The organism is Phenylobacterium sp., from assembly GCF_020402505.1.
In the GTDB taxonomy this organism is placed as follows: domain Bacteria; phylum Pseudomonadota; class Alphaproteobacteria; order Caulobacterales; family Caulobacteraceae; genus Phenylobacterium.
In genome coordinates this window covers 1-55,136 of the sequence record NZ_JADBZL010000086.1, presented here as the reverse complement: position 1 = coordinate 55,136, position 55,136 = coordinate 1, and the positions used below count along the sequence as shown (strand labels likewise).

The following is a 55,136-nucleotide window of genomic DNA, read 5'->3' as shown; positions in this document are numbered from 1 at the left end:
GTTCGGCCTGGCGGTCGGCCTGGCGCGGGCGGTGGGGCTGCCGACCGAATTGATCTTCCAGGGCCTGTCCGACTTCCGCTTCTGGACGCAGCTGGGCGGATGAGGCCCGATCCGGCCATCGATGTCCTGGCCGAAAGGCTGGTCGCGGCCCGCCCCGAAGGCCGGACCCTGGTGACCGGCCTGACCGGCGCCGTCTCGGCGGGCAAGAGCACCCTGGCCCTGCGCCTCGCCGACCGCCTGACCGCCCGGGGCCTGTCCGTCGAGGTGATCTCCACCGACGGCTTCCTCAAACCCAACGCCGTTCTCTCCGCCGAGGGCGCCCTGGACCTCAAGGGCTGGCCGCACACCTTCGACACCCCGGCCCTGCTCTCCGCCCTGGCGCAGGTCCCGTCAGGCCCGGTGGAGATTCCAGTCCACAGCCACGTGACCTATGACATCGACCCGGCCCTGGCCCGCCGCGTCGACCGGCCCGACATCCTGATCGCCGAGGGGCTGAACCTGCATTTCCGGGCCGAGACCCCGACCGGGCCCGATCCCCTTGACCTCCTGGTCTACCTCGACGCCGACGAGGCCGACCTGGAAGCCTGGTACGTGGCCCGGTTCCTGGGCTTCTGGGAGGCGGCCGAGCACGACCCGGCCTCCTTCTACACCCGCTTCCGGGGGATGGACCGCGACGCTGTCACGGGCCTCGCCCGCCGGGTCTGGGAGGGGGTCAACCTGCCCAACCTGCGCCAGCACATCGTCCGCGCCCGACCGACGGCGGACCTCGTGGTGCGCAAGGCGGCGGATCACGCGATCACGGGGATCGGGCGGCCCTGAAGGCGGTTTCCGTCCAAAGAAGAAGGGCGGCGGACCGAAGTCCGCCGCCCCTTTCTGGATCAGACCCCAGCGAGGATCACCATCTGTAGCTCAACCTGACGAAGGCCCGGCGACCGACCATATCGTAGGCGTTGAGGGCGGCGGTGCCAATACGGAACTGGTCTACGGAAGCTGCGGGCGGATGCTCGTCAAACACATTCTGTATACCCGCCTGCGCGGTCCACTTGTCCATCCGCTTGCGAAGCGAAAGGTCATGGGTGAGATAAAACTCGGTATACTGCTTGTAGAGGACAGGGGCGCCGACGACCCTCAGACCACTCGCCGTCGCAGCTGACGCCAGCAGTGTGGTGCAGGGCGCCACAACGCCGGCCGCATTGGTGCAGGTGGAGGAGTACCGGGTGCTCGGATACTCATCCTGACCGAGATACCCTGTATCCGAGGCCTTGCCGATGACATTCATGCCCCAGAAGGCGGTCCAGTCGTCCTTGTCGAAACGCACGTTCACCTCGCCGGTGAAGTCCGGACCGTCATACGAGTAGGTCGTGCCGTTAAAGTCTTCGACCGCCGCGGAGCCGAGCAGCTGGGTCTTGTCCTCCAACTGCCAGGTGAACTGGGACTCCACCCGGAGACGACCGAAATCGAAGTCATGCTCGTAACTGACGTTGAGGTCGATCCCGCGATTCTTCTGGCTGGCGACATTGATATAGCTATCGTTAACGCCCAGGATGCTCGGCGTGGGGCCGGTGTCCCTGGCCAGCAGACCGCAATAGGGATTGTTCGGATAGTCAGATCGCGAATAGCACTGGAAAGCGATGTTGGAGGCGCCGAACTGACGCACCTCGTCACTGACCTCAATATCGAAGTAGTCGATGGCCACCGAAAGACCCAGGGACTTTGGGGTCAAAACCAAACCTAAGGTCCGGGCCTCGGAGGTTTCGGCCTTCAGAACACCCTTGCCGCCGCCACTGACGATGACGGCGCTGGACGTGCCCCCGAGGAAGCCCTGGGGCACGCCGGCGGCGGCGCAGTTGGTGCGGATGTTCTGGTTGGAGCTGTCTTCATAACGGATGCAGGGGTCGACCGAGGCCTGATCGAGGAAGCCGATCTGATCGGCAAGGTACAGTTCAAAGAGCGCCGGTGCGCGGAAGGAGGTGCCGTCCGTGGCGCGAACCTTCAGCCATGGCGTCAAAGCCCAGCTCAACCCGACCTTGTACGTCGAGTTCGAGCCGTAGCTGTCATAATCGGTGTAACGGCCCGACAGGGTCAGGTCGAGCGACTCGAACAGAGGAACGCCCTTGACGATCGGCGCGTTCAATTCCGCAAAGACTTCCCTTACGTTATCGCCGCCTCGGGTGCGGCCTGAGGTGCTGGAGCCCCAGAGGTTCTGGGCCTGCGCGTTCGGGCCAGGAACGTCATCGATGAAATCACGCCGGTACGCGGCGCCGATCGCCGCCCCCACCGGGCCGGCCGGAAGGCGGAACAGATTGCCGGTGGCCGAAGCTTCAAACTGGGTCTGTTCATAAATCGTATTGCCCACCTCGTAGCCGAACAGGAAGGCCCTCTCGGCGTCGGTGAAGTTGCCGGCAAGGACCCGTGGCGAGGTCAGCGGGATGCCGTTGGGAATGGTCGAGCACTTTCCCCCAGAGATTGTGATCACGCTCTGGTCGCAGGGAAGGGCGGAAGTGGTCACGGCGAGGACGCGATCGTCATAAATCACGTCGCCGCCGTACTCCCCGTCCGACCGGGAGTACTGGAGGAAGGCGTCCCATGACCATCCGTCCAGAAGACCGGAGCCTGAGAAGTCGCCCCGGAGGCCCGCCACAAGGCGGGCATAGTCGACCTTCACCGACAGGTCGGATTTCACGGCGATGATCGGGCGTTGCCGACCCAGGGAGACGCCGAAGGGATTGTTGGGATTCCCCAGGATCCACGGAACGGCGAGATCCGGAAAAAACTGCTGAACGGAGGAAACGTCCACCTCGCGCCGGTTCAGCAGCACCTCGGCGTAACCCTCGACGGTGGGGGTCACATCAATCCCGGCATTGGCGTAGAGGTTGTAGCGCTTCACCGGATACAGAACTGAGGCCCGGTCGTAGAGCGGGTTCTCGGTCTCCAGGTAGGGGAAGGTCAGCGGAAAGCCGGCCCGCCCGCTTCGGGCCAGGCCGGCCGGGATGGGGATGTTGGCGTTTGAGCCGGAGTTGCCCTGCGCGGCGGTGGGGTAGGTGACGCCCGGCCGGGTGTAGACGAGGTTGCCCAGGCTGGTGCTGAGAGTGTTGGCGAACAGATTGTAGCACTTGGTTGTGCCCTGGGTGTTCTTGTAATCGACACGCTCGTTCTTTGCGGAATCCACCAGATAGTCCGCTGCGCAGGCGGTGTAAGGCCGGTCCTGACGACGCAGCACCTTCTGCTCGTAATAGTCAGCCGATACGTTGAAATAACCGCGCTGGAAGGTCTTCCCCCAGACTCCATTGAGCCTGTAGACCTCGCCGCCACCATCGGGCGACATGTTCGAGTACGCCTCGACCGAGCCCCTGTCGATCCTGGTGTTGGTGATGATGTTGACGACCCCGGCGACGGCGTCCGATCCGTAGACGGAAGAGGCGCCATCCTTGAGGATTTCGATCCGGCTGATCACGGACTGCGGGATGACATTCAGGTCCACGGGGCCGACGCCGCCCCGGACGCCTGCGGGACCGACCCGGCGACCGTTCAGCAGCACCAGACTCCGGCTGGCTCCCAGGCCGCGAAGGTTGATCGAGTTCGCGCCCGGACCGCCGTTCGTCACATAGCCGGTGAGCTGGTTGTTGACCTGGAACGAACCGGAAGCGAGCGAAGTCGACTGCAGGACCTGGGAGGTGTCGACGAGGCCCTTCAGGGTCTGCGTCTCTGCCGTAATGACCGTGATCGGGGAGGGTGAGGTGTACTCGGTCTTCTTGATCCGGGAGCCGGTGACGACCAGTTCCTCGACATCCGAACCTTGCTGCGCCATCGCGGCCGGCGCCAGAGCCAGGGCCGCAAGGCCGGAGATGAAGGTTGTTTTGAGAAGCGTGTGCTTGAAAGTCATGGTCAGTCGGAGTCCTTTCTGTCCTTCGCCGCAGTACCGGCGAGGCGCGAGAGCGCGTTACGCCCGGAGTCGGTTCATCTTTCAGACGTTAGTCTTGGAGCGCTCGCCTGTCCAATCTTGTCAACTGCGCCCCCTTTTCGCCGGAATTCCGCCTTGATCGCCCGGTGCGCCACCCCCTTCCCGCCAGCGCCGAACCGGCCTAGGAACACATCACGAACAACCGCCGGGAACGCCCATGAGCCTTGCTCCCCTCCGAATCCTCGGCCTTGACCCCGGCTTGCGAAAGACGGGCTGGGGCATGATCCGGGTCGAGGGCAACCGGCTCTCCCACCTCGGGCACGGGGTGATCGCGCCGGACGAGAAGGCGCCCTTTTCCGAGCGGCTCCTCGCCCTGTTCGACGGGATCAGCGCCGTCGTCGCCGACTGGACGCCCGATGAGGCGGCCATCGAGGAGACCTTCATGAACACCAACGCCGCCTCGGCCCTCAAGCTCGGCCACGCCCGGGCGGCGGCCCTGCTGGCGCCGGCCAAGGCCGGCCTGCCGGTGGCGGAGTACGCCGCGCGCCTCGTCAAGAAGTCGGTGGTCGGCACGGGCGCGGCCGACAAGGACCAGGTGGCCTTCATGATCGCCCGCATCCTGCCCGGCTCGGCCGGCGCCTCGGCCGACGCCGCCGACGCCCTGGCCGTGGCCGTGGCCCACGCCCACGCCCGCACCCGGGGGCGGTTGGCGGCATGATCGGGCGACTGGCGGGCAGGGTTCTGGAGACCACCGAGGAAGAGGCCCTGATCGACCTGGGCGGGGTCGGCTGGGTCGTCCGCTGCGGCGCCCGCACCCTCTCGCGCCTGCCCGCCGCGGGCGAGGCGGTCGTCCTGCGGGTCGAGACCCAGTGGTCGGAAAGCGCCGGCCCCCGTCTCTACGGCTTTCTCGACGCTGACGAGCGCGCCGCCTTCATCCTGCTCCAGTCCGTGCAGGGGGTCGGGCCCAAGGCGGCCCTGGCCGTGCTGGACGTCCTGACCCCCGCCGCCCTCGCCGAGGCGGTGGCCCGGGACGACAAGGCCCAGGTGGGGCGGGCCAGCGGCGTGGGTCCCAAGCTGGCCCAGCGCATCCTGGTGGAACTCAAGGGCAAGCCCATCGGCGCCGCCAGCTTCAGCGCTTCCGGCGTCGCCGCCGCCCCGGCGCCCGGTCCCGCCCCGGTCTCCGCCGCCGGCGAGGCCGTCGCGGCCCTGATGGGCCTGGGTGTCGCGGAGATGCAGGCCCGCCGCCTGGTGGAGCAGGCCGCCGCCGCCCTCGGCCCCGACGCCGCCGTCTCCGACCTTGTCCGGGCCGGCCTGAAGGAGATGGGCCGGTGACCCGCCTCGTCTCCGGCGAACCCGGGCCGCCCGAGCCCGGCGACCGCGCCCTGCGGCCCCAGACCCTGTCGGAATTCGTCGGCCAGGCGGCGGCCAAGTCGAACCTCTCCATCTTCATCGACGCCGCCCGGGGGCGGGGCGAGGCCATGGACCATGTCCTGCTGTTCGGCCCGCCGGGCCTGGGCAAGACCACCCTGGCGCAGATCATCGCCCGGGAGCTGGGGGTGAACTTCCGCGCCACCTCCGGGCCGGTGCTAGCCAAGGCCGGGGACCTGGCGGCCATACTGACCAACCTGGAGCCCCGGGACGTCCTCTTCATCGACGAGATCCATCGCCTGGCCGCGCCGGTGGAGGAGATCCTCTACCCGGCCATGGAGGACCACGTCCTCGACCTGATGATCGGCGAGGGGCCCGCGGCCCGCTCGATCCGCATCGACCTCGCCCCCTTCACCCTGGTGGCGGCCACCACCCGGGCCGGCATGCTGGCCACCCCCCTGCGGGACCGCTTCGGCATCCCGATCCGGCTGGAGTTCTATTCCGTGGAAGAGCTGCGGAAGGTGCTGGCCCACGCGGCGGGGCGGCTGGGCCTGAACCTCACCGAGGACGGGGCCGGAGAGATCGCCGCCCGCGCCCGGGGCACGCCCCGCGTCGCCGGTCGCCTCCTGCGCCGGGTGCGCGACTTCGCCGAGGCCGAGGGCGCCGCCGCCATCGACAGGCCCGCCGCCGCCCGGGCCCTGGCCCGGCTGGAGGTGGACCCCGCCGGCCTGGACAGCCTGGACCGCCGCTACCTCCAGGCCCTGATCTCCAACTATGCCGGCGGGCCGGCGGGGCTGGAGACCCTGGCCTACGCCATCGCCGAGGCCCGCGACGCGGTCGAGGACGTCATCGAGCCCTACCTGCTCCAGCAGGGCTTCATCCAGCGCACGCCCCGGGGCCGGGTGGCCTGCGCCCGGGCCTATGAGCACCTGGGCCTGACGCCGCCGCCCGCCCCGCCTGTGGCCGGGCAGGGCGGTCTCTTCGAGGGAGACGAGGATGCCGGCTGACGAGAGGGACGCCCCGTCCAGCGGCCGGTTCGAGGGCCGCGAGCACATCCTGCCCGTGCGCATCTACTACGAGGACACCGACCTCACCGGCGTCGTCTATCACGCCAACTACCTGCGCTTTTTCGAGCGGGGGCGCAGCGACGCCCTGCGGGTGGCGGGCGTGTCCCACTCCGATCTCCTGGTGGGTGAGCGGCCGTCGGCCTTCACCATTGTTCGCATGGAGATCGACTTCCGCCGCCCGGCGCGAATCGACGACGCCCTGGAGGTGCGAACCCTCTATGAGCGGATCCGCGGGCCGAGCCTGTTCATCCGCCAGCGCATCCTGCGGGGTGCGGAACTGTTGTGCGAAGCGCAGGTGGAGGCCGCCTGCATCGACCTGTCCGGGCGGCCAGCGCGCCCTTCACAGCTTCTGTTAACCAAACTGGCGCCCCTGTTCGAGTAACAAAGGCCCCAACTTCGCCATGCTCGCGGGTCAAGGTGCCCGAACTGCGCGTATGGCCTGCCAGGACACGAACCCGGAGAGACCATGGAGCCCGCCGCCATCACGCCGGAGACCTTTTCCTTCGTCGCCCTCTTCGCGCGGGCCGACTGGGTGGGAAAGGCGGTGATGATCTTCCTGGGCCTGGCCTCGCTGGCCTCCTGGGGCGTCATCATCGACAAGGCGGTCCGGCTACGGGGCCTGAACCGGGCGGCCGACGCCTTCGAGGCGGAGGCCGCCTCGGGCCGGAGCCTGGAGGATATTGCGCTCGAGGCCGGCGATAATCCCCCCCACGCCCTGCACCGCATGCTTCAGGCGGCGCTCTTCGAGTGGCGCGAGGCCCGCGCGCGGGGGCCTGTGTCCGAAGGCCAGGCCGCCTTCCTGGTCCAACGGATCGACCGGGTTTTGGACGCAGCCATCGCAAGGGAGTCCCTGCGGGTGGAGGCGGGCCTATCCTCCCTGGCCATCGTGGCCACGGCCTCACCCTTCGTCGGCCTGTTCGGCACGGTCTGGGGGATCATGCACAGCTTCCAGGCGATCGCCCTGCAGAAGAACACCAACCTCGCCGTGGTCGCTCCCAGCATCGCCGAGGCGCTGTTCGCGACGGCTCTGGGCCTGATCGCCGCCATTCCGGCCTACATCGCCTTCAACCACTTCTCGACGGCGGTCAGCCGCTACGCCGCCCGGCTGGAGGGCTTCGCGGACGATCTGTCGACCGCCGTCCAGCGCCGGCTTGCGTCCAGGGTCTGAGACATGGCCCTGTCCGCACATGACGCCTTCTCCGGGGCCGGCGGCGGCGGACGCCGGCGGCGCTATGGCCGCAGCCGCCGCTCGGCCCTTTCGGAGATCAACGTGACGCCCCTGGTGGACGTCATGCTGGTCCTCCTGATCATCTTCATGATCTCGGCTCCCCTGCTGACCGCCGGCGTCCCCCTGGAACTGCCCAGGACAGAGGCCGGAGCTATCCAGGAGACCGAGGGGCCCCTGGCCATCTCCATCCAGGCCGATGGCGCCGTCTTTGTCCAGGACCGGCAGACGCCCTTCGAGGCCCTCGGGCCGGCCCTCGCCGCCGCCGCAGACAACCCCGAACGCGCGGTCTTCGTGCGGGCTGACGGACGCGCCGCCTATGCCGACGTAGCTCGGGTCATGGCCGCCCTTTCGGTGCGGGGCTTCACCCGCGTCAACCTGATCACCGATACAGGCGGTCCCGCCGCCGGGCCGGCGCCGGAACCCGCCCTTCTTCCCGCCCCCGAAGGGGTCTCGCCACCGTGACTCTGACGTCGCGGATCAGCCCGGCCTTCCTGGCGTCCGGCCTCCTGCACCTGGCCGTCCTGGCCGCCCTGGTCCTGGTCCGGGCGCCTGCAGGAGACCCGGCCGGCGAAGGACCGCCGGTCGCCGTGCGACTTGTCACGTCCGGTGACTTCGCGGCGGCGCAGGCGGCTCCGGTTCCGGCGGCGGACGCCGCCCCGGCGGCGCCTTCGATGCCGGTCCCAGCCGAACCGGAGCCTGCGCCCGTTCCGCCCCCGCCTCCTGCGCCGACGCCGACGCCGCCCAAGCCTAAGCCTGTCCAGAAGAGCCCCCCAACAGTGGCCCCTCGATCTGTGGCGACGCCTGCAGCGGCCCCGGCCCGCCCGCCTCCACCCGCCAAGCGAGTCTCCGGCGGTCTCGACCTGGACGCTCTGGCGAGCCAGGTGGCCCGGCTGGGCGGATCGCGCCCGGGGCCCGCCGTCCCGACCGGGGGCGCCGCGACCGGGCCCAGCGCCGCGGCCCTGGCCGGACTTCAGGATCAGCTCCAGAGGCGCTGGACCCCGAACTGCGAGGTGGAAGGCGGTCGGGACGTGCGGGTGCGGGTCAGCTTCGGGCTCTCGCCCGGAGGCGAGTTGGCTGGTCCCGTCGAAGCCGGAGGCCTTGAGCGGTCCGACAACGCCGTGGTCCGGGCGGCCGCCGAGCGGGCCATCCGGGCCGTGTTCCAGGCGGCCCCCTTTCCCGCGCTCGCGAGCCCCGCCGGCCAGCGAATCGCCGTCAACTTCAACGCCCGGGAGGCCTGTTCATGAGGATGTCCGCTGCAGCCCTGTTTTTCGCCTGCCTGGTCTTTGCAGGCTTCTCGGGCGCACCGGCGCCAGCCCGAGCGGAGATCGAGGTGGACGTCAACAGGGGCGATATCCGGCCCCTTCCCCTCTCCATCCCCGATTTCACAGGCGACCGCGGCGGCGACATCGCCCGGGTCATCTCTGACAATCTCGGACGCTCGGGCCTGTTCGCCCCGATCGACTCCGGCGGCCGGAAGGCGGAGGTGTCGACCGAGCCGGACTTCGAGGTCTGGAAGTCCCTGGGGGCTCAGGCCCTGGTCAACGGGCAGGTCAACCTGGTGGATGGACGCCTGCAAGTGGACTTCCGCCTGTGGGACACCTTCGCCGGCCAGCAGCTTCTGGGCCTTCAGTTCACCTCCACCCCCGAGAACTGGCGTCGCGTCGCCCACAAGATCTCCGACGCGGTTTATGAGCGCCTGACGGGCGAGAAGGGCTATTTCGACAGCCGGGTGGTTTTCGTTTCGGAGACCGGCGGGCGGCTGAATCGCACCCTCCGGCTGGCGGTGATGGACCAGGACGGCGCCAATCCCAGCTATTTGACAGATGGCTCGGAGATCGCGCTTTCGCCGCGGTTCTCGGCTTCAAGCCAGGAAATCACCTACATGTCCCTGCGGCCGAGCGGCTCGACGGTCTACCTGCTCAACCTGGAAACCGGACGGCGCGAGAGTCTGGGCCAGTTCCAGGGCATGGTTTTCGCCCCCCGCTTCTCGCCCGACGGCGCCCAGGTCGCCTTCGCCGTGGAGCGAAATGGAAACTCGGACATATGGGTGATGAACCTGATCAACCGTCAGAGCCGGCGGCTGACCTCGGATCCGGCCATCGACACCTCTCCCGCCTTCTCACCGGATGGAAGCAAGGTGGTCTTCAACTCCGACAGGGGGGGGTCCCCGCAGCTCTATGTGATGGACGCTTCAGGCGGTGGAGCCCGGCGGATCTCCTTCGGAGAGGGGCGCTACACCTCCCCTGTGTGGAGCCCGAATGGGGAACACATCGCCTTTACACGCCAGAGTGGCGGCCAGTTTCACATCGGCGTCATGCGGCCGGACGGGTCGGACGAGCGCACCCTGACCTCAAGCTATATGGACGAGGGTCCGACCTGGGCGCCAAACAGCCGGGTCCTTCTGTTCAGCCGCCAGGCGGCCGGAGGTGAGCCGCGGCTCTGGACCGTTGATGTCACAGGCCGCATTCTGAAGCCGGCTCCCTATTCCAGCGGGGCCTCGGACCCGGCCTGGTCGCCCTTGATCAACTGACGACATGAGGACTCCCGAATGACCCGTAACTCCACCCTCCGGTGGCTCTCCCTCCTCTCCGCCGCCGCCATCCTGGGGGCCTGCCAGACGACGCCGAAGCCGGCGACCGAAGCCCCGAAGACACCTGAGGCCGCCACCCCGGCGGACTCCGCGACCGGATCCGGTGCAGTCCAGCCCGTCCGCCGCCCGGCGCCGGTCTCCGGAACCCCCCTTCCGGGGACGGTCCAGGATTTTGTGATCAACGTCTCCGACCGGGTCTTCTTCGATGTCGACCAGTACGATGTCCGCGAAGACGCCGCCGTCATCCTCGAGCGCCAGGCCGCCTGGCTGAAGCGCTATCCCGCCGTTCAGGTCCGGATCGAGGGCAATGCCGACGAGCGCGGCACCCGGGAGTACAACATCGCCCTCGGCTCACGCCGGGCCAGCGCGGTGCGGGACTACCTCGTGGGTCTCGGGGTGTCGCCATCCCGCATCTCCACGGTTTCCTTCGGCAAGGAGCGCCCCATCGATCCCGGCGCTGATGACGAGGCCTTCCGCCGCAACCGTAACGCGCACACCGCCATCGTCAGCGGGGCCCGATAGGTTCATGAAGGTACGGCCAGTCCGGTTGTTTCGGTCCCGCCTGGCGGCCCTGGTCCTGGGCCTCGCCCTTGCGGGACCAGGAGGCGCCCTGGCCGCCCCGGCGCCGCAGGAGGATCCAAAGGAGGTCCGGCTCCGGGAGCTCTCCGACCGGATCGCCGACCTGGAGCGCGCCCTGCAGGGGCTCAACGCCCAGCTGGAGACTACGGCCCGCGCCGCCGACTTGGCGCGGGGCGACGTGGGCCGACTCCAGGAGAGGGTCCGGACCCTTGAGGGCGCCCGAGCCGCCGCCACGGGGACGACCGCCGCCCCGGCCACGCCGGCGCCGACCCCCACGAGCGCCGTCGTCCCGGGGGCGGCCGTCCCGCCAAGTCCAGTCCCCGCGGCTGCAGCCGCTGCGCCGGCCGCCGCTAGCCCTCCGGCGACGTCTCCCGCCGCCGTATCCGCTCCAGTGACGACGGCCGAAGACGGACTGACACGGGGCCGCAAGCAGCTTCAGGGCGGGGATGCGGCGGGCGCCGAGGCCACCCTCACAACCTGGCTGGCCGCCTCGCCGGGCGATCCCCGGGCAGCGGAAGGAACCTACCTTCGGGGCCGCGCCCGGGCCCTGCAGTCGGCCTGGCCGGATGCAGCGGCGGACTACATCGCCGCCCTCAAGGGATGGCCGGCGACCTGGTGGGGACCGGACGCGGTCGTCGAACTGGCCCGCAGCCTGGCGCGCCTGGGGAAGACGGCGGAGTCCTGCCAGGCCCTGGCTGAGCTTGGTGCGCGCTATCCCAATGCCTCCGAGGGCGCCCGCAAGCGCGCCGCGGCGGTCGGCCTCCAGGCCCGGTGCGGAGCCTGAGCCTGCCGATCGAGGCTGAGGTGAAGGCGCGGCTGGACGCCCGCCTGGACGCTGGCGCCCGGTCGCCCCTCGCCGTCGCCCTGTCAGGCGGCGGGGACTCCCTGGCCCTGACCCTGATGGCGGCGCAATGGGCCCGGCAACATTCGCGAGCCCTGCTGATCCTGACCGTCGACCACGGACTCAACCCGGACAGCCGCGCCTGGACCCAGGCCTGCGCCAGGGCCGCGGACCGGATCGGCGCCCGCTTCCGGGGTCTAACCTGGACCGACCCCAGGCCCTCCGGCGGCCTGCCGGCAGCGGCGCGGGCGGCCCGGCATAGACTGCTCGCGCAGGCCGCCCGGGAGGCCGGGGCCCGGATCATTCTGCTGGGTCACACCCTCGATGACATCGCCGAGGCCGGGGTCATGCGGGCCGCCGGGTCCACCACCCCTTCCCCGCGGGAGTGGGCGCCGTCGCCCGCCTGGCCGGAAGGGCTGGACGTCTTCCTGCTGCGTCCCCTGCTGGGGATTCGCCGGGAGGCCCTGCGGGAGTGGCTCCGCGCCCGGGGCGAAACCTGGATCGAGGATCCGGCCAACACCAATCTCCGGTTCGCCCGCAGCCGGGCGCGGGCCGCCCTGGCGCAGCCTGGTGGCGCCGACCCGGAGGCCTGCGCCCCGGGGACCGACCCGCCTCCTTTGGCGGATCTGGCCCTGCAGGTCGTGGCCCGTCCCTTCGGCCTACAGATCGCCCGTCAGGCCCTGCGGGAAGCGGATCCAGCGGCCGCTCGGCGGTTCGTGGCCGCCGCCTGCCTCTCAGCGGCCGGAGGCGTGCGCCCGCCCCGGGGCGGGGCGCTGGACAGGCTGGTCGAGCGCCTGGCCGGACCGGAGGCGGTTCGCGCCACCCTGGCCGGCGCCCTCGTCCTTTCAGATGCCGGCGACGTGACCTTCGGCCGGACGGCGGGGGAGATGCGGCGACAAGGCGTCGAGGACCTCTGGTTGCCGGCGGGTGGGGACGGGATCTTCGACGGACGTTTCCGGATCGAGACGACCTCCCCTGCCCGGATCAGGCCCCTGGAAGGCAGACTTTCAAGGCTGTCGACGGCGGACAGGGCCGCGCTGTCGTCAGTCCCGCCGGCCCTGCGCGGCGGCCTGCCGGGGGTCGAGACTGGGAGGCTGTTTCACCTGGCCGGGACGCCGGATTCCGGCGTCGAGGTCCGTCCCCTGGCGCGGAGTCGGCTGCTCGCCGCCTGCGGCGTGGCGACGGACGAAGCGACCGCGGCGGCACTCAGCCTTGAGAGCTCAGGCTGACCTCGAGGACATGCGTAATCCCCCGGACAACCCTGGAGGCGTAACGGGGCCCCAGCAGGCTGGCATGTCGAGCGCCCTCGACCCGGTCCACATGACCCGCCCGGGAGGCCAGGGCGGGCGCATTCTGGATCGCCTGGAGATCCCCGGGGAGGGGTACGGCCCCGGCGGTCACCACAGCGACAGGCAGGTCCGGATCAAAGGGACCTTCGATGCGTCCCTGAGCGGCGGTCTCAAGCCACTGCTGCACCTCCCGGGCGGAGGCCCGGGCGTGGGAGCCCGAGGCGTAGATCCGGCGCTTCTCGCGGGAGATCTCCGGCGGCAGGCCGATCCGGTCGCCAGCCACCAGTGACCAGGTCTGCATGACGCCGAGGTCGGCGACCCTGTCGAGAAGGAACATGGCGCGACGAAAACCGTCGATCATCCGGGCGGCGGCGGGATGGTCCACGGCCTCGGGTGTGACGGCGTCCACGAGGACCAGCCCGACCAGCCGGTCCCGAACCCGTGGCGCGAGGACTCTCAGGAAGAGTCCGGCCATGGAGTGGCCGGCGAGGACCAACGGCGCAGGGTCCTCCAGGCGCCCCAGCATCGCCTCGAGGTCATCGGCGATGGCGCGTCCATCCCGGGGATCAGGGCCCGGATCGGACAGGCCCAGGCCGGCCCGGTCGTAGGCCAGACTGCGGATGCCGAGGCCCGCAAGCGCCTCCTGGACCCTGTGCCAGTCAGCGGCGCAACCGAAGGCCCCGCACTCCATCACGACAAGGGGGCCGCCTTCCGACGGCCCGGCCCGGACCACTCGCAGGCGGCGGCCGCCTATGTCCACCCACTCGCCCCGGGAGGGACCCGACATGGCGCCCACAGTCATGACAGGGTCCTCGTCGCCCTTCGGCGGGCTACTTCCAGGTGTAGGTGACCGGCGAACTGGCGGGCCCGAAAGCGATTTCTACCGAGGTCACGGCCTTGGCGCCCGGCGGCGGCTGGAACACAGCACGGGTGGCCTCGGGGCGCACGGACATGGGCGGGGCCCCATCGAAGGAGACCTTTACTTCCCGGACCGCCTCTTCGGGCGCCTTCAGAATGTCGGGCCTGGCCGATTCGCCGGGCGACTCGTTGCTGATCTGGAAGAACCGCTTGGTCTGGCTCTTGCCAGCGAACCAGACGATCTTGACGCCATCTCCCGTCACCCACCAGCTGGGGGTCAGGGCCACCTGGGCCGTATAGGTCTTCTCCCCCGACCCCACCAGGACCCGTGCGGACCGGGCCTCCAGAACACCGTTGGAGTTGGCTTCGAGGGGAATCGAGAAGACCGCCGGGGCGGCGGGTTCCTGCGGTCCGGAACAGGCTGAAATCAGGAGAACCGAAGCGAGCAACAGCCCGCTGATAGAAATGCGCATGGCTTGCCTCCCTGGTTATTCGGGAGAGCATGTACCCGCCGGGCCTGTCCGGCAAGTCGCAGATCAGGTCTGGAGTCCAGGAGATCAAAGGGACTTGAGGATACCCTCAACCATCTTCTTGGCGTCGCCAAAGAGCATCATGGTGTTGTCGCGGAAGAACAGCTCGTTCTCCACACCGGCATAGCCCGAGCTCATCCCGCGCTTCACGAAGAGGACCGTGCGGGCCTTCTCCACGTCGAGGATGGGCATGCCGTAGATGGCGCTGGACGGGTCGGTCTTGGCGGCGGGGTTCGTCACGTCATTGGCCCCGATGACAAAGGCCACGTCGGCGGTGGGGAACTCTGCGTTGATGTCCTCGAGCTCGAACACCTCGTCATAGGGCACGTTGGCCTCCGCCAGCAGGACGTTCATGTGCCCGGGCATGCGGCCGGCGACGGGATGGATGGCGTACTTCACGTCGACGCCCTCCTCCTTCAGCTTGTCGGCCATCTCGCGAAGGGCGTGCTGGGCCTGGCTGACGGCCATGCCGTAACCGGGGACGATGATCACCTTGGAGGCGTTCTTCATGATGAAGGCCGCATCGTCCGCCGAACCCTGCTTGACGGGCCGGGTCTCGATGCGCCCACCGGCCGCCGTGGCGCTGTCGTCCGCGCCGAAGCCGCCGAGGATGACCGAGACGAAGCTGCGGTTCATCGCCTTGCACATGATGTAGGACAGGATGGCGCCGGACGAGCCGACGAGGGCGCCGGTGATGATCAGGGTGACGTTCTCGAGGGTGAAACCCAGGGCCGCAGCCGCCCAGCCGGAATAGCTGTTCAGCATCGACACCACGACGGGCATGTCCGCGCCGCCGATGGGGATGATGAGGGTGATCCCGAGGATCAGGGCCAGAGCAAAGATGGCCCAGAAGGCCCAGAGGGCCGAGCCGCCGCTGACGACCAGGACGCCGATCAGGCCCACCAGGGCCAGGCCGATCACGATGTTCAGGAGGTGACGGGCGGGCAGGAGAATGGGCGCGCCCGACATGTTGCCGTTCAGCTTGGCGAAGGCGATGACTGATCCTGTGAAGGTCACCGCGCCGATGGCGAGGCCCAAGGACAGCTCCACCAGGGAGATCGCGTGGATGGCGCCGGGAGCGCCGATCCCGTAGGCCCCTGGGGTGTAGATGGCGGCCACCGCCACGAGGCAGGCGGCCATGCCGACCAGGCTGTGAAAGGCCGCCACGAGCTGGGGCATGGAGGTCATGGCCACCCGGCGCGCGATCACGGCGCCGATCACGCCCCCGACGCCGACGCCCGCGAGGATCAGTCCTACGGTGAGGCCGTCGAGCTTACCCTGGCTGAACAGGGTGACGAGGGTCACGCCCACCGCCAGAGCCATGCCGATCATGCCATTGCGGTTGCCCGCCTGGCTGGTCACCGGGCTGGAGAGCCCGCGCAGGGCGAGGATGAAGAGGACCCCGGAGGCGAGATAGAGGATGGCGGCGAGGTTGGCGCTCACTTCGCGCCCTCCTTCCTGGCCGGTTCCTTCTTCTTGTACATGGCCAGCATCCGCTGGGTGACCAGGAAGCCGCCGAAGATGTTGACGGCGGCGAGGGCCGCCGCAAGGGCGCCCGCCCCCTTGGAAATCATCACGGCGCCGGCGCCGGCGCCCGGCGCCGCCTGGGCCGCAGCCGCCAGGAGGGCGCCGACGATGATCACGGACGAGACGGCGTTGGTCACCGCCATCAGGGGCGTGTGCAGGGCCGGGGTGACGCTCCAGACAACATAGTAGCCGACAAAGATGGCCAGGACGAAGATGGCCAGCCGGAAGACTGTGGGATCAACGTCCATGGGCGTCTCCGTCAGGACCCGGCGAGAGCCGGGTGCACGATCTTTCCGCCGCTGACGACCAGGGCGGCCTTGAGAATCTCGTCCTCGCGGTCGGGCGCAAGGGCGCCCTCCTTGTCGAGGAGCAGGCCCGAGAAGGCCAGGAGGTTACGGGCGTAGAGAGCGGAGGCGTCCGCGGCGATGCGGCCGGGAAGGTTGGCCAGGCCCAGGATCTTCACCCCGTTGGCGGTCTCCACGGTCTCGCCGACCTTTGCGCCCTCGACATTGCCGCCCTGCTCCACCGCCAGGTCGACGATGACCGAGCCGGCCTTCATGGCGGCGACCTGGGCGGCCGTCACCAGCCGCGGCGCAGGTCGGCCGGGGATCAGGGCCGTGGTGATCACGATGTCCTGCTTGCCGATGTGGCCCGAGATGAGCTCGGCCTGCTTGGCCTGGTACTCCGCGCTCATCTCCTTGGCGTAGCCGCCGGCGGTCTGGGCGTTGCGGAACTCCTCGTCCTCGACGGCGATGAACTTGGCGCCGAGGGACTCCACCTGCTCCTTGGTGGCCGGCCGCACGTCGGTGGCGGTGACCACCGCGCCCAGGCGGCGGGCCGTGGCGATGGCCTGGAGCCCAGCGACGCCGACCCCCATCACGAAGACCTTGGCCGCAGCGATGGTGCCGGCGGCGGTCATCATCATCGGCAGGGCGCGGCCGTATGCGGCTGAGGCTTCAATGACGGCCCGATAGCCCGCCAGGTTGGCCTGGGAGGACAAGACGTCCATCACCTGGGCCCGCGTGATGCGGGGAATGAACTCCAGGGCGTAGGCCTCGGCCCCGCGGGCGGCGAGGGCCTCAAGGCCTGCACGGTCCTGGTGGGGGTTCAGAGAGGCGGCCACAATGGCGCCCGCCTTGAGGGCGCCCAGGGCCTCGGCGGAAGGACCGCGGATCCCGAACAGGATATCGGCGCCGGACACCGCCTCGGCGGCGGAGGCGCAGATCCGCGCCCCTGCAGCCGCGTAGTCGGCATCAAGACAGGACGCCGCAAGACCAGCTCCAGCCTGGACGGAGACCTGGAAGCCCGCGGCGATCAGCTTACGGACGGTCTCCGGCGTCGCGGCGACCCGGGTCTCGCCCGGGTGGGACTCACGGATGACGGCGATCACGGCCATGGTTTGGACCGGCCCTCCCATTGCATGCCCGCCAGGTGGCGGACCGCTCGTCCAAGTCTAGTGGCCCGCGCCGGGCTTGTCGCGGAGGACGAGGATGCCGATCACCGTCACGACCACGGCTGAGATGGCGCCGGGAATGAATCCTGCCGGGGTGCAGAACCAAAGCGTGAAGAGGACAAGCGCGGCGGTGATCGCCAGAGAGCCCCACTTGGTGAGGGCCATGAAGACGGCGTAGGTGGCGGTCTGCTCGCTGATGTCCATCTCGCCGCGGTGATATTCGGAAGCCATTCGGGACTCTCTCGTTCGGACCCAGGGTCGAAGCAGGGGTTACACGCTCGCGCCGCGCCGCTCAAGCCCGGCGCGCAGGTCACCGGGCGGCGGCGTCCCCTGGCCAGACCGCCAGCAGGCCCCGGAGAGCCGAGATCAGGGCCAGGGGCTGATCGATCATGATGTGGTGGGCCGAGTCCGGGATGGCGATCTCCAGGGTGTGGGGCGGCAGGGGAGAAGGCCCGCCCTCCTTCCTGCGGCTGATGATGGCCGAGCGGTCGCCATAGATGTGGACGAGGGGGACGGACACCTTGGGGGGGCCATCCCCCATCATGCCGCTCATCACCGTGCGGTCCAGCTTGGCCCACATGTTGGGATCGAAGCGCCAGCTCCAGCCCTCCTTGCCGTCCGGTGCCTTGACGATCTTCAGCGACCGCCGGGCGATGTAGTCGGCGATGAAGAGGTTGCCGGCGGCCTGGGGCGGCATCAGCCGGAAGCGGGAAAGCGCCTCCTCGAGGGTGGCGTAGACCCGCTGGGCCCGGTCCCCGGTGGGGATGTTCCGGGCCTGCTCAGCCATCCGTTCGGCCATACGCTTGCCCTCGGGCGAGTCCGGGGGCGGGCCGCCGAAGCCGGTATCGACCAGGATGGCGGCGCGCATGCGGTCCGGATGGCTGGCGGCCGCGAAGAAGACCTGGGAGCCGCCAAAGGAATGGCCGATGTAGATCGGCTTGCCGGCGTCATAAAGACCCGCGGCCTGGGCGACGGCCTCGGCGTCGGTGGCGAAGTCCTGGAAGGCGTAGGTTTCGCGCCAGTCGGAGTCGCCCATGCCGGCGAGGGACATGGAGGCCACCCGGAAGTCCTGGGCCAGGAAGGGGGCGATAAAGCTCCACCAGTCGGCATGGGCCGAGTTGCCATGCACCAGCAGCAGGCCGGGCTTGCCCCGCTCGCCCCAGACCAGCATCTCGATCCGGGCGCCGAGGGACGCCACGTGGCTGCGCTCAGGCGCCTGGGCGAGGGCGTTGCGGAACCACTCCGGGGAGTCGGGTTCCCGGCCGCGGAAGGGCGCCAGGGGCGCCTGGACCTCCGGCGGCAGGGCGCCGGGCTCGGTATGGATCGGACGATCGTCGTAGTAGCCGACGGGCGCGCCCTCCTTGATCGCCGGATCGATGGCCATGTCCTACTCCTGCGCCTCCCGGTAGCCCGCCTTGCGGCGGATCGACCGGATCCCCTTGTAGACCCCCGTGCCGGTCATGAGGATGCGGTCTCCAGACCAAACCCTGCCCGCCACCGTGAAGATGTCGCCGTCCTCGGCGATGATTTCGCTGGTTCCCTCGACCCAGTCGCCCATCAGGCCCGGACCGATGAAGTCGGTCACCAGCCGGATGGTGACCCAGCCGACCTCCCGCTGATTGGAGATGACCCGTCCCCAGGCCATGTCTGCGAAGCTCATCAGCATGCCGCCGTGGCAGTTGTTCATGCCGTTGGCGTGGTGCTCCTCGACCCGGAAGGCCATGACCTCGATGTTGGTCTGCGGATCTCTGGACGAGTAGAACGGTCCCACTGTGCGGCCAAAACCCCGCTGCCAGAGGTTGATCACGAACCCCTCGGGCACGACGGCTGTCTGGCCTTCGGTCAGGTCATCGGACATAGCGACCGGCTGACTAAAGGACCACGGGAAAATGGCAAGCGCCTTCCGGCTTGGCGGAGCCGACGGTGCGTGGTTGAAATGAGACTGGAGATTTCCCCAGGGGATGTTGGGCATGCTGAGATCAGGAATACTGGCGGTGGGTCTGGTCGCGCTGAGCCTGACGGCCTGCGCCTCGACGTCGGGCGCCGCCCCCAAGACAGGCAAGAACGCCGCCGCCGCGAAGCCTCTTCCTGCAGGTCTGGACCCGGGCTTGCGGCCGGACCCCTTCCCCTCAACCTACCAGCCGCTGCCAGCCAGTGACTTCGCCATTGTCGGCGCCCAAGCCTACACTGGAACAGGCAAGGCCCTGAACAATGCGACCATCGTGATCCGGTCGGGGCGGATCGCGGCGATTGGCGAAGGCCTGGAGCCGCCGCAGGGCTTTCAGGTGGTGGACGCTCGCGGCAAATGGGTCTCGCCGGGGTTGATCGACTCCCACTCGCACCTCGGGGTGTACGCTTCGCCTGCAGAGGAGGCCCATTCCGACGGGAATGAAATGACCAGCCCCACGACGCCGCAGGTCTGGGCCGAGCATTCCGTCTGGCCGCAGGATCCGGGATTCAACACCGCCCGGATCGGCGGCGTGACCACAGTCCAGGTCCTGCCCGGCTCCGCCAATCTGATCGGAGGTCGCGGCGTCACACTCCGCAATGTGCCGTCCCGGACCGTCCAGGGAATGAAGTTCCCCGGCGCGCCCTATACCCTCAAGATGGCGTGCGGTGAGAATCCAAAGCGCGTCTACGGTTCCAAGGGGCAGGCTCCCTCCACGCGGATGGGCAATGTCGCTGGCTACCGCGCCGCCTGGATCGAGGCGGCGGAATACACCCGCAAATGGGATGACTACCGGGCCCAGGTCGGACGTGGCGAAAAGGTCGACCCTCCGGCTCGCGACCTGGGGCTCGATACCCTATCGGGCGTGCTGCGAGGCGAGATTCTGGTGCAGAACCACTGCTACCGGGCCGACGAGATGGCGATCATGATCGATGTTGCGAAGGAGTTCGGCTACCGCATCGCCAGTTTCCACCACGCCGTCGAGGCTTACAAGATCGCAGACATGCTCGCGGCTAATGGAATCTGCACCGCGACCTGGGCCGGGTGGTGGGGCTTCAAGCTGGAGGCCTATGATTCCGTCGAGGCCAATGTCCCGCTCCTCCAGGCGGCCGGGGCGTGCGCAGTCATTAAGTCGGACGACGCCGATCTCATCCAGAGGCTCAACCAGGAGGCGGCCATGGCCCTGGCCGCCGGCCGCGCCGCCGGCATGCAGATCAGCGAAGCGGAGGCCATGGCCTGGATCACCGCCAATCCGGCCAAGGCCATAGGCATACTGGACCAGACCGGCACTCTCGAAGCCGGGAAGCGGGCGGATATTGTGATCTGGGACCAGAATCCGTTCTCGATCTACGCCCGTACCGAGAAGGTCTTCATCGATGGCGCCCTGACCTGGGATCGCCGGGATCCCCGATACCAGCCCCGGTCGGACTTCGATCTGGGCCAACCGGGAGAGGGAGTTCGCTGATGCGCCGTCGTCTGGTCATTCTGGCCGCTGTCCTGGCCCCTCTCTTTCCGTCACTGCCGACGTCGGCCGCCGCAGCGCCCGCATCAGCGTCGGAAACCCTCGCCATCACCGGAGCCCGGATCCTCACCGCCGGTCCGGCGGGCAGGCTGGAATCGGGAGTCCTCGTGATCCGTGACGGACGGATCGTCTCGGTCGGCCTGGGCGCACCACCAGCTGGCGCCCGTGTCATCGACGCCGCCGGGTCGGTGATCACCCCCGGACTGTTTGCGACGGGCAGCCTCCTGGGCGCCGTCGAAATTGGCGCCCTGGGCGATGACCTCTCGGTCAACAACCCGCAGATCAGCGCCGCCTTTGATATCCGGGAGGGCCTGGATCCGGCTTCGACCCTCATTCCCATCGCCCGGACGGGCGGCTTGACCAGCGCCGTTGTTCTGCCCCAGCCGGCGGGCGGCGGATTCGGCGCCCACGAGCATGACGGCGAAGTTTCGGGCGGGCGGCTGACGGCAGGCGGCGGCCACGAGCTCCGGCCCAACACTCTGTTCGCCGGCCAGGGCGCGGTGATCCGCCTGAACGGCGCAGGAGATATGGTGGTCCGCGGCGGGGTCGGCGTGGTCGTCGCCTTCGGCAAGGCGGGCGCCCAGGCGGCCGGGGGCGCGCGCGGCGCCCAGATCGCGGCCCTCAAGGCGGTCCTGTCCGATGTCCGGGCCTTCGCCGCAAACCGCAGCGCCTGGGAGACCGGAAGCTACCGGGAACTGGGCCTGTCCAAGGCCGACCTCCAGGCCCTTGTTCCCCTGGTCCAGGGTCGCACGCCCCTGATCGCCCGTGTGCACAGAGCTGCAGACATCCGCTCTGTCCTCAAACTCGCCCGGGAGGAGAAACTGAGACTGATTCTCGAGGGCGCCGAGGAAGGCTGGATGGTGGCCGCAGAGATCGCCCGCGCCGGCGTTCCGGTCATTCTCAACCCCATCACCAACCGACCCGACAGCTTCGAGATTCTGGGCGCCACTCTCGAGAACGCTGCGCGTCTGAACGCCGCCGGCGTCACCCTGGCCTTCACCGCACCCGAGGGCGCCGCCCACCGCGCTCGGGAAACCCGATACGGCGCCGGGACCGCCGTGGCCTGGGGCCTGCCCTGGGACGCGGCGCTGGCGGCGGTGACCATCAATCCGGCGCGGATGTTCGGCGTCAGTGATCGCACGGGCAGCCTGGAGGCCGGCAAGGACGCCGACTTCGTCATCTGGTCCGGCGACCCCTTCGAGCCGCTCTCCACCCCAAAGGCGGTCTACATCCGCGGCGAGGCCCAGGACCTGACCACCCGCCAGACCGAACTGAGGGATCGCTACAAGGACCTCGGCGGCCCCCTGCCTCCGGCCTACCGGCGCCGGTAGACGAGGGGTCTTTCAGCCGACCAGGGCCTCGAAGGCGTCGACACGGCGCTCCAGCTGGCGCACGCCTGAAGCCCAGAAGGCGGTCTCGCGAGGGTCCAGGCCGAAGCGGGCCAGGGCCTCCACGCAGGTCCGCGCGCCGCCAGAGGCGAGCAGGTCCTCGTACAGGGGCGCGAAGCCCTTCGGGTCCTCTCGCCGCTTCTCCACCAGGGCCCGGACCAGAAGATCGCCGAAGGCGTAGGCGTAGACGTAGAACGGCGCGTGCACAAAGTGGCTGATATAGGCCCAGTAGTGCTCGTAGCCGGCGTTCAGTCGGACCGCCGGGCCGAGACTTTCGCCCATCACCTCCAGCCAGAGCCCGCCGATGGCCTCGGCAGACAGCTCGCCGTCCCGTCGGGTGGCGTGAAACCGGGTTTCAAAACGATGGAAGGCCATCTGCCGGACAACGGTGTTGAGTCCGTCCTCGATCTGGCCGGCCAGAAGGCCCAGCTTCTCCTTCGGCCCGGCCTCGGCCAGCAGCCGTTCGAAGACGAGGCTCTCGCCGAAGATGGAGGCCGTTTCCGCCAGGGTCAGAGGCGTCGCCGCCAGCAGGGTTCCGAGGGGCGCGCAGAGGCGCTGGTGGACGGCGTGGCCCAGTTCGTGCGCGAGGGTCAGAACATCCCGGCGCTCGCCCATATAGTTCATGAAGACGTAGGGGTGGTGGGGGGCGATAACCGAATGAGAATAGGCGCCGGACTGCTTGCCCGGGCGAGGGCGCGCGTCGATCCAGGGCTGCTCGAACAGGTCCCGTGCGCTGTCGGCAAACTTCGGGGCCAGGTCGCGGAAACTGGCCTCGACGATCTCCCGGGCCTCGGCCCAGGACCAGAGCCGGGGTGCGCCGGTCTCCAGGGGGGCGTTACGGTCCCAATGATCCAGAGCGGTCCGGCCCATCACCTTCGCCTTCAACCGGTAGTACCGGTGGCTGACGCGCTCGTAACCTGCCGAAACGGCCGTCTCCAGGGCGTGGACAGCCTCGGGATCCACCTCGTTGTCCAGGTGCCGAGGCGCCGCAGGGTCCGGATATCGCCGCCAGCGGTCCTCCACCTGCTTCTCAAAGGCGAGCGTATTCAGCACCAGAGCGAGGGTGGGCGCCGCCTCGCCCAGAGCCGTGGACAGGCCCCCCGCCACCTGCCGCCGTCGGGCTGGGTTGGGATCAGACAAGGCGTTGAGGGCTTCCGGAAGGGTGAGACGGGCGGCGCCGGCGCGCACCTTGAGGCGGGCCAGGGTCTCATCGTGCAGGCGGGTCCAGTTGGCGACAGCCGGGCTCCGGTCCACCAGCATGCGCTCCAGGTCCGGGGCCAGTTCGTGCGGCCGGAAGGCACGGACCCGGCGCAGCCAGGGCCGCCAGCGCGCAGCGGCGGGATGGGCGGCCAGGGCGGCCTCGAGCTCGGCGTCCTCAAGTTCGTTGATCTCGAGGGTGAAGAACAAGCTCTCGGCGCCAATGGCGGCCGACCGGGTGCGGACATCGGCCTCGAAGCGGGTCCAGTCGGGGTCGCTCCGGGCGGTGGAGGCGGCGAGGCCGGCGTAGGAGCCCACCCGCCTGAGGGCGTTGGTCGCGTCTTCATAGAGCCGAACTCCCCGATCCAGAAGGTCGCCTAGCTCTGCGGCGTCAGCCCGGGCGGAAACGAGCCGGCCCTTCAGTTCCAGCAGAGCGGAATTGGCGGCGACAGCGGCGTCGAAGTCGGCGTCGAGGCGTGGATCCTCCCGGCCGGCGTAGAGGTCGTCCAGTCGCCAGACTGGAAGGCTTTCGGGGGGCACATGGACGGTCATGGTGTTTCATTACCCTGCACAGCCGGGGCGCCGCCAGCCTTGACCTTCGTCGAGCTCGCCACGCCGTCTCTTGACGAGGTGAGGGGCGCCGGGTGATTTTGTCAGGGGCTGGGGATGGCCGATCACGCCACAGGAGTGTGACCTGAAATGATTATCCGAGCCGCCGCCATTTCCGCGGTCCTTCTCGCCGCATCAAGCCTCGCCGCCCAGGCCACGCCCCCCAGCAAGGCGGAGTCGCCGCGTCCCGCCAATCCCCCCTGCTTCCGGCTCAGCGACCTGGGCGGGCACAGGATCGCCAGCCCTGACACCCTCTATTACTCGGTGCGCCGTAAGGAGGTGTACAAGTTCACCTTCAGTGGGTCGTGCCTGGCGGGGGTGACCAACTCCGACCCGCTTATCCTGGAGCCCCTCGGCGCCTCCAGCCAGGTCTGCAAGCCCCTGGACCTCAACCTTGGGGTTGGCGGGCCGATAACGCGCCGGTGCATCATCAAGTCGATCGAGCGGCTAACCCCCGAACAGGCCGCCGCCCTGCCCAAGAAGCTGAAGCCCTGAGACCGGGCCTCAGCGGCCCTGGGGCAAGGGCTCAAGCCCGAGGCAGACCGAGACGCATCGGCGGGCCAGCTCCTCGCCGGCATCGATGAGGGGCGCGCGAACGTCGCCCGGGTCGAGGACCCGTGAAACCTCCGCGCAGCCGGCGATCACCGCTTCGGCGCCTTCGCGGACCAAAACGTCGGCCAGCTGGCGCATCCCCTCGCGTACGGCGGCGCCCACGTCGCCTGTCTTGATCCGTCCGACAAGGTCCATGAACCGCGCCTGGTCGTCCCTGGGCAGGGTTACAAGCCCCATGCCCTGAGCGGCGATGTACTCATGGTAGAGGCGCACGGCGTCCCTGGCGCCCAGAACGCCGGCGCGCCGCGCGCCCGTATCGCGGGCGGCCCGGGACGCGGTCTCGATCATGTCGACCAGGGGCAGTCCCGACGCGCGGCTTATCAGGTCGGCGTGAACGTGGGCCGTATCGCAGGCGATGGCCAGGACCTGGGCCCCGGCGCCCTGCAGCCCGCCCGCCATTTCGGCCAGGACCGGCCCTGGTCGGGCGAAGGGATCATTGCGGTCCGGAACCTGGGGATTGATATCGACAATCACCCGGATGTGGTCCTCATCCCGCTCGACGGGGGTCAGGGCCTGCAGCTTGCCCAGAAAATCGAGAGTGGCGGCGGGCCCCATGCCGCCAAGGACCCCGAGTACGCGGCTCATTCGAGATGCTCCTCCAGGTGGGATGCATGGCTTGCCGGACCCTGGAACCCGGCGGCGTTCGGATAGGCGAGGCGGGTCCGGGAAAAGCGTGCCAGGCGCATGCAGATCTCCTCGCCCCGCCCCTTACACCGGCCGGGCCCGTTTCGCACCCCGAAGGCGTTCAAGACGGCGTATTCCCCCCGGGGCGCCTCGGCCCTAGATAGACGCCATGTCAGAACCCTCGCCGCCGCCTCCCCTTCGCATCCGGGGCCTCGCCAAGACGGTGCCGGGGGGCCGGTTGCTGTTCGAGGGGCTGGACCTGGACCTGCGCGCCGGTGAGGTGGTCGCCGTCACCGGGGAGTCTGGCGCAGGGAAGTCAACCCTGCTCAACCTCGCCGCCGGCCTCGATTCAGCGGACCGAGGCGAGATCGAGATCGCCGGACAGGCTCTTTCAGCATTGGATGAGGCCGGTCGCACCCGCCTTAGGCGAGACCGTCTGGGCTTCGTCTTCCAAGCCTTCCATATCCTGCCGCACCTCACCCTGGCCCAGAACACGGCCCTGCCCCTGGTGCTGGCGGGAGTGCCGGGGGAGCCGGCCCTGACGCGGGCGGCCGAGCTCCTGGCCGCCGTGGGCCTGGTCGGGCGGGAGGCTGACTTCCCGGCCCAGCTTTCAGGCGGCGAGCTCCAGCGCTGCGCCATCGCCCGCGCTCTGGTGCACGGGCCGGCCCTGATCCTCGCCGATGAACCCACCGGCAACCTCGACCCCGAGACTGCCGACCGCAGTCTTGGCCTCTTGCTCGACGCCGCCCGCTCGCGGGGGGCGGCCGTGCTCCTGGTGACCCATTCGGCCCGGGCGGCGGAGGCTGCGGACCGCATCCTGGTCCTCGGCCGTAATGGCCTGACGGACCGGCATGGCGGCTGACCCGCCCCTCTCCGGGACCCTGCTGGGCTGGATGGTCCGCGGGGAATGGCGCGCCCATCCGGTCCGCACCCTGGTGGCGGTTCTCGCCATCGCTGTGGGTGTGGCCCTCGGATTCGCCGTCCACCTTGTCAACCGGTCCGCTCTGGTGGAATTCGACGCCGCCGTGCGCAGCGTCAGCGGTGCGGCGGACCTGAGGATCGAGGCGGTCAGCGCCGCCGGCTTCGACGAATCCCTCTTTCCCATCGTGGCCCGGCTGCCCGGCCTGGCGGCCGTCAGCCCCGTCGTCGAGGTCCCCGCGCGCACCGCTGACGGCCGCAGTCTGACCGTGATTGGGGTCGATCCGCTTCGCGCGGCGCGGGTGACACCGGCCCTGGCGGCCGGGTCGGGGGCCGGCTTCGCCGCCGGCGGCCCCCTCGCCGCCGAGGACGCCGTCTGGCTCTCTCCCGCCCTGAGACCGACCGCAGACGGGGCCTTCACCGTCCTCGCGGGGGGGGAACGGATCATTCTGCCGGTTGCGGGAGGCCTGCCGTCCGTGGAGGCGGGCCGGCGGATCGCCGTGGCCGACATCGCCGCCGTTCAGCAGAGGTTCAACCGCCTCGGCCGGTTGACCCGCCTGGACATCGCCCTTGCTCCGGGAGCCCGGCCAGAGGCCGTGGCGCGGGACATCACCGCCCGCCTGCCCGCCGACGCCCGGCTCAGCACCCCCGAGGCGGAGAGCCGCCGGACCGCGGACCTGTCCCGCGCCTATCGCGTCAATCTTGGCATGCTGGCCATGGTGGCCCTCCTGACCGGAGGGTTCCTGGTCTTCTCAGCCCAGTCCCTGTCCATCGCCCGCCGCCGAGCCGCCTTCGCCCTCCTGCGAGTGCTGGGCCTACCCCGGACGGGCCTCTTCCTGCAGGTCCTCGCTGAAGGCGCAGTCCTGGGTCTTGTCGGAGCGGCGATCGGGCTCCTCGCCGGCGCGGGGCTGGCCTGGAGCGTGCTGGGCCTTCTCGGCGGCGACCTTGGCGGCGGATACTTCAGCGGCAGCCGCCCGACCCTCGACATTTCTCCCGGCTGGGCGGCGATCCACGCTGGCCTCGGCCTCGTCGTCGCGCTGGCCGGCAGCCTCTTCCCCGCCCTGGAAGCGGCCCGGGCCGCCCCCGCCCTGGCGCTGAAATCCGCCGGCCAGTCCGGAGACCCCCGACGGCGCCCCGCCCTTCTCCCGGCCCTGGCGCTCGGCCTGGTGGGCCTGGCCTTCGCCTTCGCCCCGCCGGTCGCCGGCCTGCCCCTGTTCGGCTACCTCTCCATCGCCCTCATTCTGGCCGCCGGGGTGGCCGCCATGCCCTGGCTGGCCCGGCTGCTGATCGCCCCCTTGGCGAGGATGGAGGCCCCGGTCCCGGTGCGGCTGGCCGCCGCCCGGTTGGCGGGCGCCCCGGACCAGGCCGCCGTTGCGCTGTGCGGCCTGGTGGCCAGCGCTGGGTTGATGGCGGCCATGGGCCTGATGGTGGCGAGCTTCCGGGGATCGGTGGACGACTGGCTGGGCGCGATCCTGCCCGCCGACATCTATCTCAGGGTGGCCGAGGCCGAGACCTCGGGCCTGGATACGGGGTTGCAGGCCCGCCTCGCCGCCTTGCCCGGGGTCGGAGGCCTGGAGGCCCGGCGGTCCCTGACCCTGCGTCTCGCTGCCGACCGGCCGTCGGTGGTTCTGCTGGCGGTCCCGGTTCCAGGCGGAGCCGCCGCCCCCGACCTGCCCTGGCGGCGGGGACCCGTCCCGGCGGCGCCCGGGGAAACCCCGGTCTGGGTCTCCGAGCCCCTCTCGCGGCTCTACGACCTTGCGCCCGGCGACACCCTCGACCTGCCCCTCGCCGGAGGCCGCACGCCTGTGCGCGTCGCCGGCGTCTGGCGGGACTATGGCCGCCAGTTCGGGGCCCTGGCGATGGACCGGCGGGACTATGTGCGCCTCACAGGGGACGCCGGCGCCAACGAGGCGGGGCTGACCCTCGCCCCCGGCGCCCGCCTGCCAGAGGTCCTGCAGGGGGTGCGCGCCGCCCTGCCGCCGGACCTGGCCGCCCAGACCGAGGCAGCGCCCGCCGGCGAGATCCGCCGGGCCGCCCTGCGTATTTTCGACCGCAGCTTTGCGGTCACTTACGCCCTGGAGGCGGTGGCCATACTGGTGGGCGTGGCGGGGGTGGCCGCGACAGTCTCGGCCCAGACCCTGGCCCGACGGCGGGAGTTCGGCATGCTTCGGCACGTGGGCGCCAGCCGGGGCCAGATTCTCGCCATGCTGGCTCTCGAGGGCGCCTTTCTGGGCGCCGTGGGCGCGGTGGCGGGCCTCGCCCTCGGAGCGGCCATGGGCCAGGTGCTGATCCAGGTGGTCAATCCCCAGTCCTTCAACTGGACGATGGACACCCGATGGCCCCTGGGCCTGCTCGGCGGCCTTGCCCTCGCTCTGACCCTGGCCTCGTCCCTTACGGCCCTGCTGGCCGGACGCAGCGCCCTGTCGGCGGATGCGGTCCGCGCGGTCCGGGAGGACTGGTGAGATGGATCGGCTGACGCGCAGGAGCCTCGTGGTCGCCTTGACCGGCGCAACCCTGCCCTCGGGCGTCGCCACCGCGGCGCCCGCCTTCGCCCCCGTGGTCCCCGGCCGACCGCTGGTATTTCCCCGGGACCACGGCGCCCATCCCGACTTCCGCACCGAGTGGTGGTACGTGACCGGCTGGCTGGAATCCGCTGCAGGCCCCCTCGGCTTTCAGATTACCTTCTTCCGGACACGGACGGGCCTGGGCGAAGGCAATCCCAGCCGGTTCGCCCCGCGACAGGTTCTCTTCGCTCACGCGGCCATCTCCGACCCCCGGGTCGGCCGGCTGCTGCACGGCCAGCGGATCGCCCGTCAGGGCTTCGGCCTCGCGGAGGCGTCTGAGCGCGACATGGACCTCGTCCTCGACGACTGGCGCCTGGCCCGGGAGCGATCCGGCGCGATGCGCGCCCTTGCGGGCGGGGAGGGTTTCCAGCTGGACCTCGTCCTCACCCCGACCCAGCCGATTCTGCTGCAGGGCGAAGGGGGATTCAGCCGCAAGGGGCCGAGGCCGGAACAGGCCAGCTGGTACTACACTCTTCCCCACCTGCAGGTGTCCGGGCGGCTCGAGCGGGAGGGGCGCTGGCGCCCGGTCCGGGGCCAGGCCTGGCTGGACCGGGAATGGTCCTCCACCCTGCTGGACCCGGCGGCCGTCGGCTGGGACTGGACCGGGATCAACCTGGACGACGGCGCCGCCCTGACCGCCTTCAGGGTGCGGGACGCCCGGGGAAAGTCCCTCTGGACCGGCGGCTCCCTCCGGACCGCAGACGGACGGCTCTGGACGGCGCCAAACGGGGCCGTCGCCTTTGAAGGGGGCCGGACCTGGACGTCGCCGAGGACCGGAGCGGTCTATCCCGTGGCGCCCACCGTTCGCCTCATGACCCCGGCCGGCGAGCGGCGGTGGGTCCTCACCCCCCTGTTCGACGACCAGGAACTGGACAGCCGCCCCTCCGGCGGGCCGGTCTACTGGGAAGGCGCGGTCCGCGTCCCCGGCGGGTCAGGCTATCTGGAGCTGACCGGCTACGCCGCGCCCCTGAGGCTGTAGGTCCTCAGCCCGCGAGGACGTCGGCATCCAGCAAGGCGAGGTCCCCTCCGCCGGCCATGACGCCCTCGGCCACCCCAGACGCCTGGGCCAGGACCTGGTCTGCGAAGATCCGGGCGAGGGCGGCGCGGGACTCGGCGAGGGCGGGCGCCTGGCTGCGGGCCAGCACGGCCTGTCGCGCCAGCATCCAGCCGCCGATGACGTCACCGGACAGGCGTAGGAAGGCGGTGGCGCCGGCCAGGGCGTCGGGGCCGCGGTTCTGCTGCATCCAGGTCGTGGCGGCGGAGAGGGCGGCGACCCCGGTCTCCAGACGGCGTCCGACCCCCTCGAGCCCGGCTTCCCGACCAAGGGCGGCGGCGGCGGCGGCCATCTCGGCGCACAGGCCCGGCATCAGGGCGCCGTCCATCATGGACAACTTGCGGCCCGCCAGGTCGACGGCCTGGACGCCGTTGGTGCCTTCGTAGATCGGCGCGATGCGGGCGTCGCGGTAGTGCTGGGCCGCGCCGGTCTCCTCGATGAAGCCCATGCCGCCGTGCACCTGCACGCCCATGGAGGCGACCTCGACGCCGATGTCGGTGGACCAGGCCTTGGCGATGGGGGTGAGCAGTTCCTGCCGGCCGCGGGCCAGGTCCCGGGCGGCGGGGTCGGGGGCGAGGCGGGCCTGGTCGGCCAGGACGCCGGTCAGCAGGCAGATGGCCCGGGCAGCCTCCACCTTGGCGCGCATCAGGGCCAGGCTGCGGCGGACGTCGGGATGGCCGAAGATCGATTCCCCGCCGAGGGCGGGCCGGCCCTGGACCCGGTCCTGGGCGTAGGCCAGGGCCTGCTGCAGGGCGCGCTCGGCGATGGCCACCCCCTGCACCCCCACCTGCAGGCGGGCGGCGTTCATCATGACGAACATGTGGGCCAGGCCGTTATTCGCCTCTCCCACCAGCTCGGCGCGGGCGCCCTCGAACAGCATGACGCAGGTGGGCGAGCCGTGAATGCCGAGTTTGTGCTCGATGGAGGCCGGGCGAAGGGCGTTGGCGGCGCCCAGGCGGCCCTCGGCGTCGATCAGGCGCTTGGGGGCCAGGAAGAGGCTGATCCCCTTCACCCCGGGAGGGGCGTCGGGCAGGCGGGCCAGCACCAGGTGGCAGATGTTCTCCGCCGCATCGTGGTCGCCCCAGGTGATGTAGATCTTCTGGCCAGTGATCCGGTAGCCGCCCTGGCCGTCCGGCTCGGCCCGGGCGGTCACGCCGGCCAGGTCGGTGCCCGCCTGGGGTTCGGTCAGGTTCATGGTGCCGGTCCACTCGCCCGAGACGAGCTTGGGAAGGACCAGGCGCTTCTGGCGCTCGGTGCCATGCAGGGTCAGGGCCTCGATGGCGCCCTGGGTCAGCATGGGGCAGAGGCCGAAGGCCATGTTGGCGGCGTGGACCATCTCGAACACCGCCAGCTCCAGGGCCTTGGGCAGGCCCTGGCCGCCGAACTCCGGATCCGCTGACAGGCTGTTCCATCCCTGGGCGGCGAAGGCCTGGTAAGCCTCGGCGAAGCCTGGGGCGCCCGTGACCACGCCGTTCTCGAACCGGGCGCCGATCCGGTCGCCCTCGCGGTTCAGTGGCGCGAGCTCGGCCTCGGTGAAGGCGGCGGCGGAGTCGAGGACGGCGGAGACCGTCTCCAGGTCCAGGTCGGGATAGCCGGCGGCGATCAGGTCCGGCAGCCCGGCGGCGGCGAGGGCCAGGTCGAGGCTCTGCAGGGGCGCGCGAAATGTCATGTGGGGGCTCCGGAAGGATGGCTGCAGGTTGATGGCGCACGGCGGGCGTCCCGCGCAACCCCTTTTGCCGGGTCGACGTTGACCCGCGCCGGGGCAGGGGCTAGGCCTCGCCCTGCGTCAGGTTCTCCCGAGAGGGAGATGAAAAGGGAACTCGGGTGCAAGGCCCGGGCTGCCCCCGCAACTGTAAGCGGCGAGTCCGCGCGTCACGAGGCCACTGGCCGGGAACCCTCGGGAACCGGGCCGGGAAGGCGACGCGCAAGGGACAATGACCCGCGAGCCAGGAGACCTGCCTGACGCCGTCGTCATCCGACGGGCCGGGGTGCGCCTGGAGGGCGGGGTCTCTCCCGACCGACGACAGACTGGACCGGTCCGCGCCCGCGGGCCGGAAACGCCTGTTGCGGCCGCCCCGGCGGTCGCCTGTCGCTCGAAGGAGGGCGCCATGAGTCTTGCCATTCTGGCCGGGGCGACAGCCCTGGCCGTCACGCCGCCAGGAACCGCCGTCGAACCGCTGGTGGTGGTGGCCAACCGCACGCCGGTGGCCGCTGCGGAGAGCGGCCGAAGCGTCACCGTCATCCCGGGGGAAGTGATCCGCGACCGCCAGGCCCTGGTGGTCTCCGACCTGCTGGCGACGACCCCCGGCGTGGGGGTCACCCGCAATGGGGGCCCCGGCGGGGTGACGGCGGTCCGGATCCGGGGCGCCGAGGCCGAGCAGACCCTCTTCGTCATCGACGGCGTGCGTCTGAACGATCCCTCCGTGATCGGCGGGGCCTACGACGCCGCCAACCTCCTGGTGGGCGACATCTCGCGGATCGAGGTCCTGCGTGGGGTCCAGTCGGCCGTCTGGGGCGGGCAGGCCATTGGCGGAGTGGTCAGCCTCGAGACCCGCCTTCCGTCGCCGGGGGCCTTTTCCGCCGAAGGCGCCGCGGAAGCCGGCGGCCTCGGGACCTCCTATCTGCGCGGCGGGATCGGCGGGGGAAGCGGCGCCCTGGCCTGGCGGCTGGCGGCGGACGCCTTCGCCACCGACGGGGTCTCGGCGGCCCGGACCGGGACCGAGCGGGACGGCTACCGCCGGACCGCCGCCAGCGGGCGGCTGACGGCCGACCTCGCGCCCGATGTCCGGCTGGACCTGCGGGCGGTCTGGTCCGACGCCCGCAACGCCTTCGACGGCTTTCCCGCCCCCGCCTTCATCTTCGCCGACACCCGCGAGCGCGGCCGCACGCGCGAGGCCCTGGGCTATGCCGGCGTGACCTTCCCCCTTGCCGGCGGGCGGGTGAAGAACCGCCTGGGCCTGGCCCTCACCGACACCCGGCGACGGACCTACGATCCCGACCAGGCGGTGACCGACCTGACCTTCCGGGCCGAGGGGCGGGTGAGCCGGCTGGAGTACCAGGGCGAGGCGCAGCTGACCCCGGACTGGCGCCTGACCTTCGGCGCCGAGGGCGAGCGCAGCCGCATGCGGATCGCCTCGCCGTCGGCGTGGAACCCGCAGCCGCAGCCCCTGGCGCGCTCGACCGGGGTGGACTCGGCCTGGATCCAGGCCCTGGGGCGGCCCGCCGACGACCTGACCCTGACCCTGGCGGCCCGCCTCGACCGGCATGACGCCTTCGACGACCACGGCTCCGGCCAGGCGGCCCTGGCCTGGCGGCCAAACGGCGGCGGGACCCTCGTCCGGGCCAGTCTGGGACAGGGCTTCCGCGCGCCCAGCCTCTACCAACTCTACAGCGAATACGGGAACGCCGCCCTGAAGCCTGAGACCGCCGTCGCCTGGGACCTGGGCGTGGAGCAGAAGGCCGGCGAGGTCCGCCTGTCCCTGACCCTGTTCGGCCGGCGGACGGAAGACCAGGTCAACTTCGCCGTCTGCACGGGCGGAGGAGACCCGAACTGCACGGGCGGCCGCTTCGGCTACTATGCCAACCTGGACCGGACGACGGCCCTGGGTCTTGAGGCGACGGCGGCGGGACGGATGGCCGGATTCGATGTCGACGCCAGCTACACCCGCACCCGGGCCCGGCTGGAGGGACAGGCCGGCGCCGCCGACCAGGACCTGCCGCGCAGGCCGAGGGACATGGCGTCGCTGGATGTCAGCCGGACCCTTCCGGGCGATCTGCGCCTGGGGCTGGGCCTCCGCTATGCCGGGGAGAGCCTGAGCGACCTTTGGGGGGGACCGCCGCTGAAGTCGTACCTCACCCTGGGGCTCCGCGTTGAACTTCCCCTGGAGGACAGGATCTCTGTGTACGGACGGGTTGATGATGCGACGGACAGGGCTCCGGAGACCGTGCGGGGATACGGAGCGCCGGGCCGGGTGGCGACCTTCGGTCTGCGGGCGCGGTTCTGACCATGGAGAGGGGCGTCCGCGAAGGGATCAGCCGGAGGATCGCCGGTGTAGGGCTCGCGACGGCGGCGGGTCTGGGCGCGGCGCCGGCCGGCCCACGGCGAATCGTCTCGCTGAACCCTTGCCTGGACGCCCTGCTAGTCCATCTGGCCGACCGTCGCCAGATCACCGGGATCAGCCGCCTGTCCCGGGACCCTCAGGCCTCCACCATAGCCGAGGTCGCCGCCACCCTGCCGGTGACCGGCGAAACCGCAGAGGAAGTCCTGCTGCTGCGTCCGGACCTGGTTCTGGCCAGCACCCATACCGCCGCCGCCACCCGGCGGGCCCTGCAGGGCCTCGGCGTCGAGGTCGCCGCCTTCGGCGCCCCGGCGACGGTGGCCGAGAGCCTGGCGCAAGTACGCACCCTGGCGGCCCGGGTCGGACGGCCCAGCCGGGGGGAAGCCCTCTGCGCCCGGATCGAGGGGGCCCTCTCCGCCGCCGCCACGCCCGGTCGCCGGCGCCCGGAGATGCTGGTGCTCCTGTCAGGAGGCCTGGCCGCAGGTCCGGGCTCCCTGCCCGATGATCTGCTTCGGCGACTGGGGATCGTCAACGCCGCGACCCGGCTGGGCCTGTCCGGCTGGACCCCGGCGCCGCTGGAGGTGCTGATCGCCTCCCCGCCGGAAGTCCTGGTGCGCGCCTCGGGCGGGAGCGGGGCTGATCGCCCGGACCGCCTGACCCGACACGCCGCCCTTGACCGGCTGGGCGGCCGGACCCTGGCGGCGGAGATCCCCGAGCGCCTCCTCTTCTGTGGCGGGCCCTCCCTCATCGAGGCGGCGCGGCGGCTGGCGGCCATCCGCGACCAGGCCCTGGAGCGGCGGCCATGACCCGGCGCCGCATCGTCATCGCCGGCCTCGCAGGACTGGTCCTCGTCCTGGCCGCCGCCAGCCTGATCCTTGGACGGACGTCACTGCCCCTGGCCGACATGCTGGCGCACCCGGAGGATCCCCTCTGGGCGGTGCTCGTCCAACTGCGCCTGCCGCGGACGCTGTTGGCCCTGCTGATCGGGGCGGGGCTGGGCCTTTCCGGCGCCGCCCTGCAGGGCTTCACCCGCAACCCCCTGGCCGATCCCGGCGTGCTGGGCGTCTCGGCCTGCGCTGCCCTGGGGGCCGTTTTGACCCTCTGGCTGCCCTTCGCCTTCCCCCTGCTCCAGCCCCTCGCCGCCATGGCCGGGGCGCTGGCGGGGGTGGGCCTGCTGCTCGCCCTGTCGGGAGGGGCCGGCTCCATGACCGTCTTCCTGCTGGCCGGGGTGGTTCTGAACACCATCGCGGGCGCCGGCGTGGCCCTTGCCCTCTCCCTCGCCCCCACCCCCTGGGCGGTGAACGGGATCATCGACTGGCTGATGGGCTCCCTCGCCGACCGGAGCCTCGAGGATGTCGCGTTCGCCGGCCCCTTCATTCTGGTCGGACTCGGCCTGCTGGTCCTCACCGGCCGGGCCCTGGACGCCCTGACCCTGGGCGAGTCCGGGGCGGCGAGCCTGGGGATCGACCTCGCCCGCACCCGCGCCCTGCTGGCGGCCGGGACCGCCCTGGCCGTAGGAGCCGGGGTGGCGGTGGCCGGCGTCATCGGCTTTGCGGGCCTGGTCACCCCGCACCTCCTCCGCCCCCTGGTCGGCGCCCGTCCCTCGGGACTGCTCTGGCCCTCGGCCCTCGGCGGGGCGGCGATCGTGCTCGCCGGGGACCTGGCGGTGCGGCTGGCGCCCTCGGCGGCGGAGGTCCGCCTGGGCGTGGCCATGGCCTGCCTGGGCGGTCCCTTCTTCCTCTTCCTGCTCCTGTCCCTGCGCCGGAGGATGGCGTGAGCGGCGTGCTGGAAGCCCGTGGCCTGACCCTGAAGCGCGGCCGGCGGGAAATCCTCGCCGGGCTCGACCTGTCGGTTCGCGCGGGCGAGGTCACAGCCCTGGTCGGGCCCAATGGCGCGGGCAAGTCGACCCTCCTGGCCGGCCTCTGCGGCCTCCTGCCGCCCGCCGAGGGCGCGGTCCGCCTCGATGGCCAGGACCTCTCCACCCTGCCTCCCAAGGCCCGGGCCCGGCGGATCGGCTTCCTGCCCCAGGCGCCAGAGATCGCCTGGCCCCTGGAGGTGCGCATCCTCGTCGGCCTTGGCCGGACCCCGCACATCGGCGCCCGGGGCCTGTCGGCTGCGGACGCCCGGATCATCGACGCCGCGCTGGAGGAAGCCGGAGCCGCCGACCTCGCCGAACGGGACGCCTCCACCCTGTCCGGCGGCGAGCGCGCCCGGGTGATGATCGCCAGGGTGCTGGCCGGAGAGCCCGACTGGCTGCTGGCGGACGAGCCCCTCGCGGGCCTCGACCCCGGCTGCCAGATCGATGCGGCGGACACCCTCGTGCGGCGGGCGAGGGCCGGTTGCGGCGTCGTTCTGACCCTGCACGACCTGACCCTCGCGGCCCGGATCGCGGACCGGGTCCTCGTGCTGGCCGGCGGGGGCCTGCTGGCCGACGGCCCTCCGGAGGCCGCCCTCGCCCCCGACGTCCTCTCCCGCGCCTTCGGGGTCCGTACCGCCCTGCGGCGGGAACCGCAGGGCCTGTGCGTGGACGTCCTGGGACGTTGACCGGACCGCGGGCGGCGATCCGGGGGTGATCAGGTGACCTTCCGCACCGCCAGGAGCCCGGCGGCGCCGAGCCAGAAAGGACCCGCAACACCGGCGATCAGGGGGATGAGGTTACCGCTGGTCCCCATCGACAGACCGAAGAGTTCAGCCGACGACACCAGGTACAGGAAGCCGATTCCCACCCCGATCCAGCCCAGCACGGCGGGCAGGCGCCGCGAGGAGACGATGGTCGATCCGACCAGGACAAACCATCCCCCGCCCAGAATGTTGACGGCGATGTCCTCCGTCGTCGTGTTCAAAAGGGTGTAGAGCATCTGGTAGGTCGTGAACGTCGCCCGGGTGGCATCCGGATCGGCGCCGGGCTGCGAGGCGGCGAGAAGGGTGGGCGTCAAGGTGATGAGGGCCGCCCACCAGAGCGGCCTCAGCGGAAGGGACGCCCAGACCAGGCCAAGGGCGAAGTCCCGGCGCCAGCCCAGCTGGGTTTCACCCTTGAATGTGGCCGCCGTGATGATGAGCATCATGGGGACGGCGACCAGATAGCCGACCAGCGCCGCCATCATGGATGTCTGGAGGAGGGCGCCGTTCTGGTTGAGAAAGGCCGCTACCTCGGACGATGGGGCGCCCTCCAGGCTGAAATAGTCGAGGACCGAGAGCATGGTCAGGCCGTAGGCGAGGCCTAGAAAGCCTGTCGCGACGACGAGGTAGCCGAGCAGGCGGTGGGACAGACGAGGCATTGTGGGTCTCCCTGGGTTTAAGGTAGTGAGTAATCACTTTTTTATGGGTCAAATTATCAACTGGCTTGGCTCAAGAGGGCGCTTTCGGGCATGTCCGCCGTCCTGACGACCGTCATCAGCAGGCCGACGCCCAGGAAGTGCTGAACAGGGTCTCCGCCCTGCCCCGCAATCCGCTCCAGGACAGCGATCAACTCCATCCAGCGGCGCTCGACCAGATCCCGCACCTCGCGATTGTCACAGGCGGCGAAGCCCTGCAGGAGCATCTGCATCTCGGAGCGTGAGAGGCGTTCGTAGGCGGCGCCGACTTCGGTGAGAGTTTCGACGGACGCCGGTTTGCCTTCCGCCGCCGCGACAAAGGTGCCGATGATCCTGTCGTAAACTGTGTCCAGGGCGGCGAGAAACAGCGCCGACTTACTCTTCCAGACCTTGAAGAGATACGGCTGTGAAATCCCGGCGGCGGCGGCGATCGCCTGGGTGGAGCCCGCATCAAACCCGCGCGATGCGAATTCCGCGATCGCGGCGATGACGAGTTCTTCCTTGCGCTCATGGAGCGTCTGCCTTGTCCGGGCGAGCATGAAGTGAGTGAACACTATCTTCCGAAAGACGTCAATGGCTGAGGCCTTCGCCATCCGGGCGGCGTAGAGGGTCGATCCGGCCTAGCCGCCCTTCGCCAGCAGGTCCGCCAGGGTCCCGGTCCCGTCCCAGTACAGGCCGCCCCACCCGGCCTGGCGCGCGGCGGCGACATTTTCCGGCCGGTCATCCACCAGGGTCAGGTCCGCCGGCGCATAGCCCGTTCGGGCGACGACAGTGGTGAAGAAGCCCGGATCGGGCTTGGCCCAGCCGACATCCGCCGAATAGTGCATGGCGGCGAAGTGGTCCTGAAGCCCAAGGGTCTTCCAGAGGAAGGCGGCGCGCTCGTGCTCCTGGTTGGTGGCGAGGTGGAGGGCGACGCCGGACGCCCGGAGCGGCTCAAGCTGGCCGAGGAAGGTGGAGTCCACCTCCGCATCGCGCCGGAACCAGTAGTCCATCAAACCGCGGGCGGTCAGATGGGGCGCGCACCGTTCGAGAACCGGGCCGAGGCGGGCGGGCAGGCTCGCCCTGCCGACCGCAATCTCCGCCCAGTGGATATCGAAGAACTCGGTCTCCAGAACGTGTTGCGGCAATCCAAGATCGGCCTGCAGGTCGCGGGACCAGCCGCCGGGAGGGGAGCGGATCAGCACCCCGTCGACATCCACCATCAGGATCTTCATTCCAAGACTTCCGCGGACACCGGGCCTAACCCCCCGCCAGCAGGCTGTGGCGGCGGCTCCAGGCGAGGTAGACGACGAGCCCGACCAGGTTCCAGCCGAGGAAGAGCCAGCGGGTCAGGGCGGGCAGGCTCCAGAAGAGGTAGAGGCAGCCGGCGATCGCAAGGGGGCCGACCAGCCACCAGACCGGCGTACGGAAGGGCCGGGGGAGGTCGGGGCGGCCGAGCCGCAGGATCATCATCGACGCCGCCGTGGCGACGAAGGCCGCCAGGGTACCCGCGTTGGCCAGTTCGGCGATCAGCTTCAGGGGCGCTGCACCGGCGATGACCGAAGCGAGGATTGCGGTGAAGAGGGTCACCCGCACCGGCGCGCCCCGGGGGCTGACCCTGGCCAGGCCGCGGGGCAGGAGGCCGTCCCGGGCCATGGCGAAGAAGACCCGGCTCTGGCCGAACATGAAGGCCATGATGACGGTAGGCAGGGCGATGACCGCCGCGGCGGCGATCAGGGTGGCGGCGAGGTCGTGTCCGCCGGACCTCAGGATGAAGGCCAGGGGCTCGTCGCTTTTCGAGAAGGCCTGCCAGGGTGAGGCGCCGAGGGCGGCGGCGGCCACGGCCATGTAGATGACCGCGCAGGCGACCATGGACCCGATGATGCCGAGGGTCAGGTCCCGGCCCGGGTCCTTCGCCTCCTCGGCGGCGGTGGAGATGGCGTCGAAGCCATAGAAGGCGAAGAAGATCAGGGCGGCGGCGGCCATCACCCCTTGGGGGGCGCCGTCAGGGCCCGTGTGCGCCGCGAACCCAAAGGGCAGGAAGGGGCTGAACCGGGCGGCGTCGAAGGCCGGCAGGGCCAGGACGATGAAGGCCAGGAGGGCGGAAAGCTTCAGGACCACCAGGACAATGTTGGCGTTGGCGCTCTCGCGGACCCCGATCAGGAGGACGCCGGCCACCGCCAGGGTGATGAGGACCGCGGGCAGGTTGACCAGCCCTCCCGCCTCGCCTGTCAGGAGGCCGCTGGCCAGGGCGGGCGGCAGGACGACCCCGCGAGCCTCCAGGAAGCCCTGGGCGTAGCCGGACCAGCCCACCGCCACCGCCGAGCAGACCACGGTGTACTCCAGGATCAGGCTCCAGCCGATGATCCAGGCGACCAGTTCGCCCATCCCCGCGTAGGAATAGGAATAGGCGCTGCCCGCATGGGGCATGAGGGTGGCCATCTCGGCGTAGCAGAGGGCTGCAAGGGTGCAGACGATCCCGGCGATAGCGAAGGACAGGATGACGCCGGGGCCGGCCAGGCCCGCCCCGACGCCGGTCAGGGTATAGATGCCGGTGCCGACGATGGCGCCGACCCCGAGGGCGACCAGATGGGGCCAGCGCAGGGTGGGGGCCAGCTCATGCTCGCCCTCTGCCGCCGGACGCTGGTCGACCTGGCGACGCCGTGTGATGAAGCTCATGGTCCCACCTCCCCTGTCACACCGACCATGGCCCGCATTGGCGCAACCGGGCAAGGGGCGTAGGAAAGGTCCGGATTCAGGAACTGGGGAGGCTCAGGTCATGGTTTGGCTTCGGGGACTGGGCTGTGCGGCCCTTCTCTTCCTGGCCCTTTCGGCAGCGCCCGCGGTGGCGGCCTCGCCCGCCCTCGACGCCCTGGTCGCCGACTACGAGGCCTGGGCCCTGGGTGACGATCCTTTCGAGGCCGGGCGGCGGGGCGACGCCGACGCCCTGTCGCGGCTTCCCGACCCGAGCCCCGCGGCGGACGCCCGACGCCGGGCCGCCCTGACCGGGTTCCGAGACCGGCTTGCAGGCCTGCCCGCCGGGCTGACCGGGGAGGACGCCCTCAACCGGGATTTCCTGGCCTGGACCCTGTCCCGACGCCTCGCCAGCCTGGACTTTGACGAGGCGCGCATGCCCTTCAGCTCGGACGGCGGCTTCGACCAGACCCTTGGCTATGTGGCGGGAGGCCTGCCCATGCGCTCGGCCGGGGACGCCCGGGCCTGGATCGCTCGTCTGAAAGCCCTGCCCGCCTACTATGACGCGCACATCGCCAACGCCCGGCGGGGGGCCCGGAGCGGTTTCACCCAGCCCCGTCCGACGACCCTCCAGGTCCTGGAGCGGGCGCGCGCCGCCGCCGCCCTGAAGCCCGATGAAGACCCCCTCCTGGCGCCGCTCCGGAGACTGCCGGCGGACCTTCCGGGGACGGACCGCAACGCCCTGCTGGACGAAGCCCGGAATGTTCTGCGCGACCGGGTCAGGCCCGCCCGGGCGCGCTTCGTCGCCTTCCTGGAGACCGATTATCTGCCCGCCGCCCGCCCGGGTCTGGCGGCCCGGAGCCTGCCCGGCGGCGAGGCGTATTACAGCTGGCTGGTCGCTGACCACACGACCACCGCACTTACCCCTGACCAGATCCACCAGATCGGCGTCGATGAGGTCGCCCGCATCCGGCGCGAGATGGATGGCGTGATGGCCGAGACCGGCTTCAAGGGTGACTTCCCCGCCTTCCTGGCCATGCTGCGCTCCGACCCGCGCTTCTATGCCCGGAGCCGCGAGGAGCTGCTGGAAAAGGCCTCGCGGATCGCCAAGCGGATCGATGACGAGCTGCCGGCCTGGTTCGCAACCCTGCCGCGCCTGACCTATGGCGTCAGGCCGGTGCCTGCGGACATCGAGGCGACCTACACCACCGGCCGCTACTTCGGCGGCAGCGCCGCCCGGGGGGTCGCCGGCGGCTATATGGTCAACACTTCCCGGCTGGACCAGCGGCCCCTCTACGAACTGCCGGCCCTGACCCTGCATGAGGCCGTCCCGGGCCATCACCTTCAGATCGCTCTGGCCGAGGAGGCGCAGAGCGTCCCCGACTTCCGGCGCAACGCCGACGTCACCGCCTATACCGAGGGCTGGGCCCTCTATGCGGAAAGGCTCGGTGGGGAGATGGGGATCTACCGCGATCCCTGGGAAAGATTCGGCCGCCTCTCCTATGAGATGTGGCGGGCCTGCCGCCTTGTGGCGGACACTGGCATTCACTGGAAGAGCTGGAGCCTCGACCAGGCCCGGACCTGCTTCGCGCAGAACAGCGCCCTGTCGCCCCTCAACATCGAGGTGGAACTGGCCCGCTACGTCTCCTGGCCCGGCCAGGCCCTGGCCTACAAGATCGGCGAGATGCGCATTGTCGCCCTGCGCGAGGCGGCGGAGCGGGCCCTGGGAGACCGCTTTGACATCCGCAGGTTCCACGACGCGGTCCTGCTGGCGGGACCCCTGCCGCTGGACATGCTGGAGGCCCGCATCCAGGCCTGGACGGAGGCCGAACGCCGACGGGACTAGCCGGGCCAGAGGTCCTGGGTCGAGCCCTTGCGATTCAAGCCGCGGACTGCGCGCTTGACCACGGCGATGAGCCGCTGGCGGCGGTTGTCGGCGTCGTAGGACAACCCGCCCCGGGCCAGGCCTTCCAGAAGGAAGCGGCCAAGGTCGCGGCTGGTCTGGAAGCGGGGATCTTCCCCCGCCTGGGCGACGGCGCCGTACCGGCCCCCCAGCCGTCCGGAATCGAAGTCGGCCAGCAGCGCCTCGATGGCGCCGGCCACCTCCGGATCGGTGCGGGCGGCCGAGCGGAGTTCGGCGAAGGCGAGGAAGGGTGGCTCGAAAAGAAGGGTCCAGTAGGTGTCGATGGCGTGGTCAGAAGCATCGACCCCCGGCGGGGCGCGGCCGGCGGCGTCGAAGAGACGGGCCATGGCCTCCCCCAGGTGCGGCGCAAGGGCCGCCAGAAGGGCCGGACGATCGGGAAAGTGGTAGAGGTAGGCGGTCCGGGCAAGGCCCGCGCGGGCGGCGATGGCCGCGGGTGTGACCGACGCCAAGCCCGTCTCAGCCAGCAGGCCGACCACCGCTTCGAGCAGGCATCGGCGAGTTCGCTCAGCGCGCGTGGACAGTGCGGTCGAGGCGATGGAAGCCATGAGTTGCTTCTGTCCCCTCCTTCCCGCCTTGGCAATCCCCGGGGCCAGCGTCATCCGATTGACACGCAATCAGCTTAGCGAGCGCGCACAAACCGCGAACTCGGGGGTCGATTGACGATGTCGCAGAGCGATCACAGGTACCGGACCGTCTTCATCTCTGACGTCCACCTGGGCACGAAGGGATGCCAGGCCGAGCTTCTCCTGGACTTCATCCGGACGGCGGAGTTCGACACCCTCTACCTGGTCGGTGACATCATCGACGGATGGAAGCTGCGCAACGGCTGGTACTGGCCCCAGGCCCACAACGACGTGGTCCAGAAGATCCTCCGCCTGGCGCGCAAGGGGGTGAAGGTCATCTACGTGCCCGGCAACCATGACGAGGCGGCGCGGGACTTCATCGGCCACCGTTTCGGCGACGTGCTCGTAGCCCGCGACGCCATCCATGAGACGGCCGATGGCCGGCGCTTCCTGGTGACCCACGGCGATGAGTTCGACGGCGTCCTGCGGCACGCCCGCTGGCTGGCCTTCGTCGGCGACTGGTCCTATCGCTCGCTGCTCAGCATGAACACGGTCTTCAACCGCTTTCGTCGGCGGATGGGCTTTGGTTACTGGTCGCTGTCGGCCTACCTGAAGCTGAAGGTCAAGAACGCCGTTCAGTTCATCGAGAACTACGAGGAGGCGGTCGTCGAGGAGGCCCGCAGAAGGGGCGTCGACGGCGTGATCTGCGGTCACATCCACAAGGCTGAAATTCGCAGGTTCGACGACATCCTCTACATCAATGACGGCGACTGGGTCGAAAGCTGCACAGCTGTCGCCGAAAGGGACGACGGGGAGCTGGTGCTCCTCGACTGGAGCCGGACGCGCTTGGCGCCGCGCCACACCGCACGCCCGCTTGTTCTGGAGCCCGAGTCCAAATTCGCCGCCTGATCCCAAATCCTTGACTTTGCGCCGGATTTGGCGACAGTGATTTTGTCATGCCGCCATTCCGGACACTTTCTGAAGGCCTGTCCAGAGGCCAGCAAAAGGCCCAGACCGAGGCGCGGATCCTCGACGCCGTAAGTCGCCTTCTTGAGGATGGGCGGCTGGATGAGGCCTCCTACGCAGAGATCGCCAGGCTGGCGGGGGTGGGCGAGCGCACGGTCTATCGCCACTTCCCCACCCGCGACGCTCTGATGGGCGCCTTCTGGGCCCGTCTCCAGACCGAAGGGATGCCGCCGCGCAAACCCTCCATGCGCCGGGTCCGGGAGAGCGTCCGCACAGAGATCGACGGCCGCAGGCCCATGCGGATCCTCATCGCGACAGACGCCTGGGAGCCCCAGGTCAACGGGGTGGTGCGCACCCTGACCCGGGTCATCGCCGAGATGCAGGCCATGGGCCACACGGTGGAAGTGATCTCACCGGAGCAGTTCCGCGGCTTTCCCCTGCCGACCTATCCCGAGATCAAGGTGGCGGTGGGGGCCTACGAACCGGTGCGCGAGCGGTTCAAGGCCTTCGAACCCGAGGCCATCCATATCGCCACCGAGGGGCCCATTGGCCTTGCGGCGCGGCGGATCTGCGTGGAGTGGAAGCTGCCCTTCACCACGAGCTACCACACCCGCTTCCCGGAGTACGTCTCGGCGCGCCTGCCCCTGCCTCTTTCGGCGGGCTACGCCTACATGCGTTGGTTCCATAAGCCGTCTGGCCGGCTGATGGTGGCCACGCCCACCATGCGCGACGAGCTGGAGCAGCACGGCTTCAGGAACATCACCGCCTGGTCACGGGGTGTCGATACCGAACAGTTCCGACCCCGGCAGGACGGCGATCCCGACGTCTACGAGGGCCTGCCCCGTCCCATCTTCCTGTCCGTCGGCCGGGTGGCCGTGGAGAAGAACATCGAGGCCTTCCTGGCCCTCGACCTGCCAGGCTCCAAGGTCGTGGTGGGCGACGGGCCCCAGCGGGAGGATCTGGAGGCCCGGTATCCCGGCGCCGTCTTCCGCGGCGCCCGGTTCGGGGACGACCTGGCCGCCCATTTCGCCGGCGCCGATGTCTTCGTCTTTCCCTCCCTGACCGACACCTTCGGCCTGGTGATCCTGGAGGCTATGGCGACAGGGACCCCGGTCGCGGCCTATCCGGCGCCCGGGCCGATCGATATCATCCCGAACTCCGGAGCCGGCGTCCTGGCCCTGACCGCCACGGAAGGGCTTAGAGAGGCCTGTCTTGAGGCCCTGAAGCTGGACCGGGCGGCTGTCCGGCGTTTTGCCGAGGGGTTCTCCTGGAAGGCCTGCGCCGAGGACTTCGTCCGCAACCTGCAGCCCTGGCCAGAACCCGAGAAGACCCGGTTCTGGCGCCGCCTGCGCCGACTGACCCGCCTGCGGCGCCGACGCGACGAGGCCTGATCCGGCCCTGACCCGGCAAAGAAAAGCGCCGCAGACCCTGAGGTCTGCGGCGCAGGCGCCAATGGCGGACGGCTGCGGGTCAGGCTGCGGGTCGGCCCATCGGGGTCAGGGTGCGGACGGCGGCCTTGTTGGCCTCATGCTGCGCGGCAGGGAGCGGGATCAGTCCACGGTCTTTCAGGTAACCGCCGCGGCCCGTGGCGGCGTCGGACACGAATTCGGCGACATACTCGCGCAGGCCCCTGGTGACGCCCAGATTGGATTTCTTCACATAGATGAAGAGCGAGCGGGAGAGGGGATAGGAGCCATTCGAGATGGACGCCAGGGAGGGCTTCACGCCGTTCACGGGCGCGCCCTTCACCTTGTCCATATTCTCCTCCAGGAAGGACCAGCCGAACACGCCGATGGCCCCGGGGGTCTTGGTGAGGGTCTGGACGATGGCGTTATCGTTTTCGCCGGCGTCGATCCAGCCGTCCTTGCGGAGGGGATGCACCATCTCCTTGAAGCGCCTCTCGTCCTTGTCCTTCAGGGCCTTGTTGGCCGGATACCTGAGAGCACCGGCCTCGATGGCCAGCTCCACGAAGGCATCCCGGGTGCCGGAGGAGGGCGGCGGTCCGTACACCAGGATCCGATTACGCGGCAGGCCGGAGCCCACCTCGGACCAGGTCCTGTAGGGGTTGGTCTCATACTTACCGTAACGCAGAACCTTGGAAGCCAGGCCGAGGTAGAGCGTACTTGGAGAGAAGGCGTAGTCCGGACCGTCCTTGTCCAGGGCCACCACGATGCCGTCGAAGCCGATCTTCAGCTCAATGATATCCTTCACGCCCTTGGCCGCGCAGGCGTCGAACTCCGAGCGCTTCATCTGCCGCGAAGCAGTGGCGATATCCGGGAAGCCGTCGCCGACGCCCGAGCAGAACAGCTTGATGCCGCCTCCGGTGCCCAGGCTCTCGATCTTGGGCGCCTTCATCCCTGTCTTGCGGGCGAATTGCTCTGAGACCCGCGTCGCGAAGGGAAACACCGTCGACGACCCGGCGGCCCAGACATAGTCGCGGGCGGCGTGGGCGGGAGCGGCGCCGAGGCCTGCAGCCAGGACCAGGCTGGCGGTGGCGACGGGGAGGAAGCGTTGGGTCATGGGACGGGTCTCCTGGATCGGAAGGTCCCGGTCTTCAGGACGGCCGGGCTGCGCGTGAGCGAAGACAAGGCTGGCTGTCTAACCGGGTTGTGTGACAGTTTGGCGACGGCTCAGAACTCGTACTGGGCGCGAATCTGGAACTGGCGGATCTCCAAGTCAGCCTGAGGCGGGGCGTGGTCCACCCGGGCCTCGGAGACGTTCAGCACGACTCGATAGCCCGGCTCGGGCCGCCAGACGGCGCCGAGCGTTGCGCCGCGGTAGTCGCCCGCCCGCCGGGCGGCCTGGACGCCTGTCGGGGTCGCGGCCGAGTCGCGCACATCCGTCAGGTCGGCGAAGTCGTATCGGGCGAGCAGGTCCAGGGACCCCAGGCCGCCCTTCGATAGGGGACTCCGCACCTTGGGCGCCATGACCAGGGCCCTTTGGGAGTCGTAGCCGCGCGCCTCGCCCGTGACATTCCAACCTGCGAAAACATAGCCGGCGGTGATGACCGGATCGCTCCCGGCGGCGGCGCGGGGACTGCGGTCGGCGCCGAGACGCGCCGCCTCGGCCTGGATCCAGAAGGGTCCGTACATCCAGGCCGCCTCGACCGCCACGGTCGAGTCGCCCTCGGAAAAGGACCCCGAGCCCAGCCAGTCGCCGGACTTGCCGACCGAGGTTCCGGGCCGGGCGGAATAGCTCCGGGGCCCCGCGTCACCGAAGTCCCGGGCCCGGACCCAGCCACCTAGGTGAAGCCGACCGCCCTCTCCCGCCGGGAGGCTGCCTGCGACCCTGGCGGTGGCGGCCCGTCGGTCACGAGCCCCGGCGGCGGCGGTCCCGTCGAAGTCGAGGCCCAGGTTGTTGAAGGTGTCGCCCTGGAGGGCGAACGTCGTCACCAGGGCGCCCGCGGTGAACCTGACCTGCATGGAACTCGTGAAGGGGTCGGTGATGAGGTCGCCATAGGGCCCGCGCTCCAGGAACGAGATCGCCCTGGTGGAGGTCAGGTTCTCAAGGCCCGCCGCCTTGAGGTTGCCGGCGGCCAGGAGAACGTTGGGCGTAACCCTGTACTCAAGCGCCACCTCGTCCCAGATGAAGGCGTCGTTGTTCGAGGCGCCGCCTTCGAATCGCAGGGTCAGGCGGTCGTTGAACTTGGCGTCGAGTCCCAGGAAGGCCTGCCGGACGCGGACAAGGTCGATCCGTGCGTCGGCCGCGCCGGAGGGCGAGACCACCTGATTGACGGAGTCCACCAGCAGCCGGCCCTTCGGACGGACCTGGACGCCGGCGATCTCCGCCGCTGCGGCGGACGTGACCGGGAGGAGGAGCCCCGCCGCGAGAACGAAGGCTGCGGCGAGCGGAAGGGTGCGATGCGGGGTCAATCTGCGTCTCCGGGGCGACGCGGGAATGCGACGCTTTCGTGACGCCTCCTAGGCGGTGACTGTGACAGTTGGATGACAGGACCGTGACGGCCCAGGCCTCAGAGCAGTCTGGCGCGGATCGTCTGGCTCAGAAGGTCAATCAGGGTGACAGCGACAACGATGACGATCGAGATCGCGGCGGTCAGGGCGTAGTTGAAGCTGTTCATGCTGTCGAAGAGGATCTGGCCAATACCGCCCGCGCCGATCAGGCCCAGCACGGTAGCGCTTCGGCTGTTCGATTCGAACCGGTAGAGGGCGTAGGAGGTCCACAGCGGCGCGACTTGGGGGATCACGCCCCAGACGATCTCCTGCAGGCGGGCCGCGCCCGTGGCCCGTACGCCCTCCACAGGGCCCTTGTCGATGGCCTCCACCGCCTCGGCGAACAGCTTGGCAAGCACCCCCCCGGTATTCAGGGCCAAAGCCATGACCCCGGCGAAGGGGCCCAGGCCCACGGCGACGAGGAAGGCGGTGCCGATCACGAGGTCGGGGACCGATCGGATCAGGTCCATGAGCCGGCGGACCGGGAGCTGGATGAAGGCGGGCGTAACGTTCCGGGCGCCCAGCAGCCCCATGGGGACGGCGAACAGGATGGCCAGCGCCGTTCCCCAGATCGCCATCTGGATGGTCAGCCACATCTTCTCGATGAGGTCGCGCCAGTTAGAGAAATCGGGGTTCACGAAGCCGGAAGCGAACTGCCGCATGTTCTCGGAATTCGAGAACAGCAACGGGAACTTGGCGATCTCCGCCGATCCGAAGGAGGAGATCAGCAGGAGGATGATGCCCCCCCAGAGGACGAAGTCGAAGACCTGCTGGCCAAAGGGCTTTGTGGGTGGCGACAGAAGGGGTGCGGCGGCCTGGGTCATGAATCAGGTCGCGTCCTGGGACTGACCGGTGCGGGCCTGAAGGGCGGCCTCCTCGGCCTTGACCCCCTCGAGGGCCTTGCGGGCCTCGGCGATACGGCGGGGATCCCCGCTGCGTTCAGCCTGGAGGAGGTTCTCGGTCGCCTCCATCTCGCGGACCCGCAGGAGGTGATTGTCATCGGCAGGCTTGAAGCCGCCGATGGAGATCTTGGCCAGGAGGCCCCTCTGCCGTTCCGCCTCCGGACCCTCGCCCTGGGCGTAGGTCAGGAAGAACTGGCGCAGCTTTTCCTTGATGGCCGGGTCCAGGTCCTTGCGCCAGACGATGGGGTCCTCGGGCAGTCGCGGAGATGTCCAGACGACCCGGACCTTGTCGCCGAGGGTGGGCTCGCCCTTGGCCGCGCGCTCGACGTCGCGCTCGCGCTGCAGGCGCAGGCTGGTGGTGTTGCCCGTGGCCGCGTCCAGGACGCCGTTGGCCACGCCCACCAGGTTGGTGTTGTGATTGGCCGACTTCAGGGTCTTGAAGCAGGTCTGGATGTCGATGCCCTTGGGCGAGAACAGGTAGGTCTTGGGCGCCAGGGTCCCCGAGGTCGACTTGGCGTCGCCGATCCCGAAGTTCAGCGTCTTGTCGCAGCGGAGGATGTCCTCGAGCGTTGTCTTGCTCTTGGACGGGACCAGGATCACGGAGTTGTAGCCGTCGTCGCCGCCCGGGTCGAAGGTCCGGGCGAAGACCTCGCCGTCGGCGCGGCGGATGGCCTCGAGCCCAGAGAGGTTGGTGAACCAGCCGAAGTGGGTCTGCTTGAACCTCATGGCCTCCACGAGGGCGGTGTAATTGGCGCCGATGTAAGGCTCGATCTTCAACCCCGTGGCCTTCTCCATGTCGGCGATGATCGGCCGCCAGAAGGTCTCGAGACTGGAGGCGCTCTCAGGCGCCACGATGGAAAACTTCAGGACGCCGCTGGAGCCGTCGGACGGCGGGGTCGCCTTGGGTGTGCACCCGGCAAGGGCGGCGGCGCCGGCGAAGGTCAGCAGGCTGCGACGGTTCCATGGGGCCTTGGGGGTCATTTCGGGGCTCCTTCCCAGAAGACGTCCTCGAATTCAGGGCCGTAAATGTCGATCAGCCGGTCCTTGTCCAGGCCTTCGGCGGGTCCGTCATAGACGATGCGACCGGCCTTGAGGGCCACCACCCGGTCGCAATAGCGCAGGGCGTAGTCCACCTGGTGCAGGGTGACCACCAGGGTCAGACCGTCCGTCCGGTTCAGGTCGCGCAGAATCTCCATCACCCTGCGGGCCGAGACCGGGTCCAGAGAGGCGACGGGCTCGTCCGCCAGGATGATCTTCGCCCTCTGCACGAGTGCGCGAGCAATCGCCCCTCGCTGCTGCTGGCCCCCGGACAGGGTGTTGGCCCTCTGCGCCGCATACTCTGCAACGCCGACGCGGGCGAGGGCGGCCATCACCGCAGCGGAGGTCTCCGAGGGCCAGGCGCCGAGGAGCCCTCGCAGGAAGAGAATGCGGCCCAGCGACCCCAGGGCGACGTTGGTGAACAAAGAGAGGCGGCCGACCAGGTTGAACTGCTGGAAGATGAACCCGATCCGGATGCGGGCCTCGCGGACGCGCGACGACAACTTGCCGGAGGACTGGACCGGGGCCCCGAACGCCTCGATCACCCCGGCGCCCGGATCAATCACCTGCAGACCGGAAATCGATCTCAGGAGGGTGGACTTGCCTGAGCCCGAAGGACCGATCAGGGCGATCATCTCTCCCCGCCGCACGTCGAGGGAGACGTCATCGAGGGCCCGCCGGGTCCCGAAGGTCCGCGACACGTTCCGGATCGACAGAACCGCTTGCTCGGCCATCAGTGGCGTTGTCCCCGTTTCCGCGAAGGGGTCGCCCGGCGACCCTTTTCCGGCGCTTCTTCGCACGGCGCAGCGGCGCCGGTCCAGCCTGCAGCAGACGACGCCCCGACCCCGGGGAGAATTGTCACTTTACAGGGGGGGCCTGAAGCCCTAATTCGCTCCGCTCCGGCGGACCCGATGTCCTCAAAAGCGCTGCTAACGCCGGATTGGGTTCAACAATCCGTTGGGGGTTGCGTGAGGTGCAGACGTACCATACGCCCCTGGACCTGGTCCGTGAGCGGTCGCCTGAGCATCCCGTCGCCATTGCGCGACCGGCTGCGGCGGCCCTAGCGGCCCACTGGTTCCAGGACAATTTCAAGGGCGACGTCTTCTATGCGGTGAAGGCGAACCCGTCTCCGTGGGTCATCCAGGCCCTGGCGGGGAACGGCGTCTCCGCATTCGACGTGGCTTCGGTTCCCGAGATCGAGCTCGTGCGCGCCCATGCGCCCGACGCCCGGCTCGCCTTCATGCATCCGGTCAAGAGCCGGGCGGCGATCCGCGCCGCCTACTTCGACCATGGCGTGAGGACCTTCGCCCTCGACTCCCATGAGGAGCTGGAGAAGATCCTCGCCGTCACCGAAGGCGCGCCGGACCTGAACCTGATCGTCCGGCTCGCCGTCCAGGCGGACGGAGCGGCCTATTCCCTGGCCGGCAAGTTCGGCATCGACCCGCACCAGGCCCCGGCCCTGTTGCTCGCCGCCCGCCGGGCGACCCAGGATCTGATGGGCGTCTCCTTCCACGTGGGCAGCCAGTGCATGCGGCCCACCGCCTATAGCGCCGCCATGGCCCAGGCCTCCCGCGCCCTGGTGCGCGCCGGCGTCCTGGCGGACGTGGTGGATGTGGGCGGCGGCTTCCCGTCCATCTACCCGGGCATGACTCCGCCGGCGCTCGACGACTATTTCGACGCCATCCAGCGCGGATTCGCCGACATGATGGTGCACGAGACCACCGAGCTCTGGTGCGAGCCCGGCCGGGCCCTCGTGGCGGAGGCCTCGTCCATCCTGACCTGTGTGGAGCTGCGCAAGGGCGACGCCCTCTACCTGAACGACGGCGCCTATGGCGGCCTGTTCGACGCGGCGCACGCCCGCTGGCCCTTCCCGGTCAAGGCGATCCGGTCGGCCGGCGGCGAGGTCCGCGAGATGGAGGGCGCCCTGCGTCCCTTCCGCTTCTATGGCCCGACCTGCGACGCCATCGACCACATGCCCGGTCCTTTCTGGCTGCCCGAGGACGTGGGTGAGGGCGACTTCATCGAGATCGGCATGCTGGGCGCCTACGGCGTGACCATGGCCACACGGTTCAACGGCTTCGGCGCCATCGAGACCGTCGCCTGCGAGGATGCGCCTGCGGCCTCCATGTTCGGCCTCGCCCGGCGTTCGATTCCGGCTCCGAGGTCGGAGACCCAGAACGTCGTCCGGTTCTCGAAGGCGCGCGGTCGCAAGCGCCGGCGGAAGTAAGTCGGGAGACGTCAAGACTGGCGCGGTCGGTCGCTCCGTCCCGGCCGCGCCCTTTCCTTTGCGACGGGCGCTCACCTCTCCGGAGACCTGAAGAGAATGAACGCTGAGACCCCCAAGACCAACCGCAAGGAAGAGCTGCTGTCGGCCAAGGTCGAGCATGTGGCCATCGACCAGTACGACGCCCGTCCGGTGATCGACGCCATGCGCGGCATGAGCTTCACCAGCCGCGACACCGCCCGCGCCGCCGACATCTGGTCCATGTCCCTCGAGGACGACGACTGTTCCACCTGGCTGACCCTGGCGGGCTCCACCAGCGCCGGCGGCTGCATGCACATCTACCGGGACATGGTGAAGTACGGGATGATCGACGCCATCGTCTCGACCGGCGCCTCCATCATCGACATGGACTTCTTCGAGGCCCTCGGCTTCCGCCATTACCAGGCCAAGTCGAACGTCGACGACCGCGATCTGCGCGCGCTCTACATCGACCGGATCTACGACACCTACATCGACGAGGAAGAGCTCCAGAAGTGCGACGAGGCGATCTACGAGATCGCCAACATGCTGGAGCCCCGTCCCTATTCCAGCCGCGAGTTCATCCTCGAGATGGGGCGCTGGCTGGCCGCCGGGAACGCGCGCAAGCCGGACTCCCTGATCGAGACCGCCTACCGCGAGGGCGTCCCGATCTTCTGTCCGGCCTTCACCGACTCCTCGGCCGGCTTCGGCCTGGTCAAGCACCAGGTGGAGCGGATGAAGGCGGGCAAGCCCTACCTGACCATCGATTCCATCGCCGACTTCCGCGAGCTGACCGACATCAAGCTGGCGGCGGGGACCACGGGCCTCTTCATGGTCGGCGGCGGGGTGCCCAAGAACTTCGCCCAGGACACCGTGGTCTGCGCCGAGATCCTTGGCCACGAGGCCGAAATGCACAAGTACGCGGTCCAGATCACCGTGGCGGACGTGCGGGACGGCGCCTGCTCGTCCTCGACCCTCCAGGAGGCCTGCTCCTGGGGCAAGGTGGATGTGACCTGGGAGCAGATGGTCTTCGCCGAGGCCACCACGGTGGTCCCGCTGATCGCCTCGGACGCCTGGCACCGCGGATCCTGGAAGACCCGCCGCAAGCGGCGCTGGGCCGACCTGTTCGCGAAGAAGGGCTGATCCGCCCACCGGGGGCGCGGGGGTTATTCAGATCCCCGCGTACCACTCATAGCCGCGGTCCTCCCAGAAGCCGCCCTTGCCGCCTGAGATGTGGCTGTAGTCGGCGACCGCCTCGATACGCCGGATGTACTTGGCGTGCTTGTAGCCCAGCTGGCGCTCGACCCGCAGGCGTACCGGCGCGCCGTGCGCAACGCTGAGCGGCGCCCCGTTCATCTCGTAGGCCAGCAGGGTCTGGGGGTGCAGAGCGTCCACCAGGTCGATGCTCTCGTAATAGCGCCCGTCCTCGCCGGCCTCGGGGTCAAGGTTGTCAAAGCAGTGGAAGACCAGGAAGCGCGCCTCGGGCTTCAGCCCGGCCTGCGCGAGGACAGGAGCGAGGCGGGCGCCGGTCCACCGGGCGATGGCGGACCAGCCCTCCACGCAGTCATGGCGGGTGACCTGGCTGCGCGAGGGCAAGGCCCGCAAAGCAGCGAGGTCCAGGGACAGCGGGCGCTCCACCAGGCCATCCACGACAAGGCGGTAGTCCGCGAACCCGCCGGCCGCCAGGGCCCGGTAGGAGGGATCGGCCGGATCGATGGAGCCGTTGGCGCGGAAGTCGGGGGAGATGGCGCTGTCGGGGTACTCCCGGGCCAGGGTCCGCCGGTCGAAGAGCACCCTGTGCAGACCGAGGTTCAATCGCTCGGCGCCCCTGAGCCCGGCGCGCACGGCGGGATCGCCGGCGATCCGGTCGCAGGCTGAGACCAGGGCGGCGGCGCCCGCGGCGGCCAGTCCCCTCAGCCAGGTGCGGCGCGAAGCGGTCATGGTCGGGTCTCCCTTTCGCCCAGCGTCATGCCCCGGAGCCGCCGGAGGGGTTTGTGGAGCAGCAGCATGAAGAGATGCGCCCCGATGAAGAGGACGAGGAGGCAGGCGCCCAGGAAATGCGCCGAGCGCGCGGACTGGCGGCCGCCGAAGATATCTCCCGTCCAGGGGGCCGCCGCATGAACGGCGGGCGACATGGCCAGCCCCGAGACGATCATCGCCGGCAGCACCAGGACCACAACGCTCAGATAGGCCAGTCGCTGGAGGAGGTTGTAGCCGCCCGCCTCCGGCAGGCGCAGGGTCAGGTGGGCGGCAAGGTCGGCCAGCACCGCCCGCGGCGCCAGCATGGCCCGGGTCGGAACCAGGCTGCGGCGCAGGCGCCCACCGGCGAAGCCGACGACCAGGTAGGCGGTCAGGCCCAGGCCCAGCCCCCAGGCCGCCGCCAGGTGCCAGTTCCGGCCCGTGGCCAGGGATCGGTAGCCCGGCAGAGTCGCCCAGGCGGGAAAGGCGCGTTTCTCAGCCTCCCCCGGGGGACCGGACCAGCCCAGAACGCCCGTCGTGTCGAACTCGCGCCCGCCGATCCGCAGGTACCCCTCCATGGCCTCGCCCCTCTCCCGGGCGCCGATCTCCAGCCAGGGGGAATCGAAGCGCGAGACCTCCCCGGTGTACAGGGCGGGGTGGGCGTTGAAGATCTGCAGACCGCTGGGCAGCAGCAGGAAGACCGAGGCGGCGATCAGGGCGTGGGTCAGGCGCGTCCAGGGCCCGGGGCGCAGGGCGGCTGCGGCGTCTGAACTGGCCGGGTCGGGCGACAGGACGTAACCTCCGGAGAATCGGACGCGGCGCGGGCGCTGCGGGAGCGCAAAAGGGGGCGAGACGCTTGGACAGGACCGTGGAGGTGTGGAGCGGCGGCGTCAACACCTGGGAATGCGACGAGATGGGGCACCTCAACGTCCGCTTCTGGGTGGCCAAGGCGATGGAATCCCTGGCGGGCCTGACGCGCCTGATGGGCATGCCGGACGCCTTCGCCCGCAGCGGCGGCGCCACCCTCGTCATCCGCGACCTGCACATGCGGTTCCTGCGCGAGGCCCGGGCGGGCGCCTGCCTCTGGGCCTCGGGCGGCGTGGTCGCCCTGGGGGAGACCGACGCCGACCTGCTGTTGGTCCTGCGCCACGCGGATGGAACGCCGGCGGCCACCTTCCGGCTCCGGGCCGGGCACGCCACGGCGTCCGACTTGCGCCCCTTCCCCTGGCCGCAGCGCATCCGCACCGCCTGTGCAGCCCTCATGACAGAGGTCCCGGACTTCGCCGCCCCGCGCAGCATCAACCTGTCGCCGGTCACCGAGAGCCGGGCGAACCTGGCCTTCGCCGAGCGGACGGGCATGACGCGGATCGGCCTCGGGACCGTCCGCGCCGATGAGCTCGACGTCTTCGGACGGATGCGCCCGGAGATGTTCATTGGCCGGGTGTCCGACGGGGTGGCCCGCCTGTTCGGACCGACCCGTCCGGGGCCGGACGCCGCGCCGGGCGATCCGCCCCAGCGCATCGGAGGCGCCGTGCTGGAGTACAGGGTGGCCCACCATGGCTGGCCGCTCGCCGGCGAGCACGTGGAGGTCCGCTCCGGTTTCGCCGACTGCAACGCCCGGACCCGCCGGGTCTTTCACTGGATGGTCGACCCGGTCTCAGGAAAGCCCTGGGCCAGCGCCGAAGCCGTGGTGATCAGCTTCGACCTCGACGCCCGCAAGGTGGTCGACATCTCGGAAGCCGCCCAGGCGGAATTCCGCAGCCGCGCCATCCCCGGATTGGGTCTCTAGCCGACCAGGTCCAGGAGGGTCGACCGGACCAGGTCCGGCCGCTCCATGGGCAGGAAGTGGGTGGTCCCGGGGATGACCTCCAGCCGGATCC

The 55,136-nt window shown here is 70.0% G+C and carries 53 protein-coding genes, 1 pseudogene and 1 riboswitch (1 of these 55 running past the window's edge); of the genes and pseudogenes, 30 read left to right on the top strand and 24 right to left on the bottom strand.

The window, feature by feature from the left end; genetic code table 11:
• Both IM632_RS06830 and IM632_RS06825 read left to right on the top strand, forming a co-directional pair.
• Positions 1-103, top strand: partial view of a site-2 protease family protein gene (locus IM632_RS06830; RefSeq protein ID WP_296481093.1) — the final stretch only. The gene continues 662 nt to the left of window position 1, outside the view; the window shows 103 of its 765 coding nt (coding positions 663-765); its start codon lies beyond the left edge, outside the window; its stop codon occupies positions 101-103.
• The gene (locus IM632_RS06825) at positions 100-819 is read left to right on the top strand and encodes a hypothetical protein (protein WP_296552149.1); all 720 of its coding nucleotides are present in this window, start codon (positions 100-102) and stop codon (positions 817-819) included. The genes IM632_RS06830 and IM632_RS06825 overlap by 4 nt, the downstream gene beginning before the upstream one ends.
• Positions 820-895: 76 nt before the next feature.
• On the opposite strand, the gene IM632_RS06820 is transcribed toward IM632_RS06825, so the two are convergent.
• A complete protein-coding gene (locus IM632_RS06820) occupies positions 896-3,883 on the bottom strand; it encodes a TonB-dependent receptor (RefSeq protein ID WP_296481098.1) in 2,988 nt (995 codons plus the stop codon).
• 235 nt (positions 3,884-4,118) lie between these two features.
• On the opposite strand from IM632_RS06820, the gene ruvC reads away from it, so the two are divergent.
• The 11 genes from ruvC to tilS all read left to right on the top strand — a co-directional run bounded on the left by ruvC (position 4,119) and on the right by tilS (position 12,803).
• Entirely contained in the window at positions 4,119-4,619 is a 501-nt protein-coding gene (gene ruvC, locus IM632_RS06815; RefSeq protein WP_296497895.1) for a crossover junction endodeoxyribonuclease RuvC, read from the top strand.
• Positions 4,616-5,233, top strand: a complete 618-nt coding sequence (gene ruvA, locus IM632_RS06810) for a Holliday junction branch migration protein RuvA (protein ID WP_296497893.1) — start codon at positions 4,616-4,618, stop codon at positions 5,231-5,233. The genes ruvC and ruvA overlap by 4 nt, the downstream gene beginning before the upstream one ends.
• Entirely contained in the window at positions 5,230-6,276 is a 1,047-nt protein-coding gene (gene ruvB, locus IM632_RS06805; protein WP_296480013.1) for a Holliday junction branch migration DNA helicase RuvB, read from the top strand. The genes ruvA and ruvB overlap by 4 nt, the downstream gene beginning before the upstream one ends.
• On the top strand, positions 6,266-6,718 hold the full coding sequence (ybgC, locus tag IM632_RS06800) for a tol-pal system-associated acyl-CoA thioesterase (protein WP_296531775.1): 453 nt from the start codon (positions 6,266-6,268) through the stop codon (positions 6,716-6,718). The genes ruvB and ybgC overlap by 11 nt, the downstream gene beginning before the upstream one ends.
• A gap of 84 nt (positions 6,719-6,802) precedes the next feature.
• Entirely contained in the window at positions 6,803-7,504 is a 702-nt protein-coding gene (gene tolQ, locus IM632_RS06795) for a protein TolQ (protein WP_296480015.1), read from the top strand.
• Positions 7,505-7,507: 3 nt separating this feature from the next.
• The gene (locus IM632_RS06790) at positions 7,508-8,026 is read left to right on the top strand and encodes an ExbD/TolR family protein (RefSeq protein WP_296480016.1); all 519 of its coding nucleotides are present in this window, start codon (positions 7,508-7,510) and stop codon (positions 8,024-8,026) included.
• The gene (locus tag IM632_RS06785; protein ID WP_296480017.1) at positions 8,023-8,808 is read left to right on the top strand and encodes an energy transducer TonB; all 786 of its coding nucleotides are present in this window, start codon (positions 8,023-8,025) and stop codon (positions 8,806-8,808) included. Before IM632_RS06790 ends, IM632_RS06785 begins: the two co-directional genes overlap by 4 nt.
• Complete coding sequence (tolB, locus tag IM632_RS06780) at positions 8,805-10,094, top strand: Tol-Pal system beta propeller repeat protein TolB (RefSeq protein ID WP_296480018.1); 1,290 nt, start codon at positions 8,805-8,807, stop codon at positions 10,092-10,094. The genes IM632_RS06785 and tolB overlap by 4 nt, the downstream gene beginning before the upstream one ends.
• Positions 10,095-10,112: 18 nt before the next feature.
• The gene (pal, locus tag IM632_RS06775; protein WP_296480019.1) at positions 10,113-10,676 is read left to right on the top strand and encodes a peptidoglycan-associated lipoprotein Pal; all 564 of its coding nucleotides are present in this window, start codon (positions 10,113-10,115) and stop codon (positions 10,674-10,676) included.
• A gap of 4 nt (positions 10,677-10,680) precedes the next feature.
• Positions 10,681-11,517 carry a hypothetical protein gene (locus IM632_RS06770; protein WP_296552148.1) on the top strand — a complete coding sequence of 279 codons (837 nt, stop codon included), beginning with the start codon at positions 10,681-10,683 and terminating at the stop codon, positions 11,515-11,517.
• On the top strand, positions 11,505-12,803 hold the full coding sequence (gene tilS / locus IM632_RS06765; protein ID WP_296480021.1) for a tRNA lysidine(34) synthetase TilS: 1,299 nt from the start codon (positions 11,505-11,507) through the stop codon (positions 12,801-12,803). The genes IM632_RS06770 and tilS overlap by 13 nt, the downstream gene beginning before the upstream one ends.
• Here tilS and IM632_RS06760 read toward each other — a convergent pair.
• The 8 genes from IM632_RS06760 to IM632_RS06725 all read right to left on the bottom strand — a co-directional run bounded on the left by IM632_RS06760 (position 12,781) and on the right by IM632_RS06725 (position 19,089).
• On the bottom strand, positions 12,781-13,665 hold the full coding sequence (locus IM632_RS06760) for an alpha/beta fold hydrolase (protein ID WP_296480022.1): 885 nt from the start codon (positions 13,663-13,665) through the stop codon (positions 12,781-12,783). The two genes, tilS and IM632_RS06760, sit on opposite strands and share 23 nt — an antisense overlap.
• Before the next feature lie 28 nt (positions 13,666-13,693).
• Entirely contained in the window at positions 13,694-14,194 is a 501-nt protein-coding gene (locus IM632_RS06755; RefSeq protein ID WP_293517833.1) for a hypothetical protein, read from the bottom strand.
• A gap of 84 nt (positions 14,195-14,278) precedes the next feature.
• Complete coding sequence (locus tag IM632_RS06750) at positions 14,279-15,694, bottom strand: NAD(P)(+) transhydrogenase (Re/Si-specific) subunit beta (RefSeq protein ID WP_296480023.1); 1,416 nt, start codon at positions 15,692-15,694, stop codon at positions 14,279-14,281.
• The gene (locus IM632_RS06745; RefSeq protein WP_293514182.1) at positions 15,691-16,026 is read right to left on the bottom strand and encodes an NAD(P) transhydrogenase subunit alpha; all 336 of its coding nucleotides are present in this window, start codon (positions 16,024-16,026) and stop codon (positions 15,691-15,693) included. Before IM632_RS06745 ends, IM632_RS06750 begins: the two co-directional genes overlap by 4 nt.
• A gap of 11 nt (positions 16,027-16,037) precedes the next feature.
• Positions 16,038-17,174, bottom strand: a complete 1,137-nt coding sequence (locus tag IM632_RS06740; protein ID WP_296480024.1) for a Re/Si-specific NAD(P)(+) transhydrogenase subunit alpha — start codon at positions 17,172-17,174, stop codon at positions 16,038-16,040.
• Between the two features lie 57 nt (positions 17,175-17,231).
• Positions 17,232-17,462 carry an aa3-type cytochrome c oxidase subunit IV gene (locus IM632_RS06735; protein WP_293517829.1) on the bottom strand — a complete coding sequence of 77 codons (231 nt, stop codon included), beginning with the start codon at positions 17,460-17,462 and terminating at the stop codon, positions 17,232-17,234.
• Positions 17,463-17,541: 79 nt separating this feature from the next.
• On the bottom strand, positions 17,542-18,615 hold the full coding sequence (locus IM632_RS06730) for an alpha/beta hydrolase (RefSeq protein WP_296480025.1): 1,074 nt from the start codon (positions 18,613-18,615) through the stop codon (positions 17,542-17,544).
• Positions 18,616-18,618: 3 nt separating this feature from the next.
• On the bottom strand, positions 18,619-19,089 hold the full coding sequence (locus tag IM632_RS06725) for a PaaI family thioesterase (protein ID WP_293519316.1): 471 nt from the start codon (positions 19,087-19,089) through the stop codon (positions 18,619-18,621).
• Between the two features lie 112 nt (positions 19,090-19,201).
• On the opposite strand from IM632_RS06725, the gene IM632_RS06720 reads away from it, so the two are divergent.
• Entirely contained in the window at positions 19,202-20,644 is a 1,443-nt protein-coding gene (locus tag IM632_RS06720) for an amidohydrolase (RefSeq protein ID WP_296480026.1), read from the top strand.
• Positions 20,644-22,032: an amidohydrolase family protein gene (locus tag IM632_RS06715; protein ID WP_296480027.1), complete on the top strand. Its 1,389-nt coding sequence runs from the start codon at positions 20,644-20,646 to the stop codon at positions 22,030-22,032. Before IM632_RS06720 ends, IM632_RS06715 begins: the two co-directional genes overlap by 1 nt.
• 12 nt (positions 22,033-22,044) lie before the next feature.
• Here the strand turns inward: IM632_RS06715 and IM632_RS06710 are convergent, their stop codons facing one another.
• A complete protein-coding gene (locus IM632_RS06710; protein ID WP_296552147.1) occupies positions 22,045-23,838 on the bottom strand; it encodes a M3 family oligoendopeptidase in 1,794 nt (597 codons plus the stop codon).
• 147 nt (positions 23,839-23,985) lie between these two features.
• Here IM632_RS06710 and IM632_RS06705 point away from each other — a divergent pair, with 147 nt between their 5' ends.
• Positions 23,986-24,390 carry a DUF6491 family protein gene (locus IM632_RS06705; RefSeq protein WP_296480029.1) on the top strand — a complete coding sequence of 135 codons (405 nt, stop codon included), beginning with the start codon at positions 23,986-23,988 and terminating at the stop codon, positions 24,388-24,390.
• A gap of 9 nt (positions 24,391-24,399) precedes the next feature.
• Here the strand turns inward: IM632_RS06705 and IM632_RS06700 are convergent, their stop codons facing one another.
• A complete protein-coding gene (locus IM632_RS06700; protein ID WP_296552146.1) occupies positions 24,400-25,092 on the bottom strand; it encodes an amino acid racemase in 693 nt (230 codons plus the stop codon).
• A gap of 208 nt (positions 25,093-25,300) precedes the next feature.
• Between IM632_RS06700 and IM632_RS06695 the strand changes: the two genes are divergently transcribed.
• The 3 genes from IM632_RS06695 to IM632_RS06685 are packed head-to-tail and all read left to right on the top strand — an operon-like array spanning position 25,301 to position 29,592.
• Positions 25,301-25,993, top strand: a complete 693-nt coding sequence (locus tag IM632_RS06695; protein ID WP_296480031.1) for an ABC transporter ATP-binding protein — start codon at positions 25,301-25,303, stop codon at positions 25,991-25,993.
• Positions 25,983-28,511: an ABC transporter permease gene (locus IM632_RS06690; protein WP_296497885.1), complete on the top strand. Its 2,529-nt coding sequence runs from the start codon at positions 25,983-25,985 to the stop codon at positions 28,509-28,511. The genes IM632_RS06695 and IM632_RS06690 overlap by 11 nt, the downstream gene beginning before the upstream one ends.
• A 1-nt stretch (position 28,512) precedes the next feature.
• On the top strand, positions 28,513-29,592 hold the full coding sequence (locus tag IM632_RS06685) for a carotenoid 1,2-hydratase (protein WP_296480033.1): 1,080 nt from the start codon (positions 28,513-28,515) through the stop codon (positions 29,590-29,592).
• 4 nt (positions 29,593-29,596) lie between these two features.
• Here the strand turns inward: IM632_RS06685 and IM632_RS06680 are convergent, their stop codons facing one another.
• Positions 29,597-31,336, bottom strand: coding sequence for an acyl-CoA dehydrogenase (locus tag IM632_RS06680; protein WP_296480034.1), 1,740 nt, complete (start codon positions 31,334-31,336; stop codon positions 29,597-29,599).
• A gap of 102 nt (positions 31,337-31,438) precedes the next feature.
• A riboswitch (cobalamin riboswitch) is annotated at positions 31,439-31,645 on the top strand.
• A gap of 130 nt (positions 31,646-31,775) precedes the next feature.
• Here IM632_RS06680 and IM632_RS06675 point away from each other — a divergent pair.
• The 4 genes from IM632_RS06675 to IM632_RS06660 are packed head-to-tail and all read left to right on the top strand — an operon-like array spanning position 31,776 to position 36,269.
• Entirely contained in the window at positions 31,776-33,671 is a 1,896-nt protein-coding gene (locus IM632_RS06675; RefSeq protein ID WP_296480035.1) for a TonB-dependent receptor, read from the top strand.
• A gap of 2 nt (positions 33,672-33,673) precedes the next feature.
• Positions 33,674-34,531 (top strand): ABC transporter substrate-binding protein, encoded by an 858-nt coding sequence (locus IM632_RS06670; protein WP_296480036.1) that lies wholly within the window; start codon positions 33,674-33,676, stop codon positions 34,529-34,531.
• Positions 34,528-35,502, top strand: a complete 975-nt coding sequence (locus IM632_RS06665) for an iron ABC transporter permease (protein WP_296480037.1) — start codon at positions 34,528-34,530, stop codon at positions 35,500-35,502. Before IM632_RS06670 ends, IM632_RS06665 begins: the two co-directional genes overlap by 4 nt.
• Positions 35,499-36,269, top strand: coding sequence for an ABC transporter ATP-binding protein (locus IM632_RS06660; RefSeq protein WP_296480038.1), 771 nt, complete (start codon positions 35,499-35,501; stop codon positions 36,267-36,269). The genes IM632_RS06665 and IM632_RS06660 overlap by 4 nt, the downstream gene beginning before the upstream one ends.
• Positions 36,270-36,298: 29 nt before the next feature.
• Here the strand turns inward: IM632_RS06660 and IM632_RS06655 are convergent, their stop codons facing one another.
• The 4 genes from IM632_RS06655 to IM632_RS06640 form a co-directional block, all read right to left on the bottom strand.
• Entirely contained in the window at positions 36,299-37,003 is a 705-nt protein-coding gene (locus tag IM632_RS06655; protein ID WP_296480039.1) for a DUF4386 family protein, read from the bottom strand.
• 56 nt (positions 37,004-37,059) lie between these two features.
• Positions 37,060-37,593, bottom strand: coding sequence for a TetR/AcrR family transcriptional regulator (locus tag IM632_RS06650; protein WP_296480040.1), 534 nt, complete (start codon positions 37,591-37,593; stop codon positions 37,060-37,062).
• 66 nt (positions 37,594-37,659) lie between these two features.
• Positions 37,660-38,253, bottom strand: a complete 594-nt coding sequence (locus tag IM632_RS06645; RefSeq protein WP_296480041.1) for an HAD-IA family hydrolase — start codon at positions 38,251-38,253, stop codon at positions 37,660-37,662.
• Between the two features lie 25 nt (positions 38,254-38,278).
• A complete protein-coding gene (locus tag IM632_RS06640) occupies positions 38,279-39,697 on the bottom strand; it encodes an amino acid permease (RefSeq protein WP_296480042.1) in 1,419 nt (472 codons plus the stop codon).
• Positions 39,698-39,797: 100 nt separating this feature from the next.
• On the opposite strand from IM632_RS06640, the gene IM632_RS06635 reads away from it, so the two are divergent.
• Positions 39,798-41,558, top strand: a complete 1,761-nt coding sequence (locus IM632_RS06635; RefSeq protein WP_296480043.1) for a DUF885 family protein — start codon at positions 39,798-39,800, stop codon at positions 41,556-41,558.
• Here the strand turns inward: IM632_RS06635 and IM632_RS06630 are convergent.
• On the bottom strand, positions 41,555-42,181 hold the full coding sequence (locus IM632_RS06630) for a TetR family transcriptional regulator (RefSeq protein ID WP_296480044.1): 627 nt from the start codon (positions 42,179-42,181) through the stop codon (positions 41,555-41,557). The two genes, IM632_RS06635 and IM632_RS06630, sit on opposite strands and share 4 nt — an antisense overlap.
• Positions 42,182-42,298: 117 nt before the next feature.
• Here IM632_RS06630 and IM632_RS06625 point away from each other — a divergent pair, with 117 nt between their 5' ends.
• The 3 genes and pseudogenes from IM632_RS06625 (at position 42,299) to IM632_RS06615 (ending at position 44,556) form a co-directional block, all read left to right on the top strand.
• Positions 42,299-43,108 (top strand): UDP-2,3-diacylglucosamine diphosphatase, encoded by an 810-nt coding sequence (locus IM632_RS06625; protein ID WP_296480045.1) that lies wholly within the window; start codon positions 42,299-42,301, stop codon positions 43,106-43,108.
• Positions 43,109-43,155: 47 nt separating this feature from the next.
• A pseudogene (locus IM632_RS06620) lies at positions 43,156-43,350 on the top strand (helix-turn-helix domain-containing protein); the annotation flags it as partial.
• Positions 43,351-43,461: 111 nt separating this feature from the next.
• Complete coding sequence (locus tag IM632_RS06615; protein WP_296480053.1) at positions 43,462-44,556, top strand: glycosyltransferase family 1 protein; 1,095 nt, start codon at positions 43,462-43,464, stop codon at positions 44,554-44,556.
• Between the two features lie 79 nt (positions 44,557-44,635).
• Here the strand turns inward: IM632_RS06615 and IM632_RS06610 are convergent, their stop codons facing one another.
• The 5 genes from IM632_RS06610 to phnC all read right to left on the bottom strand — a co-directional run bounded on the left by IM632_RS06610 (position 44,636) and on the right by phnC (position 49,789).
• Complete coding sequence (locus tag IM632_RS06610; RefSeq protein WP_296480046.1) at positions 44,636-45,685, bottom strand: substrate-binding domain-containing protein; 1,050 nt, start codon at positions 45,683-45,685, stop codon at positions 44,636-44,638.
• A gap of 110 nt (positions 45,686-45,795) precedes the next feature.
• On the bottom strand, positions 45,796-47,037 hold the full coding sequence (locus IM632_RS06605) for a porin (protein ID WP_296480047.1): 1,242 nt from the start codon (positions 47,035-47,037) through the stop codon (positions 45,796-45,798).
• Positions 47,038-47,135: 98 nt separating this feature from the next.
• Positions 47,136-47,939 (bottom strand): phosphonate ABC transporter, permease protein PhnE, encoded by an 804-nt coding sequence (phnE, locus tag IM632_RS06600; RefSeq protein WP_296480048.1) that lies wholly within the window; start codon positions 47,937-47,939, stop codon positions 47,136-47,138.
• Between the two features lie 3 nt (positions 47,940-47,942).
• On the bottom strand, positions 47,943-48,998 hold the full coding sequence (gene phnD / locus IM632_RS06595; RefSeq protein ID WP_296480049.1) for a phosphate/phosphite/phosphonate ABC transporter substrate-binding protein: 1,056 nt from the start codon (positions 48,996-48,998) through the stop codon (positions 47,943-47,945).
• Positions 48,995-49,789 carry a phosphonate ABC transporter ATP-binding protein gene (gene phnC / locus IM632_RS06590; protein ID WP_296480050.1) on the bottom strand — a complete coding sequence of 265 codons (795 nt, stop codon included), beginning with the start codon at positions 49,787-49,789 and terminating at the stop codon, positions 48,995-48,997. Before phnC ends, phnD begins: the two co-directional genes overlap by 4 nt.
• 239 nt (positions 49,790-50,028) lie before the next feature.
• Here phnC and IM632_RS06585 point away from each other — a divergent pair, with 239 nt between their 5' ends.
• Entirely contained in the window at positions 50,029-51,282 is a 1,254-nt protein-coding gene (locus IM632_RS06585) for a type III PLP-dependent enzyme (RefSeq protein WP_296480051.1), read from the top strand.
• A gap of 96 nt (positions 51,283-51,378) precedes the next feature.
• Complete coding sequence (locus IM632_RS06580; protein ID WP_296534567.1) at positions 51,379-52,440, top strand: deoxyhypusine synthase; 1,062 nt, start codon at positions 51,379-51,381, stop codon at positions 52,438-52,440.
• A gap of 27 nt (positions 52,441-52,467) precedes the next feature.
• Here the strand turns inward: IM632_RS06580 and IM632_RS06575 are convergent, their stop codons facing one another.
• Entirely contained in the window at positions 52,468-53,238 is a 771-nt protein-coding gene (locus IM632_RS06575) for a molybdopterin-binding protein (RefSeq protein WP_296479944.1), read from the bottom strand.
• Entirely contained in the window at positions 53,235-54,008 is a 774-nt protein-coding gene (locus IM632_RS06570) for a cytochrome b/b6 domain-containing protein (RefSeq protein WP_296479945.1), read from the bottom strand. Before IM632_RS06570 ends, IM632_RS06575 begins: the two co-directional genes overlap by 4 nt.
• A 104-nt stretch (positions 54,009-54,112) precedes the next feature.
• Between IM632_RS06570 and IM632_RS06565 the strand changes: the two genes are divergently transcribed.
• On the top strand, positions 54,113-55,045 hold the full coding sequence (locus IM632_RS06565) for a thioesterase family protein (protein ID WP_296552145.1): 933 nt from the start codon (positions 54,113-54,115) through the stop codon (positions 55,043-55,045).
• The last annotated feature ends 91 nt before the right edge of the window (positions 55,046-55,136 follow it).

What these genes read in the sequence shown, in the direction of transcription:
- IM632_RS06655 (WP_296480039.1), bottom strand. Translation starts at nt 37,003, where the DNA reads ATGCCTCGTCTGTCCCACCGCCTGCTCGGCTACCTCGTCGTCGCGACA.
- IM632_RS06710 (WP_296552147.1), bottom strand. Translation starts at nt 23,838, where the DNA reads ATGACCGTCCATGTGCCCCCCGAAAGCCTTCCAGTCTGGCGACTGGAC.
- IM632_RS06735 (WP_293517829.1), bottom strand. Translation starts at nt 17,462, where the DNA reads ATGGCTTCCGAATATCACCGCGGCGAGATGGACATCAGCGAGCAGACC.
- IM632_RS06715 (WP_296480027.1), top strand. Translation starts at nt 20,644, where the DNA reads ATGCGCCGTCGTCTGGTCATTCTGGCCGCTGTCCTGGCCCCTCTCTTT.
- IM632_RS06615 (WP_296480053.1), top strand. Translation starts at nt 43,462, where the DNA reads ATGCGGATCCTCATCGCGACAGACGCCTGGGAGCCCCAGGTCAACGGG.
- IM632_RS06580 (WP_296534567.1), top strand. Translation starts at nt 51,379, where the DNA reads ATGAACGCTGAGACCCCCAAGACCAACCGCAAGGAAGAGCTGCTGTCG.
- IM632_RS06690 (WP_296497885.1), top strand. Translation starts at nt 25,983, where the DNA reads ATGGCGGCTGACCCGCCCCTCTCCGGGACCCTGCTGGGCTGGATGGTC.
- IM632_RS06755 (WP_293517833.1), bottom strand. Translation starts at nt 14,194, where the DNA reads ATGCGCATTTCTATCAGCGGGCTGTTGCTCGCTTCGGTTCTCCTGATT.
- IM632_RS06730 (WP_296480025.1), bottom strand. Translation starts at nt 18,615, where the DNA reads ATGGCCATCGATCCGGCGATCAAGGAGGGCGCGCCCGTCGGCTACTAC.
- IM632_RS06645 (WP_296480041.1), bottom strand. Translation starts at nt 38,253, where the DNA reads ATGAAGATCCTGATGGTGGATGTCGACGGGGTGCTGATCCGCTCCCCT.
- ruvC (WP_296497895.1), top strand. Translation starts at nt 4,119, where the DNA reads ATGAGCCTTGCTCCCCTCCGAATCCTCGGCCTTGACCCCGGCTTGCGA.
- IM632_RS06635 (WP_296480043.1), top strand. Translation starts at nt 39,798, where the DNA reads ATGGTTTGGCTTCGGGGACTGGGCTGTGCGGCCCTTCTCTTCCTGGCC.
- IM632_RS06695 (WP_296480031.1), top strand. Translation starts at nt 25,301, where the DNA reads ATGTCAGAACCCTCGCCGCCGCCTCCCCTTCGCATCCGGGGCCTCGCC.
- ruvA (WP_296497893.1), top strand. Translation starts at nt 4,616, where the DNA reads ATGATCGGGCGACTGGCGGGCAGGGTTCTGGAGACCACCGAGGAAGAG.
- IM632_RS06705 (WP_296480029.1), top strand. Translation starts at nt 23,986, where the DNA reads ATGATTATCCGAGCCGCCGCCATTTCCGCGGTCCTTCTCGCCGCATCA.
- IM632_RS06630 (WP_296480044.1), bottom strand. Translation starts at nt 42,181, where the DNA reads ATGGCTTCCATCGCCTCGACCGCACTGTCCACGCGCGCTGAGCGAACT.
- IM632_RS06700 (WP_296552146.1), bottom strand. Translation starts at nt 25,092, where the DNA reads ATGAGCCGCGTACTCGGGGTCCTTGGCGGCATGGGGCCCGCCGCCACT.
- ybgC (WP_296531775.1), top strand. Translation starts at nt 6,266, where the DNA reads ATGCCGGCTGACGAGAGGGACGCCCCGTCCAGCGGCCGGTTCGAGGGC.
- IM632_RS06680 (WP_296480034.1), bottom strand. Translation starts at nt 31,336, where the DNA reads ATGACATTTCGCGCGCCCCTGCAGAGCCTCGACCTGGCCCTCGCCGCC.
- phnD (WP_296480049.1), bottom strand. Translation starts at nt 48,998, where the DNA reads ATGACCCCCAAGGCCCCATGGAACCGTCGCAGCCTGCTGACCTTCGCC.
- phnC (WP_296480050.1), bottom strand. Translation starts at nt 49,789, where the DNA reads ATGGCCGAGCAAGCGGTTCTGTCGATCCGGAACGTGTCGCGGACCTTC.
- IM632_RS06770 (WP_296552148.1), top strand. Translation starts at nt 10,681, where the DNA reads ATGAAGGTACGGCCAGTCCGGTTGTTTCGGTCCCGCCTGGCGGCCCTG.
- tolB (WP_296480018.1), top strand. Translation starts at nt 8,805, where the DNA reads ATGAGGATGTCCGCTGCAGCCCTGTTTTTCGCCTGCCTGGTCTTTGCA.
- IM632_RS06665 (WP_296480037.1), top strand. Translation starts at nt 34,528, where the DNA reads ATGACCCGGCGCCGCATCGTCATCGCCGGCCTCGCAGGACTGGTCCTC.
- IM632_RS06790 (WP_296480016.1), top strand. Translation starts at nt 7,508, where the DNA reads ATGGCCCTGTCCGCACATGACGCCTTCTCCGGGGCCGGCGGCGGCGGA.
- IM632_RS06640 (WP_296480042.1), bottom strand. Translation starts at nt 39,697, where the DNA reads ATGAGCTTCATCACACGGCGTCGCCAGGTCGACCAGCGTCCGGCGGCA.
- IM632_RS06720 (WP_296480026.1), top strand. Translation starts at nt 19,202, where the DNA reads ATGCTGAGATCAGGAATACTGGCGGTGGGTCTGGTCGCGCTGAGCCTG.
- phnE (WP_296480048.1), bottom strand. Translation starts at nt 47,939, where the DNA reads ATGACCCAGGCCGCCGCACCCCTTCTGTCGCCACCCACAAAGCCCTTT.
- pal (WP_296480019.1), top strand. Translation starts at nt 10,113, where the DNA reads ATGACCCGTAACTCCACCCTCCGGTGGCTCTCCCTCCTCTCCGCCGCC.
- tolQ (WP_296480015.1), top strand. Translation starts at nt 6,803, where the DNA reads ATGGAGCCCGCCGCCATCACGCCGGAGACCTTTTCCTTCGTCGCCCTC.
- IM632_RS06575 (WP_296479944.1), bottom strand. Translation starts at nt 53,238, where the DNA reads ATGACCGCTTCGCGCCGCACCTGGCTGAGGGGACTGGCCGCCGCGGGC.
- IM632_RS06675 (WP_296480035.1), top strand. Translation starts at nt 31,776, where the DNA reads ATGAGTCTTGCCATTCTGGCCGGGGCGACAGCCCTGGCCGTCACGCCG.
- IM632_RS06685 (WP_296480033.1), top strand. Translation starts at nt 28,513, where the DNA reads ATGGATCGGCTGACGCGCAGGAGCCTCGTGGTCGCCTTGACCGGCGCA.
- IM632_RS06740 (WP_296480024.1), bottom strand. Translation starts at nt 17,174, where the DNA reads ATGGCCGTGATCGCCGTCATCCGTGAGTCCCACCCGGGCGAGACCCGG.
- IM632_RS06760 (WP_296480022.1), bottom strand. Translation starts at nt 13,665, where the DNA reads ATGACTGTGGGCGCCATGTCGGGTCCCTCCCGGGGCGAGTGGGTGGAC.
- IM632_RS06725 (WP_293519316.1), bottom strand. Translation starts at nt 19,089, where the DNA reads ATGTCCGATGACCTGACCGAAGGCCAGACAGCCGTCGTGCCCGAGGGG.
- IM632_RS06825 (WP_296552149.1), top strand. Translation starts at nt 100, where the DNA reads ATGAGGCCCGATCCGGCCATCGATGTCCTGGCCGAAAGGCTGGTCGCG.
- IM632_RS06625 (WP_296480045.1), top strand. Translation starts at nt 42,299, where the DNA reads ATGTCGCAGAGCGATCACAGGTACCGGACCGTCTTCATCTCTGACGTC.
- IM632_RS06670 (WP_296480036.1), top strand. Translation starts at nt 33,674, where the DNA reads ATGGAGAGGGGCGTCCGCGAAGGGATCAGCCGGAGGATCGCCGGTGTA.
- IM632_RS06820 (WP_296481098.1), bottom strand. Translation starts at nt 3,883, where the DNA reads ATGACTTTCAAGCACACGCTTCTCAAAACAACCTTCATCTCCGGCCTT.
- IM632_RS06745 (WP_293514182.1), bottom strand. Translation starts at nt 16,026, where the DNA reads ATGGACGTTGATCCCACAGTCTTCCGGCTGGCCATCTTCGTCCTGGCC.
- IM632_RS06610 (WP_296480046.1), bottom strand. Translation starts at nt 45,685, where the DNA reads ATGACCCAACGCTTCCTCCCCGTCGCCACCGCCAGCCTGGTCCTGGCT.